The 57671-nt window shown below is 24.4% G+C and carries 50 protein-coding genes and 2 tRNA genes (1 of these 52 cut by a window edge); 26 read left to right on the top strand and 26 right to left on the bottom strand.

The window, feature by feature from the left end:
* Position 1: 1 nt before the first annotated feature.
* Positions 2-1063, top strand: a complete 1062-nt coding sequence (gene leuB, locus H0H51_RS02755) for a 3-isopropylmalate dehydrogenase (protein WP_185876788.1) — start codon at positions 2-4, stop codon at positions 1061-1063.
* Here the strand turns inward: leuB and H0H51_RS02750 are convergent.
* Both H0H51_RS02750 and H0H51_RS02745 read right to left on the bottom strand, forming a co-directional pair.
* On the bottom strand, positions 1057-3720 hold the full coding sequence (locus H0H51_RS02750; RefSeq protein WP_185876787.1) for a PD-(D/E)XK nuclease family protein: 2664 nt from the start codon (positions 3718-3720) through the stop codon (positions 1057-1059). The genes leuB and H0H51_RS02750 overlap by 7 nt on opposite strands.
* The gene (locus H0H51_RS02745; RefSeq protein WP_185876786.1) at positions 3704-4642 is read right to left on the bottom strand and encodes a bifunctional riboflavin kinase/FAD synthetase; all 939 of its coding nucleotides are present in this window, start codon (positions 4640-4642) and stop codon (positions 3704-3706) included. The genes H0H51_RS02750 and H0H51_RS02745 overlap by 17 nt, the downstream gene beginning before the upstream one ends.
* Before the next feature lie 73 nt (positions 4643-4715).
* On the opposite strand from H0H51_RS02745, the gene atpD reads away from it, so the two are divergent.
* The gene (gene atpD, locus H0H51_RS02740) at positions 4716-6218 is read left to right on the top strand and encodes a F0F1 ATP synthase subunit beta (protein ID WP_185877134.1); all 1503 of its coding nucleotides are present in this window, start codon (positions 4716-4718) and stop codon (positions 6216-6218) included.
* Positions 6219-6248: 30 nt separating this feature from the next.
* Positions 6249-6482: a FoF1 ATP synthase subunit delta/epsilon gene (locus H0H51_RS02735; protein WP_185876785.1), complete on the top strand. Its 234-nt coding sequence runs from the start codon at positions 6249-6251 to the stop codon at positions 6480-6482.
* Here H0H51_RS02735 and pdxA read toward each other — a convergent pair.
* Positions 6472-7518, bottom strand: a complete 1047-nt coding sequence (gene pdxA / locus H0H51_RS02730; protein WP_185876784.1) for a 4-hydroxythreonine-4-phosphate dehydrogenase PdxA — start codon at positions 7516-7518, stop codon at positions 6472-6474. The two genes, H0H51_RS02735 and pdxA, sit on opposite strands and share 11 nt — an antisense overlap.
* Positions 7519-7565: 47 nt before the next feature.
* On the opposite strand from pdxA, the gene ribE reads away from it, so the two are divergent.
* Positions 7566-8162, top strand: a complete 597-nt coding sequence (gene ribE, locus H0H51_RS02725; protein ID WP_185876783.1) for a riboflavin synthase — start codon at positions 7566-7568, stop codon at positions 8160-8162.
* Positions 8163-8177: 15 nt separating this feature from the next.
* On the opposite strand, the gene H0H51_RS02720 is transcribed toward ribE, so the two are convergent.
* Entirely contained in the window at positions 8178-9755 is a 1578-nt protein-coding gene (locus H0H51_RS02720; protein WP_185876782.1) for a phosphoenolpyruvate carboxykinase (ATP), read from the bottom strand.
* Between the two features lie 121 nt (positions 9756-9876).
* On the opposite strand from H0H51_RS02720, the gene H0H51_RS02715 reads away from it, so the two are divergent.
* Genes H0H51_RS02715 through yihA form a run of 5 tightly spaced genes read left to right on the top strand, consistent with a single transcriptional unit; the run spans position 9877 to position 13597 of the window.
* Positions 9877-10149, top strand: a complete 273-nt coding sequence (locus H0H51_RS02715; protein WP_185876781.1) for an acyl carrier protein — start codon at positions 9877-9879, stop codon at positions 10147-10149.
* A gap of 25 nt (positions 10150-10174) precedes the next feature.
* The gene (fabF, locus tag H0H51_RS02710; protein ID WP_185876780.1) at positions 10175-11431 is read left to right on the top strand and encodes a beta-ketoacyl-ACP synthase II; all 1257 of its coding nucleotides are present in this window, start codon (positions 10175-10177) and stop codon (positions 11429-11431) included.
* The gene (locus H0H51_RS02705; RefSeq protein WP_185876779.1) at positions 11424-12176 is read left to right on the top strand and encodes a ribonuclease III family protein; all 753 of its coding nucleotides are present in this window, start codon (positions 11424-11426) and stop codon (positions 12174-12176) included. Before fabF ends, H0H51_RS02705 begins: the two co-directional genes overlap by 8 nt.
* 40 nt (positions 12177-12216) lie before the next feature.
* Complete coding sequence (locus tag H0H51_RS02700) at positions 12217-12984, top strand: alpha/beta fold hydrolase (RefSeq protein WP_185876778.1); 768 nt, start codon at positions 12217-12219, stop codon at positions 12982-12984.
* Positions 12959-13597 carry a ribosome biogenesis GTP-binding protein YihA/YsxC gene (yihA, locus tag H0H51_RS02695; protein ID WP_185876777.1) on the top strand — a complete coding sequence of 213 codons (639 nt, stop codon included), beginning with the start codon at positions 12959-12961 and terminating at the stop codon, positions 13595-13597. The genes H0H51_RS02700 and yihA overlap by 26 nt, the downstream gene beginning before the upstream one ends.
* On the opposite strand, the gene H0H51_RS02690 is transcribed toward yihA, so the two are convergent.
* The 3 genes from H0H51_RS02690 to H0H51_RS02680 are packed head-to-tail and all read right to left on the bottom strand — an operon-like array spanning position 13558 to position 15652.
* Positions 13558-13989 (bottom strand): type II 3-dehydroquinate dehydratase, encoded by a 432-nt coding sequence (locus tag H0H51_RS02690; protein ID WP_185876776.1) that lies wholly within the window; start codon positions 13987-13989, stop codon positions 13558-13560. The two genes, yihA and H0H51_RS02690, sit on opposite strands and share 40 nt — an antisense overlap.
* Positions 13982-14704, bottom strand: a complete 723-nt coding sequence (locus tag H0H51_RS02685; RefSeq protein ID WP_185876775.1) for a pseudouridine synthase — start codon at positions 14702-14704, stop codon at positions 13982-13984. The genes H0H51_RS02690 and H0H51_RS02685 overlap by 8 nt, the downstream gene beginning before the upstream one ends.
* A 12-nt stretch (positions 14705-14716) precedes the next feature.
* The gene (locus tag H0H51_RS02680; protein ID WP_185876774.1) at positions 14717-15652 is read right to left on the bottom strand and encodes a mevalonate kinase; all 936 of its coding nucleotides are present in this window, start codon (positions 15650-15652) and stop codon (positions 14717-14719) included.
* Positions 15653-15781: 129 nt separating this feature from the next.
* Between H0H51_RS02680 and H0H51_RS02675 the strand changes: the two genes are divergently transcribed.
* The 4 genes from H0H51_RS02675 to H0H51_RS02660 all read left to right on the top strand — a co-directional run bounded on the left by H0H51_RS02675 (position 15782) and on the right by H0H51_RS02660 (position 20660).
* Positions 15782-16669 (top strand): NAD kinase, encoded by an 888-nt coding sequence (locus H0H51_RS02675; protein WP_185876773.1) that lies wholly within the window; start codon positions 15782-15784, stop codon positions 16667-16669.
* A gap of 96 nt (positions 16670-16765) precedes the next feature.
* Positions 16766-17497, top strand: a complete 732-nt coding sequence (gene uppS / locus H0H51_RS02670) for a polyprenyl diphosphate synthase (RefSeq protein ID WP_185876772.1) — start codon at positions 16766-16768, stop codon at positions 17495-17497.
* 57 nt (positions 17498-17554) lie between these two features.
* Positions 17555-20131 (top strand): BamA/OMP85 family outer membrane protein, encoded by a 2577-nt coding sequence (locus H0H51_RS02665; protein WP_238784224.1) that lies wholly within the window; start codon positions 17555-17557, stop codon positions 20129-20131.
* 19 nt (positions 20132-20150) lie between these two features.
* Positions 20151-20660: an OmpH family outer membrane protein gene (locus H0H51_RS02660; protein ID WP_185876770.1), complete on the top strand. Its 510-nt coding sequence runs from the start codon at positions 20151-20153 to the stop codon at positions 20658-20660.
* Positions 20661-20712: 52 nt separating this feature from the next.
* On the opposite strand, the gene H0H51_RS02655 is transcribed toward H0H51_RS02660, so the two are convergent.
* Positions 20713-20785 (bottom strand) — tRNA-Phe (locus H0H51_RS02655).
* Between the two features lie 297 nt (positions 20786-21082).
* Here H0H51_RS02655 and H0H51_RS02650 point away from each other — a divergent pair.
* Together H0H51_RS02650 and H0H51_RS02645 are read left to right on the top strand one after the other, a co-directional pair.
* On the top strand, positions 21083-22348 hold the full coding sequence (locus tag H0H51_RS02650; protein WP_185876769.1) for a hemolysin family protein: 1266 nt from the start codon (positions 21083-21085) through the stop codon (positions 22346-22348).
* An 8-nt stretch (positions 22349-22356) separates the two neighbouring features.
* Positions 22357-24486, top strand: coding sequence for a SurA N-terminal domain-containing protein (locus H0H51_RS02645; RefSeq protein ID WP_185876768.1), 2130 nt, complete (start codon positions 22357-22359; stop codon positions 24484-24486).
* Here the strand turns inward: H0H51_RS02645 and H0H51_RS02640 are convergent.
* A complete protein-coding gene (locus tag H0H51_RS02640) occupies positions 24483-24731 on the bottom strand; it encodes a Sec-independent protein translocase subunit TatA/TatB (protein WP_185876767.1) in 249 nt (82 codons plus the stop codon). The two genes, H0H51_RS02645 and H0H51_RS02640, sit on opposite strands and share 4 nt — an antisense overlap.
* A 10-nt stretch (positions 24732-24741) precedes the next feature.
* Positions 24742-27489, bottom strand: coding sequence for a protein translocase subunit SecD (secD, locus tag H0H51_RS02635; RefSeq protein ID WP_185876766.1), 2748 nt, complete (start codon positions 27487-27489; stop codon positions 24742-24744).
* 131 nt (positions 27490-27620) lie between these two features.
* Here secD and H0H51_RS02630 point away from each other — a divergent pair, with 131 nt between their 5' ends.
* Together H0H51_RS02630 and H0H51_RS02625 are read left to right on the top strand one after the other, a co-directional pair.
* A complete protein-coding gene (locus H0H51_RS02630) occupies positions 27621-29453 on the top strand; it encodes an ABC transporter ATP-binding protein (RefSeq protein WP_185876765.1) in 1833 nt (610 codons plus the stop codon).
* A 1-nt stretch (position 29454) separates the two neighbouring features.
* A complete protein-coding gene (locus H0H51_RS02625; protein ID WP_185876764.1) occupies positions 29455-30165 on the top strand; it encodes a DUF475 domain-containing protein in 711 nt (236 codons plus the stop codon).
* Here the strand turns inward: H0H51_RS02625 and H0H51_RS02620 are convergent.
* From H0H51_RS02620 to folP, 5 genes are all read right to left on the bottom strand, one after another.
* Complete coding sequence (locus tag H0H51_RS02620; RefSeq protein ID WP_185876763.1) at positions 30157-31329, bottom strand: dihydrolipoamide acetyltransferase family protein; 1173 nt, start codon at positions 31327-31329, stop codon at positions 30157-30159. The two genes, H0H51_RS02625 and H0H51_RS02620, sit on opposite strands and share 9 nt — an antisense overlap.
* A 28-nt stretch (positions 31330-31357) precedes the next feature.
* Positions 31358-32359: a pyruvate dehydrogenase (acetyl-transferring) E1 component subunit alpha gene (gene pdhA, locus H0H51_RS02615; RefSeq protein WP_185876762.1), complete on the bottom strand. Its 1002-nt coding sequence runs from the start codon at positions 32357-32359 to the stop codon at positions 31358-31360.
* Positions 32360-32433: 74 nt separating this feature from the next.
* The gene (locus H0H51_RS02610; protein WP_185876761.1) at positions 32434-33735 is read right to left on the bottom strand and encodes a UDP-N-acetylmuramoyl-tripeptide--D-alanyl-D-alanine ligase; all 1302 of its coding nucleotides are present in this window, start codon (positions 33733-33735) and stop codon (positions 32434-32436) included.
* A gap of 13 nt (positions 33736-33748) precedes the next feature.
* Positions 33749-34522 (bottom strand): diadenylate cyclase, encoded by a 774-nt coding sequence (locus H0H51_RS02605; RefSeq protein WP_185877133.1) that lies wholly within the window; start codon positions 34520-34522, stop codon positions 33749-33751.
* A 53-nt stretch (positions 34523-34575) separates the two neighbouring features.
* Positions 34576-35409 (bottom strand): dihydropteroate synthase, encoded by an 834-nt coding sequence (gene folP / locus H0H51_RS02600; protein WP_185876760.1) that lies wholly within the window; start codon positions 35407-35409, stop codon positions 34576-34578.
* A gap of 53 nt (positions 35410-35462) precedes the next feature.
* On the opposite strand from folP, the gene H0H51_RS02595 reads away from it, so the two are divergent.
* The 3 genes from H0H51_RS02595 to H0H51_RS02585 all read left to right on the top strand — a co-directional run bounded on the left by H0H51_RS02595 (position 35463) and on the right by H0H51_RS02585 (position 36859).
* Positions 35463-35957 (top strand): nucleotide modification associated domain-containing protein, encoded by a 495-nt coding sequence (locus tag H0H51_RS02595; RefSeq protein ID WP_185876759.1) that lies wholly within the window; start codon positions 35463-35465, stop codon positions 35955-35957.
* A 44-nt stretch (positions 35958-36001) separates the two neighbouring features.
* A complete protein-coding gene (gene tpiA / locus H0H51_RS02590) occupies positions 36002-36760 on the top strand; it encodes a triose-phosphate isomerase (protein ID WP_185876758.1) in 759 nt (252 codons plus the stop codon).
* 25 nt (positions 36761-36785) lie between these two features.
* A tRNA-Arg gene (locus H0H51_RS02585) sits at positions 36786-36859 on the top strand.
* 29 nt (positions 36860-36888) lie between these two features.
* Here the strand turns inward: H0H51_RS02585 and H0H51_RS02580 are convergent.
* From H0H51_RS02580 to ubiE, 5 genes are read right to left on the bottom strand one after another with little or no spacing between them, the layout of a single operon-like run.
* Positions 36889-37752 carry a sigma-70 family RNA polymerase sigma factor gene (locus H0H51_RS02580; RefSeq protein ID WP_185876757.1) on the bottom strand — a complete coding sequence of 288 codons (864 nt, stop codon included), beginning with the start codon at positions 37750-37752 and terminating at the stop codon, positions 36889-36891.
* Positions 37753-37770: 18 nt separating this feature from the next.
* A complete protein-coding gene (locus H0H51_RS02575) occupies positions 37771-39921 on the bottom strand; it encodes a polyribonucleotide nucleotidyltransferase (protein WP_185876756.1) in 2151 nt (716 codons plus the stop codon).
* Between the two features lie 49 nt (positions 39922-39970).
* Positions 39971-40234, bottom strand: coding sequence for a 30S ribosomal protein S15 (rpsO, locus tag H0H51_RS02570; protein ID WP_185876755.1), 264 nt, complete (start codon positions 40232-40234; stop codon positions 39971-39973).
* Positions 40235-40286: 52 nt separating this feature from the next.
* Positions 40287-41804, bottom strand: coding sequence for a GH3 auxin-responsive promoter family protein (locus H0H51_RS02565; RefSeq protein ID WP_185876754.1), 1518 nt, complete (start codon positions 41802-41804; stop codon positions 40287-40289).
* Positions 41805-41851: 47 nt separating this feature from the next.
* Positions 41852-42577, bottom strand: coding sequence for a bifunctional demethylmenaquinone methyltransferase/2-methoxy-6-polyprenyl-1,4-benzoquinol methylase UbiE (ubiE, locus tag H0H51_RS02560; RefSeq protein ID WP_185876753.1), 726 nt, complete (start codon positions 42575-42577; stop codon positions 41852-41854).
* 127 nt (positions 42578-42704) lie between these two features.
* Between ubiE and H0H51_RS02555 the strand changes: the two genes are divergently transcribed.
* The 6 genes from H0H51_RS02555 (at position 42705) to H0H51_RS02530 (ending at position 49531) form a co-directional block, all read left to right on the top strand.
* On the top strand, positions 42705-43805 hold the full coding sequence (locus H0H51_RS02555) for a 3-oxoacyl-ACP synthase III family protein (RefSeq protein WP_185876752.1): 1101 nt from the start codon (positions 42705-42707) through the stop codon (positions 43803-43805).
* 15 nt (positions 43806-43820) lie between these two features.
* Positions 43821-44075 (top strand): type B 50S ribosomal protein L31, encoded by a 255-nt coding sequence (locus tag H0H51_RS02550; protein WP_185876751.1) that lies wholly within the window; start codon positions 43821-43823, stop codon positions 44073-44075.
* A gap of 32 nt (positions 44076-44107) precedes the next feature.
* Complete coding sequence (locus H0H51_RS02545) at positions 44108-45295, top strand: putative sugar nucleotidyl transferase (protein ID WP_185876750.1); 1188 nt, start codon at positions 44108-44110, stop codon at positions 45293-45295.
* Positions 45296-45366: 71 nt separating this feature from the next.
* Entirely contained in the window at positions 45367-47670 is a 2304-nt protein-coding gene (gene metE, locus H0H51_RS02540) for a 5-methyltetrahydropteroyltriglutamate--homocysteine S-methyltransferase (RefSeq protein ID WP_185876749.1), read from the top strand.
* A 34-nt stretch (positions 47671-47704) separates the two neighbouring features.
* Entirely contained in the window at positions 47705-48157 is a 453-nt protein-coding gene (locus tag H0H51_RS02535) for a SufE family protein (RefSeq protein ID WP_238784223.1), read from the top strand.
* A gap of 9 nt (positions 48158-48166) precedes the next feature.
* Positions 48167-49531 carry an aldehyde dehydrogenase family protein gene (locus tag H0H51_RS02530; protein WP_185876748.1) on the top strand — a complete coding sequence of 455 codons (1365 nt, stop codon included), beginning with the start codon at positions 48167-48169 and terminating at the stop codon, positions 49529-49531.
* On the opposite strand, the gene rpoN is transcribed toward H0H51_RS02530, so the two are convergent.
* From rpoN to leuS, 6 genes are all read right to left on the bottom strand, one after another.
* Positions 49526-50995, bottom strand: a complete 1470-nt coding sequence (gene rpoN, locus H0H51_RS02525) for an RNA polymerase factor sigma-54 (RefSeq protein WP_185876747.1) — start codon at positions 50993-50995, stop codon at positions 49526-49528. The genes H0H51_RS02530 and rpoN overlap by 6 nt on opposite strands.
* A gap of 18 nt (positions 50996-51013) precedes the next feature.
* Entirely contained in the window at positions 51014-52423 is a 1410-nt protein-coding gene (gene asnS, locus H0H51_RS02520) for an asparagine--tRNA ligase (RefSeq protein ID WP_185876746.1), read from the bottom strand.
* Entirely contained in the window at positions 52423-52977 is a 555-nt protein-coding gene (gene frr / locus H0H51_RS02515) for a ribosome recycling factor (RefSeq protein ID WP_185876745.1), read from the bottom strand. Before frr ends, asnS begins: the two co-directional genes overlap by 1 nt.
* A gap of 4 nt (positions 52978-52981) precedes the next feature.
* Positions 52982-53719 (bottom strand): UMP kinase, encoded by a 738-nt coding sequence (gene pyrH / locus H0H51_RS02510; protein WP_185876744.1) that lies wholly within the window; start codon positions 53717-53719, stop codon positions 52982-52984.
* Between the two features lie 60 nt (positions 53720-53779).
* A complete protein-coding gene (locus H0H51_RS02505; RefSeq protein WP_185876743.1) occupies positions 53780-55210 on the bottom strand; it encodes a Glu/Leu/Phe/Val family dehydrogenase in 1431 nt (476 codons plus the stop codon).
* Between the two features lie 150 nt (positions 55211-55360).
* On the bottom strand, positions 55361-57671 hold the 3' portion of the coding sequence (gene leuS / locus H0H51_RS02500) for a leucine--tRNA ligase (protein WP_185876742.1). It continues 482 nt past the right edge of the window; only the last 2311 of its 2793 coding nucleotides appear in the window; the start codon falls outside the window, past its right edge — the gene reads right to left on this strand; the stop codon is at positions 55361-55363.

Below are 57671 nucleotides of genomic sequence, written 5' to 3'. Positions count from 1 at the left end.
TATGAAAAAAAATATTTCTATAATAGAAGGTGATGGAATAGGACCTGAAATTATGAAACAAACAATAAAAATACTCAGAACTATAACCAATAAATATGATCATGATTTTCATTATAAAAAAGCTATAGCTGGATCTATGGCTATAGAAAAATTTGGAAATCCAATGCCGGAAGAAACTATAAATAGTTGCTTAAATTCAGATGCTATTTTATTTGGTTGTGTAGGAGATCCAAAACATGATAACAATCCAATTGGTATGAGACCTGAAGATGGATTATTAGAATTAAGAAAAAAAATGAATTTATATTGTAATATTCGTCCAATAATAGTTTATTCAAAAATAAATAAATCACCTATCAAGAAAGAAATATTGAATGGGGTTGATTTTATAATATATCGTGAATTAACAGGAGGAATTTATTTTGGAAAAAAAGGTCGTTCTGAAAACGGAGAAAAAGCGTATGATCATTGTATTTATTCCAAAAAAGAAATTGAAAGAATTGGAAAAATGGCATTTGAAGCAGCTCTTTCTAGAAAAAAAAAAGTTACAGTAGTAGATAAAGCAAATGTTCTAGAAACATCAAAATTATGGAGAGAAGTAATTAAAAAAATGGGGGTAGATTATCCAGATATAGACCTTGACTTTTTATATATAGACAATGCAGCTATGCAAATAATTATGAATCCTAAAAAATTTGATATTGTATTGACAGATAATATGTTTGGAGATATTCTTTCCGATGAAGCAAGTGTAATTACAAGTTCTTTAGGGTTATTACCTTCGGCTTCTATAGGAGAAAATAAAAGATCTATGTTTGAACCTGTTCATGGATCTTATCCTCAAGCAAAAGGAAAAAATATAGCAAACCCTTTAGGATGTATTCTTTCTGCATCTATGATGTTGGGATATTTTGAAATGTATAAAGAAAAAAATCTTTTAGAAGAAGCTGTTAAAAAATCTATAGAAAATAAAATTTGTACACCGGATATTATAGATTCTCATTCATCTTCAACAACTGAAGAAGTTGGATCATATATATCTCAGTATATTCAAAATCAATAAATTTTTTCTACAATTGGTATTTCTGGATCTAGAATTTCTTTTATTCTTTTAATAAGATATGGTAAAAAGTATTTTTCATAATCTTCGTAAGTAATCTCTATTTTTTTTTGATGAAAAAAGTTGATAGGCATTTGTAATATATTTCCCTCTTTTTCAGGAGATATAATTCCTATTGTTGTTGTAGTGGATGTTGTTTTTCTTCTTCTAAAGAAAGATGATTTATACCATAAATAAATATAAATAAGTAATTGCATTATATTTGAATAATTTGGATCTTGAAAGATTTTTTTAATCTTTTTTAAAGAAATATTCATTTTTTTAACTTTTAAAAATCCAATTTTATAATCTAGAATTCGATTAATTCCGTCATATTCATCAATTCTATCGATAATACCGTGTAGATTAACTTTTTTTCCTTCAATATTTAATATTGAGGAAATTTGAAGTTCTATTTCTTGAACAAAAATTTTGTGTCCATCTTTTATACATTTTTCATCCCATGAAATAAAATTTTCTATATAAGTTTTTATTATAGAATAATATAGAATATTTTTTCCTTCTATAAATTCTTCTTTTTTTAATAAAATTTTTTTCACAAGTGATTCATAAATTCGTTTCATTTTACGGATATGATGAATAGTTAAAAAACTTTTTTTTATAGGATTATATAATATTTTTAATATTTGATGAATTATTTTTCCTACTTTTTTTCTAATAGAATATGATTCTTCTAAATTTTCTATTCCGAGTATTTTTTTATAATAAAATAAGAGAGGATTGTAATTATATAAGTTAATAGAAGAAGGAGACAATCCTTTAGAAATTAATTTATGTAAACAATGAATGATCGATTCTGTTTTTTCAATTATAATAGGTGATGTTATAATACTTATAGGTTCAGGAATGAGGAAATTATTTATTTTTTCTTTTGATATTTTATAATTCATTTCTATCTGATGGATAAAACGACTTTTTTCTCCGGAATTAATTTCATCCGGTTGATTTTTATATATTAAATATGTTTCTAAAGAAGACTTAAAAATTCTTATAAAATGAGAAAAGTAAATATTATTATTTAAATTTTTCATTTTCATTCTTTGAAAAAAGTCAAAAGAATCAGAAGAAACGAGAGAATGATTTTTTGGAGGAATTATTCCTTCATTAAAAGAAGTAATAATTACAGAATCAAAATCTTTTAAAAAAAAATTAGAGAAACCTGTTATATATAACCCTTTTTTGTTATGATGTGTTGTTGTGTATTGAATAGTTTTTGTACTAACAAATTCTTCATACATGTTAAATATATTATCAATTTCAAATCTCAAATTTTTCTTCTTTCTAATTATTATTTTTAATTTCTGCATATAAATTTCTAGATTAGAAAGAAATTCTAATTCTAGTAAATGTTGTGTTACTTTTTTTAAAAGTAAAATTTTTAATTTTCTAATAAAACTAATAATAGTTGTAAAAATAATTTTTGTATTATTAATTGGAATTTGAAAAATGATTCCTAAATCGTTTTTTATTAAATATTTTTTAATGGTTTTTTCAGAGATTGAATCTGAATTGTTTTCAATAATTAATTTTTTTAGTAAAGAATTTTTTTTTAGAAAAAAGTTTTGAATGTAACCGTTAGATAATACTTTTATAACATCTTTTTTATAAATTTTCCTAAATTTATTTTTCCTTAACAAGAATTGGAATATATAATAAAAAGTATAATAAATTGGAATATTTTTTAATGGATAGTTTATTTTAATGGAATAATTTATTCCTGTTCTCTTTATAGAATGCAATAAAGGAATTAATAAAGAGTCATCTCCTGGTATTATTAATATATTGAAAAGTTTTTTTTTAATTAACTGTTTTATTATAGTTTCTACAGCTTTAATTTGTTCTACTTCTTTAGAAACTTCAATTATTTTTAAATTTTTTGATTTTTTATATTTTTTATAAATTCTAGTAAAATCTTGAATTTTAGATTCGAAGGTATTTTCTTCATACAAATTATAAACAATTCCATGATTATATTGAATAATTTTTTGAATAAATATTTTTTCACATTGATTGGATATAATACTATTTATATATATAATTTTTGTTTTTGGATTTTTCGATAAAAAAATATCCAAATAAGAAAGGGTTATTTTAAAAAACATTCCCTGATAAAGGGTTCCTATTTTTAATAATTGAGATTGCAAAACATAATAATATTCACGAATTTTTTCCCAAAAAAATTTTTTTTCTTTTTTAGGAACATTAAAATCCCATTTATTTATTTTTTCTTTAGAAATAGTAGAAGAAAAAAAATGTTCTACATCAATCATATTGATATCTATATTTTGGAAATCATTTAATATCATTGGTCCCCAATGAAAAAAATTATCAAAATTATTTTGAGAAAAATCATCTTCTTTCAGTAGAAAGAATAAGTATAGAAGAACAGAATGATTATCTAAAATCCGTAATCCAGAAACCTTTTCTAAAAATTTTTCTATTGTAAAAAATTCGGATTTTTTACTAAAATTTGACTTATATATAAGTTGTATATATTTTATAATCGTATGTTCATTTGATATTATAATGTATTTTCTTTCTAAATTTTTTTTTTTCGACAATAAAAAATTTTGAATTATTTGATCAATTTTTTTTTTCACAAGAAAAAAAATTTTTAATATTTACTTCATCTTTTTCGATTTGTTTTTTCAATTCTTTAAGTGTATTAAATTTTTTTTCTTCACGAATCATGTGAATTATTAAGATATCGATTTTTTTTCCATAAATGTTTTTTAAAAAATTAAAAATATGCACTTCTATATGTAACTTTTTACTTACTGAAGTAATAGTTGGATTGATACCTATATTTAACATTCCTTGATAAAAATGATTTAAATAATTAATTTTTGCAGCATAAACTCCATTTTTTGGAACCAATTTTTTTGAATCTACTTGAATATTAGCAGTTGGAAAACTAATAGTTTTTCCTATTCCTCTTCCTTTTATAACATATCCGGATAATGTATAAAAATATCCTAAAGCCTTATTTGCCCATTCTATATTTCCTAATAAAAGAGATTCTCGGATATTAGTGGAACTAACTATTTTTCTTTTTAGTTTATAGGGATTTACTTTATAAAGTTTATAATCATAAATTCTAGAAAATTTTATCAATTCTTTATAGGATTCATTCCTATTATTTCCAATACGAGAATCATATCCGGTAATAATTTTTTTAATTCTAAATTTAGAATGTAAAAATTTTTTTAGAAAAACTTTTGTACTTAACTTAGAAAAGTTTTTAGTAAAAGGATGAATAATCAAATGTTTAATTCCTGTTTTTCTTAAATTATATATTCTTTCAGAAATAGTATTTAAATAATAAAATTTTTCATTGGGATTCAATATTTCTTTTGGATGTGGATAAAAAGTTAATAAAACAGGATTATATTTTTTTTCAGCTTTAAGTATTAGATTTTTAATGATTTCTTTATGTCCCATATGAACTCCATCAAAAATTCCAAGAGTTAATATACATGGAGAAAGAGAAGAAAATTCATCAATTAATGAATAAATTTTCAAAATTTTTATCTTTTTTCCCTTACATTTACAAATATCAAAGATACTAAAATTTATATTTTATATAGATTACATGATGTATAATAATAAGAAAAAATTAAGAGGGATAATTACCAAAATTATAGGACCTGTAATTGATGTTTCTTTTAAGGAAGAAAAAGATCTTCCTAAGATTTATGACGCTATAGAAGTAAATTTACCAAAAAAAAATAAAGTAATTTTAGAAGTGCAACAACATATCGGAGATAAAAATGTTCGTTGTATTTCAATGGAAATCACAGATGGATTACAAAGAGGACAAGAGGTAGAATCTTTAGGTGAACCAATTAGTGTTCCTATAGGAGAATCTATCAATGGCAGGGTTTTTAATATTCTAGGAAACTGTATAGATGGATTAGGAGATGTAGATAGATCTATGACTAAACCTATTCATAGTGAACCTCCGGAATTTAAAGATTTGTCAACAGCAACGGAAATATTATATACAGGAATTAAAGTGATAGATTTAATAGAACCTTATCCAAAAGGAGGTAAAATTGGATTGTTTGGAGGAGCCGGAGTAGGAAAAACTGTATTAATTCAAGAATTAATAAATAATATAGCGAAAGAACATGGAGGGCAATCTGTTTTTGCAGGAGTAGGAGAAAGATCCAGAGAAGGAAATGATTTATTGAGAGAAATGTTAGAATCCGGAATTATAAAATATGGAGATTCTTTTATGAAATCTATGAAAAAAGGAGATTGGGATATTTCAAAAGTAGATAAGGAAATTCTTAAAGAATCTAAGGCTACTTTTGTTTTTGGACAAATGAATGAACCTCCAGGAGCGAGGGCAAGAGTTGCTTTATCCGGATTGACATTAGCTGAATATTATAGAGATCAATGTATAAATGGAAAAGAAGGACAGGATGTTTTATTTTTTATAGATAATATATTTAGATTTACTCAAGCTGGCTCAGAAGTTTCAGCTTTATTGGGAAGAATTCCTTCATCAGTAGGATATCAACCCACTTTATCATCAGAAATGGGTACTATGCAGGAAAGAATTGCTTCCACAAAAAAAGGATCAATAACTTCAGTACAAGCTGTTTATGTACCTGCAGATGATTTGACAGATCCTGCTCCAGCTATCACTTTTTCTCATTTAGATGCAACAACAGTTCTTTCAAGAAAAATAGCTTCTTTGGGAATTTATCCTGCAGTAGATCCTTTAGATTCTACATCTCGTATTTTATCACCAGATTTAATTGATAAAGATCATTATAATTGTGCACAACGTGTTAAGGAGATTTTACAAAAATATAATTCTTTACAAGATATTATAGCTATTCTAGGAATAGAAGAATTGAGTGAAGAAGATAAATTAATAGTCTACAGAGCTAGACGTGTTCAACGTTTTTTATCCCAACCATTTCATGTTGCAAAGCAATTTACAGGAATTGAAGGAAAATTTGTTAAGATTGATGATACTATAAAAGGATTTAATATGATAATAAATGGAGAATTAGATCATATTCCAGAAATATCTTTTAATCTGAAAGGAACTATTGATGAAGTAATTCAAGATTCAAAAAAATAATAATAAATATAGTAAATCATTAATTAAATTATGGAAATAAAAGTTATTAATTATAGTAAAATATTATATCAAGGTGATATAATTTCTATTATAGCTCCTGGAGTATATGGATATTTTCAGGTATTAGAAAATCATGATCATTTTATATCTATATTAGGTTATGGAATTATAAAATTAGTTTTCGGAAATGGAAATAGAAAAAAAATGAAAATAAAAGGAGGAATTTTCCGTATTAAAAATAATTCAATTATTGTTATATTATAAATTTTTTAGATGAATTAATTTTCATGTTTTCTTTTCTATTTCTAAATATTTTTATAGCACTAAAAATAGCTTCTTCAAAAGAATTTTCATTAGCAATACCTTTCTTAGCTATGTCATATGCGACTCCATGATCCGGAGAAGTGCGTATGTGAGAAAGTCCTGCTGTAAAATTTACTCCTCGGTTAAAAGTTAATGTTTTAAAAGGAATCAATCCTTGATCATGATACATAGCTAAAACAGCATCAAAATCACGGTATTTTTGATTTCCAAAAAAACTATCTGGAGAATAGGGGCCAAAAATTAACCAACCCTTTTTTTGAAAAAGATAATTAATCGCAGGTTTAATTTTTACTTTTTCTTCATCTCCTATTAATCCATTGTCACTTGAATGAGGATTGCATCCTAAAACTGCGATTTTAGGTCTTTCTATGGAAAAATCAATAATAAGGGACTTATGGAGAATTTTTAATGATTTTATTATTTTTTTTATGTTCAATTCATAAGTAACTTTTTTTAGGGGTAAATGATTAGTTACTAAAGCTACTTTTAAAATATCATGAATCATAATCATTAAAGAATCTCCATCTAAAATATTTTGTAAATATTCGGTATGTCCAAAAAATGAAAAATCTTTAAAGTTCATATATTTCTTATTTACTGGAGCTGTTACAAGAACATCTATTCTTCCTTCTTTCAAAGATTTAGCAGCATTTTTTAAAGATAAAAAAGGATATTTTCCTAATTCTGGATTATTAATGTTTATAGAATCAAATTTAATATTCTCTTTCCATATATTAAACACGTTAATTTTGTGATCTATAATTTCCTTAAAATTTTTTACTTCTTGTATATAGTTTATTTCTATATTTAAAATTTTTTTGTAATAGTAACATAGCTTAGTAGATCCAAATAAGATTGGTGTAAAAAAATCTAAAAGTCTTTTTTTACGGCATACTTTTAAAAAAATTTCTATTCCTATTCCGTTAATATCACCTGTTGTGATCCCTACTCTAATTTTTTTTTTTTTACAAATCATTTGATGATTAATTAATTAATTTGACAATTTATTAATTAATTATAATTATGTTTACTGGAATTATAGAATGTACAACAAAAGTATATCAATTTAATCGTGATAAAAAAAATTTTTTTATTACCTTCATTAATCCATTTTCGGATGAAATTGAAATAAATCAGAGCATCTGTCACAACGGAATATGCTTGACCGTTATTGACGTTAATCAAAAAACTTATTCAGTTATAGTTTCTGAAGAAACTTTATCCTGCACTAATTTAAATTTTTTAAAGGTTAAAGATGAAATAAATTTAGAAAGAGCATTAATGATGTTCAAACGATTAAATGGACATTTAGTGCAAGGGCATGTAGATACAACTGCAAAAATTATTCAAATAGAAGATAAAAATGGAAGTTGGTTATTTTTTTTTAAGTTTTTTGAAAAAAAATTCGGCACTATGATAGTAGAAAAAGGGTCTATCGCTATTAACGGAGTAAGTCTTACTGTTATTACATATAGAAAACATACGTTATGTGTTTCTATTATTCCTTATACTTATAAAAAAACAAATTTTCATCTCCTAAAGATAGGAGATATTGTAAATGTAGAGTGTGATATTTTAGGAAAATATATAAAAAAATATATTAGAAATTATAATCTTTAAAATGAAAAAAATATTTCATCCTAAAATAGGTCCTCCAGATAATATATTTTCTTTTGTGTATTTCCTATATATATTAAAGTGGTTAATAAATTTTTTTGCGAGTGTTTCTATTCTTTTTTTATAAGTTTTTTTATTTTTCCATAAATTAATTGGATTTAGTATTTTAGAAGATATTCCTGGACAAAATTTTGGTATTTTAAAATTGAAAATTGGATATATTTCATAAGGAACTTTTGATAAAAAACCATCTAAAGCATTTTTCACAATTTTACGGGTATCATTTAATTTTATACGACCACCTTCTGGTGTTAATCCTGTATTAATCATCCAAACGTTTATTTTGGTATTATTTAGTTTATTCATTAGCATATTTGTGTATTGAATAGGATGTAATGGCATGAATGGAGCACCAAAACAAGAAGAAAATGTGGCTATTGGTTTTTCCTTTATATTTATTTCAGTTCCAGCTACTTTAGAAGTATATCCTAATAAAAAATAATAAAAAGACTGGTTTTTAGTTAATTTTGCTACAGGAGGTAAAATTCCAAAAGCATCATATGTTAGAAAAAAAATATTTTTTATATTAGAAGAAAATAATTTTTTTTCAATATTTTTCACAAAATAAATAGGATAGCTAATTCTCATATTTTGAGTGATAGAATCGTCTGAAAAATCTACTTCTCGTGTTTCTTTTTTTATAATAACATTTTCTAACATTGCTCCTTTTTTTATGGAATGATAAATCATAGGTTCTTTTTCACTAGAAATATCAAATATTTTTGCGTAACATCCTCCCTCAAAATTGAAAATTACGTTGTCAAAAGTCCATCCATGTTCATCGTCTCCTATTAAATTTCTATTTATATCATTAGATATAGTTGTTTTTCCAGTTCCAGATAATCCAAAAAAAAGAGCTGTATCTTTTTTGTATTTTCCTACATTCGCAGAGCAATGCATGGGGAATACATTTTTATATGTTGGAAGTATAAAATTTAAAACAGAAAAAATAGATTTTTTTATTTCTCCTGGATATCCTGATCCTCCAATCAAAATTATTTTTTTAGAAAAATTTAGTATAGAAAAATTTTTCTTACGTGTTCCGTCGTTTAAAGGATTAGATTGAAATCCTGGGGCACAAAATAATAACCAATCTGGAAAAATACTTTTAATGTTTTTAGAAAATCTAAAAAAAAGATTATGAATGAATAAATCAGACCATGGATATTCACTAATAGAACGAACATTTAATTGATAACGTTTATCAGAACAAAGGTATCCATCTCTAATATATAAAGTTTTATCGGATAAATATTTAACTATTTTTTGATATAAAAAGTCAAATTTTTTTGGATCAAATGATTTATTAAATTTATCATTCCACCATATTTTTTTTTCTGTAATACTATCTTTTACAATAAATCTATCTTCAGGAGATCTTCCGGTAAAAAGACCAGTTTTAACTGCTATAACTCCTGATTTAGTTTCCACTCCCATTTTTTTATCAAGAATTATGTTTTGTAATTCATAAGGAGTTAATTGATAGTTATTATAAGAATTAAATATTCCGTAATTTTTTAGAGACAAAGACATCATAAGTATTATTATTCAGATCTGTAATTAAATATTTTATTTTTTAATAGAAAGCAAATTTATAGATTTATAGATGATTTATAAAAGTTTACTAATTTTGTGCAATAAAAAAAATTATGATCATATGTCTGACATTACATCTAGAGTTCATACTCTTATTATAGATAAATTAAGTGTAGATGAAAACGAAATTGTTCCTACTGCTAGTTTTACTAATGATTTAGGTGCAGATTCCTTAGATATAGTAGAATTAATTATGGAATTTGAAAAAGAATTTAATATTAGTATTTCTGATGAAAAAGCAGAAAAAATAACAACTGTAGGAGAAGCTATAAAGGCTATAGAAGATCTTTTAATTGAGAAAAATGAAAATGATAATAATCTCAAAAAAAAATAAAATTACTATTTTCATGTAGTATAATATGAAAAAATTAAAAAAAGTAGTAATTACTGGTATTGGATCTATTACTCCAATAGGAAATAACGTAGAAGAATATTGGATTTCTCTTATTAGTGGAAAAAATGGATGTGCTCCTATTACTTATTTCAACACAAAAAAATATAAGACTAAATTTGCTTGTGAATTAAAAAATTACGATCCAAGTCTTTTTTTTAGTAAGAAAGAAAAAAGAAAGTTAGATCCCTGTGCACAATATGGAATTATCGCTTCTGAAGAAGCAATTAAAAATAGTGGAATTAATTTTTTTAAGGAGAAAAGAGAGAGGATTGGAGTAGTTTGGGCTTCAGGAATTGGAGGGCTTCTAAATTTAGAAGAATCTATTTCTGATTATGTAAATGGAGGAAAATGTCCTAGATTTAGTCCGTTTTTTATTCCTAAAATGTTAATAGATATTACTGCTGGATTCATATCCATGAATTATGGAATTCATGGTCCAAATTATGCAACTGTATCTGCTTGTGCATCTTCTTCTAATGCAATTGTGGATGCCTACCATTTAATATGTTTAGGAAAAGCTGATGTGATGATTACAGGTGGATCCGAAGCTGCCATTACACAAAGTGGAGTAGGAGGATTTAATGCTTTACATGCTTTATCTACTAGAAATGAAGATTATAAGACTGCATCACGACCTTTTGATGAAAATAGAGATGGTTTCGTATTAGGAGAAGGATCTGGATGTTTAATACTTGAAGAATATGAACATGCTAAAGAAAGAGACGCTTATATATATGCAGAAATAGGGGGGATAGGAATGTCTGGAGATGCTTATCATATTACATCACCTCATCCAGAAGGAAAAGGAATTATTTTGGCTATGGATAATGCAATTAAAGAATCCGGTATTAAATATGAAGACGTTGACCATATTAATACTCATGGAACTTCCACTAAAAAAGGAGATCTTGCGGAAATAAAAGCCATTCAAAAAGTTTTTAACAAAAGTATATATGATATAAACATTAATTCTACAAAGTCTATGACAGGACATTTATTAGGAGCAGCAGGTGCAATAGAATCTATTGCATCTATACTTCCTTTAACAAAAGGAATAATACCTCCAACTATAAATTTGTTTCAATTAGATAAAAATGTAGATCCAAAAATAAATTTTACTCCAAACAAAGCTATAAAAAAAGAAGTAAAAGTTAGTTTATGTAATGCTTTTGGATTTGGAGGACATAATGTTTCTATTTTATTTAAAAAAATAAATGTATAATAATATTCAATTTAAAAAATTTGAAAAAGATGAAGATTCTATTCTATTTGATATTCTAATCAAAATATTAGGGTTTTGTCCAAAAAATACAAAATTTTTGAAAGAAGTATTTATTTATAATTTTTCCAAAAAAAGAAAAAATTTGAATCAAAATCATTCCACTAATTTTCAAAGACTTGAATTTTTAGGAGATTCCGTTTTAAATACTATTATATCACATTTTTTATGTGAAAAATTTCCTAAAAAAAAGGAAGGTGAATTAACTCAAATACGATCTAAAATAGTATGTAGAAAAAATTTAAATGAGATTTCTAAAAAATTAACTATTGAGAATATTTTTTCTGATAAACCTGTTATATCTGATAATATATTAGGAAATACACTTGAAGCTTTAATAGGGTTTATTTATTTAGAAATAGGATATCAAGCTTGTAAAAATTTTGTTCATGAAAAAATGTTACACAATCATGTTAATGTAATGAAACTTCAAAATGAAATTTTTAGCTATAAAGTATGGATTATGGAATGGGCTCAAAAAAATAAATTTTTAATAAACTTAATAACTGTTAGAGAAAAAGAAGAAAAAGATAAAAATATAATTATTTATTTATCTGAGTTAACTATATCAGAATGTAAAATTCGTGCTAGAGGTAGAGGTACTTCAAAAAAGAAATCAGAAGAGATGTCTGCAAAAGAAGCTTATTTTATTGTTAAAAAAAAATGTGGTAAAAATAATGCATATTAGTTATGTTTTACATTTTTAATAACTTAATAGAAAAAAATCAATGAAATTTCCTCATATAAAAAGAGGAGAAGGATATCCTTTAATTCTACTTCATGGATTAATGGGGGGGTTAAGTAATTTTAAAGCTCTTTTAGATTTTTTTCCGAAAAAAGGTTATAAAGTAATTATTCCTTCATTACCTCTTTATAAAATGCCATTATTTTTGACAAATATTTATAATATATCCAAATATATTATTCAATTTTTAATGGAAATAGAAATTAAGAAAGCTACTTTGATAGGAAATTCACTTGGAGGACATATAGCTTTAATTATAGCAAAAAAAAGAATGGATTTGGTTCATTCTTTAGTTTTAACAGGAAGTTCAGGATTATTTGAGAAATCTTTTGGATATGCTTTTCCTAAAAGAGAAAATTATGAATTTATTAGAAAAAAATCGCAAGAAGTATTTTATGACCCCAAAATAGCTACTAAGAAATTAGTGGATGAAGTATTTAATATTGTAAATGACAAAAAAAAAGGAATCAAAACTTTATATCTCGCGAAAAGTGCTATGAAATATAATATGGCTAAAGATTTATCTGTTATTCAACAACCTATTTGTTTAATTTGGGGGAAACAAGACCATATAACTCCTCCAAAGGTTGCAAAATCTTTTCATAAATTATTACCTGATTCTGAATTATATTGGATTGATAAATGTGGACATGTTCCTATGATGGAACATCCTAAAAAATTTATAGAAATCTTAGACAAATGGCTTTCTAAATTTAATTTTAATCATGAAAATTTTTTCTGTAAAATTTAAAAGAAGTTCGAAAAAAATCAATATACTAATTGATAATTATCCAGAATATGCTTTTGCAGGACGTTCTAATGTAGGAAAATCTAGTTTAATAAACTATCTGACTAATAGGAAAAAAATGGCTAGAGTTTCATCTTATCCTGGAAGTACTCAATCTATTAATCATTTTTTAATAAACAATAAATGGTATTTAATCGATCTTCCTGGATATGGATTTTTTTCGGAAAAAAAAATAAAAGAAAAAACACAAAAATTAATTAGTGATTATATTTTCCATAGAGAAAATCTTATTTGTTTATTTTTATTGATAGATTGCAGATTTTTTATACAAAAAATAGATATAGATTTTATTCAAAAGTTAAATGATAAAAAAAAGAAATTTTGCATTGTTTTTACAAAAATAGATAAATTAAACAATCATTCTATTCTTGATAAGAATATTTCTTTTTGTATCAAAAAAATTGAAAAAATTGGTTTTGATATTCCTGTTTGTTTTTTTAAAGTTTCTACCAAAAAAAAATATGGAAGAAAAAATATTATTCAATACATAAAAAAACTTAATAAAGTGATTGATAGTCAGTCTGGTAAACAAAAGCTAATAATTCCTAGTTCATAAGATTTTAATCCAAATCCAAAAATTGTTCCTTTACATACAGGGGATAAAAACGATTTTCTACGAAAAGTTTCTCTTAAATACAGGTTAGAAATATGTATTTCTATAACAGGTGTTGATATAGATTTTATAGCATCGGAAATTCCTAAAGAAGTATGAGTATAAGCTCCTGCATTCAATATAATTCCATTAGTTTTAAATTCTAAAGAATGTAAAAGATCTATAATTTTTCCTTCACTATTATTTTGATGATAATCAATCTTTATATTAGAAAATATTTCTTTTTTTCTTAATTTATTGAGGTAATCCAAAAAATTTTCATTTCCATATAATTCCGGTTCTCGTTTCCCTAATAAATTTAAATTAGGTCCATTAATAATAGTTATTTTATTCATAATTTTTTTTATATAAAATATTTTCTATTTTTTTATGGTTTAAAAAACACCATTTTCCAATTTTAATACTTTTTTTTGATAATCCTCCGAAATTAACTCTATCTAGCTGAATAACTTTATAATTTAACTTTCCAAAAAGTCGTTTAATAATTCTGTTCCATCCTATATATAATCCTATTATAACTTGACGTTTTAAATACCCTTTTTTTACAAAAATTACTTTTACTTTACCTTCTTTTAAAGATATTTTTCCTTTCCTGATTATATTAAGATCTTGATTATTGATTTCTTTATTTAACAATACATTATATATTTTTTTAATGTGATATTTTGGATGAGTTAGCTTTTCAGCTATAAATCCATTGTTTGTAATAAGTAGAACACCAGTTGTTAAACAATCTAATCTTCCTACAGGAAAAACTCTATATTTAGAAAATTTTGGAATCAAATTCATTACAGTTTTTCTGTTAAATGGATCTTTTGTGGTTGTAATGAACCCTCTCGGTTTATTAAGTAATATATAAATTTTTTTTTGAATTTTTATTGTAGATCCATACATTGTGACAGTATCATCTTTGCGTATGATTGTTCCTAATTTATAAACAGGTTTTGAATTAACTTTTATAACCCCAGATTGAATAAGTTTATCAGCTTTTCTTCTGGAAGAAATTCCAGAGTTAGATAAATATTGATTTAGTCTTATTTTATGATCCATAACATGATGAAATTAAAAACGAAAAAGATCTTTTATTATATATTTTTTCAGTTTTTTTCTGGAAACATCATAATTTTTAGTAATTCCAAGAAAAAATCCCCCTCCTCCAGCTCCACATAATTTTAAGTAATGTATATTGTGGAATAGTCCTTCGTTCCATATTTTCCACATACTTTTTGGAATCATGGGACGAAAATTATGAAAAATACAAATAGAAAGTTTTTTTGAATTTTTTAAAAATGTTCTAAAATCTTTTTTTAAGAAAGATTCAATGCATTTTTCATTATATTTAATAAATTCTTCTTTTATAATTTTTTTGAATTCATCATTTTTCAGTTTTTCATAAAAAATTTTTACCATAGAAGATGTTTTTCTAGAAATTTTAGAATTCAGTAGGAAAATAGCTCCTTTTCCTTCTTTTTTATTAGGAATATTTACTATGAAAATGTTTTTTTTTGTTGGATGAAAAAGAATAGGTAAATTTAGATAAGAACTTAAAGGATCTATTCCGGAACTTTTTTTATGAAAAAAAGACTCCATTTGACTAAACATTTTTTTTAAAAAAATTATATTTTTACTCTCTATGCTTTTTTTTTCAAATTTATCTTTTGAATATTTATCATAAATAGCTGCAACCAACGCTCCAGAACTTCCTATTCCATATTCTTGGGGTATATTGGAATAAAAAAATAATCCATTTTGGATATCTTCATATAATTTTTCAAAATCTATATTTGTTAAAATATGTTTTTTTTCTAAAAATAAGAAATCACAATATTTTCTAATTCTAGAATTAGAATGCAAAAAATTTTTATTGAATTTAAATTCAGAATAAAATTTTAGAATTCCTTTATAAAAATTGTGGGGAACAGAAAGTCCACTTGAATTTTCTAAAATTCCATATTCTCCAAATAATAAAATTTTCGAAGGGAAAAAAGGTCCTCTCATTTTATATTAGATTATATAGATTAATTAAGAAATAAATTTAATTTAATAAAAACTCAATTAATTTTTTTTAAATGTTTATTTGATTAATTTAGTAATTTTCCTTTAGTTTTTAAAAAAAAGAACATTAAAATGAGAATAGCTGTTTATGGGCAGAAATTTGGAAAAAATAATATATCATATTTAACTCAGTTCATCAGCTATGCATATAGTCATTCAATAGAAATTTATATTGAAAAATCATTTTTTGACATATTATCATCTTTCGAAGAATTTAAAAACTTAAATTTTCCTGTTTTTTCTCATTACAAAGAGTTAAAAACTAAGGATTTCAGTTTAATGCTTACTTTCGGGGGAGATGGAACTATTTTATCTGCTATTACATTAATTAGAGATTCTGGTATCCCTATAATTGGAATTAATACAGGAAACCTTGGTTTTTTAGCAACTTTTAATAAAGATGTTTTTATTAAGAAAATAGATGAAATTTTTAGTAGGAAATTTCATTTAATACCTAGGAGTTTATTATGGGTTAAACCATCAGCTAATGATCATCAGAAATTTTTTAATTTCGCGTTGAATGAAATTGTTATCCTTCGTAAGGAAACAGTTTCTATGATTACTATAGATGCATACATCGATAATGAATTTTTAACTTCTTATTGGGCTGATGGTTTGATTATTTCTACTCCTACTGGATCAACTGGTTACTCTCTAAGCTGTGGAGGGCCCATTATTAGTCCTGACAATAATAATTTTGTTCTTACACCAATATCTCCACATAATTTATTTTCACGTCCATTAATTATATCTGATCATCAGAAAGTTCATCTAAAAATACATAGCCGTGTAAAATATTATTCCTTATCTATGGATACTAGATTAACTTCCATGAAAAAAGAAAATGAACTATATATTGAGAAAGCTCCTTTTTATATTTATCTTCTTCAAGAAGAAAAAAATACTTATTATAAAACATTAAGAGAAAAACTCTTATGGGGAATGGATCAAAGAAATTGAATATAAAAAAAATATTTTGTCTTTTGTATTATATCTATATATTTGTTTTTATATTATGAATATATTTTTATATTTTATGAATTTTTATTGTCATTCATGAAGAGTTTGCTGAAAAAAATAGATTATAATAATCTTCCAAATCATGTAGCTGTTATTATGGATGGAAATGGGCGTTGGGCAGAAAAAAGGGGAAAATTAAGAACGTTTGGACATAAAGAATCGATAAAATCCGTAATGGATACTATAAATGGATTTAAAGAATTAGAGATTCCTTATATCACTTTGTATGTTTTTTCTTCCGAAAATTGGAATAGGCCAAAAGAAGAAGTTAAAGAATTAATTCTTTTATTTCATAAGAATTTAAAAAGTTCTTTGAAGGAAGTTCATGAAAAAAATATAAAAATTATTGTAATAGGGAAAATCGAAAACTTTTCACAAGTTATTCAAGAAGAATTGATTTTTTTTATGAAAAAAACAAAAAATAATACATCTGGAACATTGATTCTAGCATTGAGTTATAGTGCTAGAGAAGAAATTTTGAGAGCAACAAAAAATATTTCTAAAAAAGTTTTAGATGGTTCTCTTTCATTAAATAATATCAATTATACTTCTTTTCAAAAACATTTATATACTAAAAATTTACCAGATGTAGATTTAATTATTAGAACTAGTGGAGAACAGCGTATTAGTAATTTTTTACTTTGGCAATCTGCTTATGCAGAGCTGTATTTTACAAAGATTTTATGGCCGGATTTTCGAAAAAAAGATTTTTTCGAGGCTATTATAGATTATCAAAAAAGAAAACGTCGTTTTGGAAACGTTGAATAATTTTCGTTCATGAAAAAAAATAATTTTTTAAAATTTGTTTTTTGCTTATTAATAATAATGCAAATAAAACAGGGATATTCTTTTACTAGAAAAAAAGATTTAAGTTTAAGTATTAATAATAAAAATGAAAGTTCAAATGTAAATATAATTGTAAAATCTATTAATATAATAGGAAAAACAAAATACGATAGTGAGTTCATATCCGATTTATCTGGTATTCACAGTGGAGATCTGATTGATTCTTACAATGTTAAAGTGGATTCTGCTATTAAAAAGTTATGGGATAGTCATTTGTTCCAGAATATATCTATTTATAAGAAAGATGTTTCTAAAAATGAAATAGATTTATTTTTTGAATTAGAAGATTTAGTAGAAATTCATGAAGTAAAAGTTGAGGGAATTAAAAAAGAACAACTGAAAAATATCAAAAAAATAAAACCTGGGGATAAAATTTCTGAGGATATAATTCAGGATATTAAAAATGAAATTCAAGAATATTATACTCAGAAAGGATATGATGAAATTAATATAAAAAGTGAAATAAATAAAGTAGAAAATAAGAATGTATTATATTTATCTGTTGATAAAGGTAAAAAAATTGAAATAAAAAAAATATTATTCGAAGGAAATAATATAATTTCTGATAAAGAGTTACTTGATTTAATGACAAAAACTAAAAAAAATTTTTATGTTCCAATTATAGATGAAAATATTTTCCTATTTGTTAAAGAAAATATTAAACATGATTTAAAGAACATTTCGGATAAATATAAATCTATGGGATTTATTGATGTTCAAGTATTTTTAGATTCTATTTGGAAAGACGAATTTGGTAACTATATAATAAAAATAAAAATTACTGAAGGAGATCAATATTATTTAGGAAACGTATACATTTCAGGAAACAATAGACTGTTAGACAAGGATATAAAAAGAATTTTTTCCCATAAAAAAGGTGATATTTATAATAAAACTGAAATTGATAAATATGTTTCAAGTTCCTCTTTTCCTAAAAGCATTTTATCTACTTATTTAGATTTAGGATATTTATTTATTAATGCAATTCCAATAGAAAAAAAAGTATCGGATAATAAAATAGATTTAGAAATAAAAATAAAAGAAAATAATCCTGTATATATAAGAAAAGTTGATATATCAGGGAATATAATTACTAAAGATCATGTAATTAGGAGAGAATTAAAAACTTATCCAGGCGATTTAATATCATTAAAAAATTTAAAGGATAGTTTGTCAAACTTGGAAAAGTTAAACCTTTTTAGCAAAGTATATTATGAAATTAAGCCAGCTCAAGAAAGTAATTTTGTTGTAGATATAGAATGGCATGTTGTAGAAAGAAATACCACCGAACTTCAAATTAATGGAGGTTTTGAAGGTAAAGACATAAAAAAAATTATTGGAAATTTCCAATTAAGCTTTGGAAACTTTTCTTTAAATAATATTCTAGAATGGAGATTGTGGAATCCTATTCCTCAAGGAGATGGACAAAAATTAGTTATTTCCAGTAAATTTGGAAAAGATTTCTCATCTTATGGATTCTCTTTTATGAATCCTTGGGTAGAAAAAATTCATCCTACATCTTTAACTTTATCTGGAAACTATTTAACAAAAAATAGTGAGATAGAAAAAGACGAGTATTCTTATGTTATTATTAAATCATGTATAGGATATGATGGTAAAGATAGGGATTTGTGTTTACAGGGTAAAGAGTATCGACGTGAGGAAGGATTTGGAGAAAGAACATACTCAGGAAGGAAGGATTTTTCTATTAATGTAAATAAGCTTTTAACATTTTTAGATCCTTATTCAAGTATTTCAACTTCTATAAATTACGAAAATTCCCAACTTGAAAGGGATATTTTTATTATTAATGATCCTAGTGACCATGATACTCAAGAATATCAATTAAATAATCTTAACGCTTTAATTTCATTACAAAGGAAATCTATAGAACCAGATATTATCTTTCCATTTCAGGGGTCAATAATACGATTAGATGGAAAATTCACTCCCGAATATTCCCACATTTTTCCAAATAAAAATTATTATAGAATTCATCAAATTGATTGGGTAGAGTATTTCAAATTAAAAATGTTTTTTTCATGGTATAAAAAAATTTTTGGAAGAACAGTCCTAAAAGTAGGATGTGAAGGTGGATTTATGGGAAAATATAAAAATTCAAAAAAAGATTTATTAAGCTTCTATAAATTTTATATGGGAGGAGTAAAAAATAATTTTTTTGGATCAAACTTAGAAAACAAGGATTTTATCCCATTAAGAGGATATTCTTATGGAGAAGAAAATTTTAAATATCCGTCTCCAGTTGATGGAGGGATTATTTATAATAAATTTGTTCTAGAACTTCGTAATCTAATTAAAAATACTCAAGATTTAAAAATATGGAATACTTTATTTATGGAAGGAGGAAATATTAGTGATTCCTACGAAAAATTTAATTTGCTAAAAATGAATAAATCTCTTGGATTCGGATTTCGTATTTTTTGGAAAAAACTAGGATTTTTTGGAATAGATTTTGGGTATCCTATAGATGATATTGTAAATAATAAAACTGAATCAAAATGGAAAAAACATTTTATTTTTGGAAAGAATTTGTAATTATTAAAAAATATACAATATGAAAAAGAATACAGTTTTTTATTTTTTATTATTTTTGTTTTTGTTGAGTGGATATTCACTATCTTGTTTTGCTGTGGAATGTCAAAAACAAATAGTTTGTCTTAATAGTTCGTTAATTATAGAAAAATTACCAGAATTTTCCAATGCTAAGAAAGAATTGGCTAGAATTAGGAAAGTTCATGAAAATAATTTAGAGAAATTAGCAAAAGAATTTCAGAAAAAAATAGATAAATTTCAAAAAAGTAAAAATCAATCTCTTAAAAAAGAATTAGAAGTTATGGAAGCGAAGATTCAAGCATATCAACAAACAGCAGCAGATGATATAGAAAATAATCGACTTAAATTATTAGGTCCCGTATATAAGAAAATAGAAAATGCTATTTATAAAGTTATCAACAATAATAAGGAAATTACAAGAGTTGATGATTGTAGTCCTGGAAAAGGAATTTTAATTAATAAAGGAAAAGATATAACTGAGGAAGTTAAAAGAGAACTAAAAATAAAGTAATTATATTATAAAAATAGAACGGAAAAATAAGTAAACGACTATGAATAAATAGTGGTATCTCCCGGAATCGAACCGGGGACACAAGGATTTTCAGTCCTTTGCTCTACCAACTGAGCTAAGATACCCTAAAGAAATAATTAAGGTAAAAGTACAATAATAAAATTAAGGAAAAAATTAAAAAAAGTGACATTGTCATATTTTTTATTAATTTCGTCTTTATATAAATATAAATATTATACATTATTTCCAAAATATGGCAATAATATCAATTAAAAAAATAAATTCAAAAATTCTAAATTCAAATAGAATTGTTTTAAATGCAATAATTTGGAATATAATAATTGATGATATAAAGAAAATTTTATAAAAATATTAGTGGAACTTTTATTTGATATGTGTCTATGTGATAGAGACATAGTAATATGATTTTTTATATTAGCATAGTTTTTGTTACTATACTTATATCTGCTTTCTTTTCCGGGATGGAAATGGCTTTTATTTCTTCTAGTTTATTTCAAATAGAATTGGAAAAGAAAAAAGGATCATTTAGATCTAGAATCCTTTCTAAAAGCATAAATGAGCCTAGAAAGTTTATGACTACAATGTTGATTGGAAATACTATCTCTTTAGTCATATATGGAATTTATATGGGAAAATTGTTTTTTAATCTTCTACCAATAGAATTATTGGATAATTCTTTATGGATTATTTTTTTGGAGACAATTTTTTCTGCTACTATAATTTTGGTTATTGGAGAATTCATTCCTAAAATAATATTTAGTATATATTCAAACGAATTATTAAATTTATTTATTGTTCCTGTATATGTTATATGTAAAATATTTTCTCCTATTACCAATTTTGTGATTTGGATTTCCAATGTTTTCTTAAAAATATTAGGGGAAGAAAAAAAGGATAAAAAAAAATTTTTTGATAAAGAAGATTTAATTTATTTTTTGTCAGAAAACATGAGGAATAATATTAAGGAAAAAAAATTCATAGAATATGAGGTTGAAATTTTTCATAAAGCTTTGAATTTTTCTGAGAAAAAAGCAAGGGAATGTATGGTTCCTAGAAAAGAAATAATATCTTCTAATCTTAGATTCTCTTCCATGAATAGTATTCGAAATCTTTTTACAGAAAGTGGATTATCTAAAATAGTGGTTTATAAAAATAATATAGATAATATTATAGGATATATTCATTATTTAGAATTTTTAAAAAAACCAAAGAATATTGAATCTGTAATTAGATCTGTAGAACTGGTTTATATTACTACTCCTGTTAGAGAAATAATGGATCTTTTAATTAAAAAAAAAAAAAGTATAGCTATAGTTTTAGATGAATATGGAGGAACAGCAGGAATGATAACTATAGAAGATATTTTAGAAGAATTTCTTGGAGATATAAAAGATGAACATGATGGAAATATTTTGTTAGATAAAAAATTAGATGATTACAAGTTTTTATTTTCTGCTCGTTTGGAAATTGATTTTATTAATTCTAAATATGATTTAGATATTCCTAAATCTAGGAAATATGAAACTTTAGGTGGATTTATAGTCACACACACAGGAGACATTCCCAAATTTGGAGAAAAAATTGTTATTAACAATAATCTAATTATTGAGATTAAAAAAGTATCTAAGAATAAAATAGAAGAAGTTCTTCTTCAAAAGAAATATTGAATCAATATATGAGTTGTTTAGAAAAAATTAGAAGAAATACATGGTTAATTTTTTTGTTTTTAGGAATATTTTTAGTTTTTTTTATATTAGATCCTAATATTTTGTTGAAATTATTTTCTAAAAATACCAATTTAGTAGGTAAAGTGAATGAAGATGGCATTTCTTACAAAGAATATTTAGAATATTATCAGTTTTTAAAAAAATTCCGTGAAAAAGAACCTGAAAACTATTTAAGAAATGATGCTTGGAAATTTTTAGTTCATGAAAAAATATTGCTTCAACAAGCAGATAAATTGGGGATAAAAAGTACGGAAAAAGATTTTTGGAATGCTATAGAAAAACAATCTATATATAGTAAAATACCTGATTTTCAATATGAAAATGGAAAAATGAATCTATTAAAATTTAAATCGTATTTAAAAAATTTGAAAAAAGTTTCAAAAAATAATACAAATCCCCAGATAGAAGAAGAAAGAAAGATTTGGGATTATGAGAAAAAAAACATACTAAAAAAAATTGTTGCAAAAAAGTATGTGGAAATGTTAATGTATGGATTGAACACTTCTTTAACTGAAGCGGAATTAAATTACAAGGACAAAAATCATTTTTCTATTATTGATTACATTTTTATTCCTTATTCAGAAATAAAGGAAAAATATAAATCAGTGAAAAACAGTGAGTTATATGATTTTATTAAAAAAAATAAATTTCTTTATAAAAAAGAAGATTTAAGAAGTATCAGTTTCGTTATTTTACGTTCTCTCCCTTCGTCGGAAGATGAAAAAAATATGGAATTTAAGATTAATAAATTGTTTAAACAACTAAAATTATCAAAAGATCATTCTATGATTGTTTCTAGCCAATCGGAAAAACCGTTAGATTCAAATTTTTATTTGAAAAAAAATCTTCCTCCTGTATTACAATATTTTTTAGAAAGAGAAAATAAAATTGGATCAATGTTTGGTCCTTTAAAGGAAAATAATATTTATATCATAGCTAAATTAACTGGAAAAAAAATGATATATAATTCTGTTTTATCCAGTCAAATATTAATTTCTCATAAAGAAGCAGAACCTCGTTTAAATCAAAGAACAAAAAAGGAAGCTGAAAACTTAGCTAAAAAAATATATAATATGATTAAGGAAAATCCATATAAATTTAATTCATTAATGGAAAAATCTGATGATTTTATTAATGCAAAAAAAAATAAAGGAAATTTAGGATGGATAAAATATAAAGAACGAAATAATATATTAAAAAAATTGAATATTTTTTCGTCAAAACATAAAAAAGGTGACATTATCTTTTCTGAAACTAAATTTGGGTATCATATTTTAAGGATAGATGGACAAAAAGATCTTGAACCTGTATATCAATTTTCCATTATTGTAAAAACCCTTTTTCCATCAAAGAAAACAGATAACCTACTCTACAAAAATGCTATTCAATTCATAAATAAAAATAAAAATTCAAATTTAAATACATTTATTAATAATGCAAGAAAAAAAAAATATGAAACCATTTTTTTAGAAACAGTTAAAAAAAATCAGTGGGATATTCCTGGATTAAACACTGATTTAGATAGAAAAGTTATAAATTGGTCTTATGATAAAAATAAAAAAGAGGGCGATAAAAAAGTTTTTTATACATCAAAAGGAGATTATATTATAGCACGTTTATCTAGTATTCAAAAAAAAGGTTATCCTATTGAAGAAATAAAAAATGAATTAATTCCCGTTTTAGTGAGAAAAAAAATAGAATCCAATTTATTCAGGATAATTAATAATAATCATAAATATTCCAAAAGTTTGGAAACTTTATCAAAGTACTTTTCTAAAAAAATAAATAAGTATTGTGAAATAAATTTTTATAACTCCATGATTGGAGAATATAAAGAACCTAAAGTTGTAGGATATATTTTTTCTTCAAAATTACATAAAACTTCTAAGCCTTTATTGGGAAATAAAGGAATTTTTTTCGTAAGAACTTTAAAACGTTTTAATACGTTTAAAAATCCTTCTTATTTCTATTCTGAGATAGAAATTTTAAATTCTTTTCTTAGAAAAAATTTTTTAGAAATATTAGGAGATGTGTTAATTAGAAAATCTAAAATTGAAGATTTTAGAAAGGATGTTTAACGTTTTACAGAAGAAGTAGGTGTATTTTTCTTTATTTTTTTTTCTTTTATAATTTTTTTTTCTTGTTCATTATCTTGAATATGATAAATTTCATTTTTTATTTTTTCTTTAGCATTTTTAAAATATCTTATTCCTTCTCCTAATTCTCGTGCAATATTCGGGATTTTTTTTGGTCCAAAAATAATAATAGCTATAAAAATAATTAAAAAACTTTCTTCAATACTAATAAATAAAAAACGATTCATTTTATTATTATTATTTTTTTTTACAAAAATCATATACAATAGATGGAGCTATAAATAAAGAAGAATAGGTTCCAATACTTATTCCAATAAATAAAGATAACATAAAACTTTTAAGAGTCGTTCCTCCAAACAAAAAAATTATAGAAATTACTAATAAAGTAATTAATGAAGTATTAATGGTCCTTGATAAGGAATTTATAATTCCAGTATTAATAGTATTTCTCATTGTTGAAAATAATGCTTTTTTATTATAAATTTTTCTAATTTGATCATAAATTATCACAGTATCATTAATAGAATAACCAATTATAGTTAATAATGCTGCTATAAAAGATTGATCTATTTCCAGAATAGGGAATTTTTTGTAAAAAAAAGAATAAAATCCGAGTACTATTATTGAATCATGAATTAATGATATTACAGCTCCTAATCCAAATTGCCATTTTTTGAATCTTAAAAAGATATATAAAAATATTGTTATTATAGAAATTGTAATTGATAAGAAAGATTTTTCTTTCATATCTTCAGCTATTATAGGTTCTACTTTTTCAGAGGATAAAACACCTAAAAACTTATTTTTTTTTATATTTTTAAAATCTTCAAAACGAAAGTTAGTAGGAAAATAATTCTTCAAAGAAGAAAATATTTTTTTCAAAATTTCTTCATCTATTTTATCATTTTTTTCCCATATTTTATATTTAGTTATTATTTTAAGTTTATTTTGATTACCAAATGCTCTTACATTTGGAATCGATGGAATCCCATTTTCTAAGAAAGTGTTTGATAATATACTAGAAACTTTTTCAGGAACCATTTTTTTTTCGAAAACAATTATATAAGAACGTCCTCCCACAAAATCTAATCCTAAATTTAACCCTTGATAAATAAGAGAAAATATACTAGATATTAAAAGAATAGAAGAAACTATATAAGCCCATTTTCTTTTGGATAAAAAATTCCATTTTATGTTTTGAATTTTATCAAGGAAATTAACAAATATTCTTTTATTAAAGGTGATTTTTTGATATTTTTTTAAATGCCATTCTATAAATAATTTTCCCAAACAAGTAGAAGTAAAAATAGATATTATGATTCCAATGATTAGAGTTATAGAAAATCCTTTAATAGGACCTGTTCCAAAATATAATAAAATAATTCCACATAAAAAAGTGGTAATTTGTCCATCTATAATAGATGAAAAAGCACCATTAAAAGAATAACTATCCTTTACAGATTCAAATATGGAAACTTTATTTTTTATATTCTCTTTAATTTTTTCGTAAATTAAAATATTTGAATCCATAGACATAGCTAATGTTAATATAATACCAGCAATTCCAGGAAAAGTTAATACAGAATTAATAGAAATCAGAATTCCAAAAATAAATATTACATTAAAAATTAAAATAATATCAGAATATAATCCTGGAATTGAGTAATAAAAAATCATCCAAAAGAATACAAAAAATAAGGAAATTAAAAAAGATTTTACTCCTTTTTTAATTGAATCTTTTCCCAAAGATGGTCCTATAATTTCGCTTTGAATAATACTTACTGAAGTAGGTAATTCTCCTGTATTTAATACATTTATTAAGTCATCAGATTCTTTTGAGGAAAAATTTCCAGATATTTGAGATATACCATTTGGTATAATAGATTGAACTAAAGGTGTTGCGTAAACTAAATTATCAAGAACTATCGCTATATTTTTTCCTACATTTTTTTCAGTAAAAATTTTCCATTTTTTAGTTCCTTCCCGATTCATTTTTATATTAACAAATATTTCATTAAATGGTCCAAAAGATTTGTAAACGTGATTCACGATATCACCATTTAAAGATGAATACATATTTTTTTCATCCGATTTTACAGCAAATAATTGAAAAAAATCATCGTTAATGACATTTTTTTTACCCCATAAAAATTTGACATTTAAAAAATTATATTGAAATATTTTTGTTGATTTATATTCCATTGAATTCAAAAATTCAGAAATCATTTTTTTATGTTTTTTATGAATCAGTCCAATCGCATTTGTGTTAATTGACTGAAGTTTAGAAATATTTAAAAGATCTATAAAAGATTTTTCTGAATTTTTTTGGAAAAGAATGTCCATATTTTTTAAATATGGAAAAATTTCTTGAAGATTGTAAGTTTCAAAAAAACGTAATTCAGCTTTTTTCTCCAAAATATTTTTTATTCTATCTATATTTTCTATTTTAGAAAATTCTATTGAAATCCGATTAGAATTTTTTATTCTTTGGATATTAGGTTGTGAGATTCCAAATTGATTCATCCTGGATCTCAATATATTTTTAATAGAAACAATAGATGATTCTCTTTTCTTTCTAAGAAAAGTTTCTAGTTCTTTAGAGGAAAAATTTGAATTAATTTCCTCTATATTATTTTCGTTTTCAAATAAATCAGAATAATATTTAAAACTATTATTTAGCTTACTTCGATTCAAAAAATTAATAAAAAAAGACAAGTAATCTCCATTTTGGTTGTTTTTTTTATTTTTATCCGCATAAGATAATGCTTCTATAAAAAAAGGATTTTTTGAATTTTCAAAAAATTTTTGTAATAAATCTTTTTCAGAAATATCTAATATTAAACTTATTCCTCCTTTTAAATCTAGTCCTAGATTTAAACATTTTTTATTTTTATTTAAACCGAAGAAACTGAAACATATATAATACAGACTAATCATAGTTAGTACTATAGTTATAAAAAAAGTAAGAAATTTTTCTAAACGCATTTTAATTTTAAAACTATTTTCATATAAAAATCAGATGTTAATCTGGTATTTCATTAATATCATTAATAACAAAATAGACTAAAAAAATTTTATAATTACCTTTGTTTATTAATATCCAGGAAGTTCAATGAATGAATGCATTTAAAAAAATTTTATCTTATTCAAAACCTTATAAATATCATTACATTATCAATATATTATGTAATTTTTTTTACTCTTTATTTTCAGTCATATCTATAATATCTATTTCTCCTGTATTAAGCATTTTATTTGAATCTCCCAAAGATAAAAATAAAACAACATTTTTTAATTCTTTTAATAGTTATTTTGATTTTATCATAAAAAATTTTTATGATTATATAAAAATATTGTCAAATAAATATGGAAAAATAAATACTTTAACTATGTTTTGTGTTTTTATTATTTTACTTTTTTTAATTAGAAATATTTTCAAGTATTTGGCAGAATATTTTTTAATTGGAATAAGGACTTCTATAGTCAGAAATATTAGAAACGATTTCCATAAAAAAATACTTTCTTTACCCTCATTTTTTTTTTCTGAAAAAAGAAATGGAGATCTCGTATCTCGATTATCTAATGATGTAAATGAAATAGAAGTATCTATTGTTAATTCTTTAGCTAATATAATTAGTTATCCAATAATGGTTATTTTTTATTTTTTCACTTTATTTTTTATAAGCTATCATTTAACATTATTTGCTTTTTTATTACTTCCTTTAATGGGTGTTTTTATATTTATTATAGGAAATAGTCTAAAAAAAGATGCAATAGGAGCCCAAAGCCAATTAGGAAAATTATTTTCTGTTATAGAAGAAACCTTAAATTCTACAAAAATTATAAATATTTTTAATGCAGAATGTTGGATGCAAAAACGTTTTGAAAAAATTTCTTCTTTTCAAAAGAAACTTGCTACTCGCCTTAGTAGGAAAAAAGAATTAGCATCTCCAATAGGAGAATTATTAGGTTCTATTATAATGATTTTAATTATTTGGTATGGAGGAAAACTTTTTTTGGAAAAAAAAGAAATTAAACCAGAAATTCTTTTTTCTTTTGTAGGATTATTTTTTCAAATTATAAATCCAGCAAAAAGTCTAGTAAATTCTATATCTAACATTCAAAAAGGAAGAGCTGCAGCAGAACGAATTGTAGAAATATTAAATACAAAACCTCTTTTAAATAAAAAAATTCAATTAAAATCTATTTTTTATTTTGGGAGTGAAATTTTATTTCAAAATGTAACATTCATTTATAATAAATCTGTTTTAATTAAAAATTTTAATTTTTCTTTAAAAAAAGGTAAAACACTAGCTTTAATAGGAAAATCGGGAAGTGGAAAATCTACTATTACTAATTTATTAGCAAATTTTTATGATGTTACATCCGGAAAAATAACCATTGATGGAATCAATATTAAATATTTAAAAATTAAAGATTACAGAAGATTATTAGGTATAATCACTCAAGAACCAATTCTTTTTAATGATTCAGTTTACAACAATATAACGTTAGGAATAGAAAAAAAAATATCTTTAAATTCTGTTATAAAAGCAGCGAAAATTGCGAATGCACATTGTTTTATAGAAAAACTTCCAAAAGGATATAATACTATTATTGGATATAATGGGAACAAATTATCTCTAGGACAAAGGCAAAGAATTAGTATAGCTAGAACTGTATTGAGAAATCCTCCAATTATGATCTTAGATGAAGCTACTTCTTCTCTAGATATAGAATCGGAAATAAAGGTCCAGAATGCATTAAATAGGATGATAAAGAATAAAACATCTATCATTATAACTCATCGTTTATCTTCTCCAATCATTCAAAATGCAGATCATATTATTGTATTGGAAAAAGGAAAAATTATAGAACAAGGTCAACATCGAACCCTAATTGAAAAAAAAGGAATTTATAGTAAGTTACTATCTTTACAAAGTTTTTGAAATGGATATTGAAAAATATTTTATAGAAATTATTAAACATCCCATTTTATCTATCACTGTTATAGGTAATCTATTTTTAATAGAAAGTATTTTATCTGTAGATAATGCAATTATGCTGGCTTCTATGATTACAAACTTACAAGAAAACGATAGAAAAAAAGCTATAAAATATGGAATTATTGGTGCTTATTTTTTTAGAGGATTATGTTTAATATTTGTTACTCTATTAATAAAAATATGGTGGTTAAAACCATTAAGTGGTTTATACTTAATTTTTACAGGTTTATATCATTTTTTTTTGAAAGAAAAAAAAATTCTATTCAACAATTCAAAAAAAATAAAAAAAAAAGATTCCTTTTGGAAGGTAATACTTATTGTAGAAATAATGGATTTATCTTTTTCTATTGATAACATATTTGCTTCCGTTGCCTTATCAGAAAATTTTTTATTAATTTTTATAGGTGTATTTATGGGAATATTTTTTATGAGATTAATTACTAAATTTTTTATTCGATTAATGAAAAAATTTCCAGAATTAAAAAATTCTGCATTTTTCATAGTTATTATTCTTGGAGTTAAACTCATTTTTTCTTCTTTCAAGAATCACTTTTTTATATCTGAAGGAATGTTTTCATTATTGACTTTTTCTATATTTATATTTCCTTTGTTTTTTTCACTATTTAATAAAATAATATTAAAAAAATTAAAATAACATAGTAATAGGATCTTCTAAAAATTTTCTAAAAGAATGAATATAATTACTTGCTGTAGATCCATCAATAATTCGATGATCACAAGACAAAGTTATTTTCATTACATTTCCTATTTCTATTTTAGAATTTCTAATAATTGGTTTTTCCATAATGGATCCTATAGATAAAATAGAAGAGTTAGGAGTATTAATTATTGAAGTGAAAAATTCTATTCCATACATTCCTAAATTAGAAACAGTAAAAGTACTATTTTCTATTTCTTCTGCTTGTATTTTTTTTGATCTTGAACGTAAAACTTTATCTTTTATTTCTTTAGATATTTGTAATAACGATTTTTGATCAGCATTTTGAATAACTGGAACTATTAATCCATTTGGAACTGATACAGCTATTCCTATATTAATATTCGAATGAAGTAAAATTTCTTCTTCATTCCAAGATCCATTTATATCTGGATTTTTTTTCAAAGATTGAGCTGCTGCTTTTATAATAATATCATTAAACGATATTTTTTCTTCTAAAGAAAGTTTATTATTTAAATTTTTTCTGAACTTAATTAAATTATCCATATTTATTTCGCTAAATAAATAGTAGTGTGGAGCGGAAAATTTAGAAAAAGTTAGATGTTTTGCTATTTTTTTTCTCATAGAAGAATGAGAAATTTTTTGATCAATTTTTTTTTCTTTTAATTTTTCTTTTTCATAAAATTCAATATCTCTTTTAATAATTCTTCCACATTCTCCACTTCCCTTATTAATTTCTTCTATAGATATCCCTCTTTTTTTAGCCATTATTTTTGCTAAAGGAGAAATAAATATTCTATTATTATTTTTATTATTCTTATCTTCATTTTTATCCTCTTTATCTTTTTTTTTCAACTGTTTTTTTAATTTTAATTTTGAAATAAGATGACTAATATTTTCTCCTTCTTCTCCTATAATTGCTAATATATCATTCACGCGCGTTTTTTCTCCTTCTTGTACACCAATAAAAAGTAAAATTCCACTAATATCTATTTCAAAATCTTGAGTAGCTTTATCTGTTTCTATTTCAGCTATTATATCACCTTCGAAAATTTTATCTCCAATTTTTTTATTCCATTTAACTACAGTCCCCTCTTCCATCGTATCACTTAATTGGGGCATATATATTATTTCTGCCATTATTCGTAAAGTATTTTTTTGGTTATCATTAAGATATAACTTTATCTAAAAAAGGATAATTTTTTTCATTATAAACAACATTATACATATTTTCTAGTGAAGGATTATTTGAATTTTCTGCAAATTTTACACAGGATTCCACTTTTTCTTTCATTTTATTTTCTATATTAGACAGATTATCTATAGTTTCCCAATTATTTTTTAAAATGATATTTTTTAATTTTAAAATTGGATCCTTTTTTTTGTATGATAAAACTTCTTCTTTGCTTCGATATAATTCATTATCTGACATAGAATGTCCTCTATATCTATATGTTTTAATATCCAAAAAAGTAGCTCCTTCTCCTTTTCTAGCTTTTTCTATTGCAGTATAAGCTACTCTAGATATTTTTTCAGGATCCATACCATCTACTGGAAAAGAAGGCATTCCATATGATAATCCTATCTTATAAATTTCTTCTATATTAGCACTTCTTTCTACAGAAGTCCCCATAGCATATTTATTATTTTCACATATAAATACAACAGGAAGTTTCCATATCATAGCCATATTAAATGTTTCATGTAAAGATCCTTGTCTAACTGCACCGTCTCCCATAAGAGTTAGAGTAACTGCTTTTCTATTAAAATATTTATCGGCAAAAGCAATACCAGCTCCTAATGGAATTTGGCCTCCCACAATCCCGTGTCCTCCATAAAAACGATTTTCTTTACTAAAAATATGCATAGATCCTCCCATTCCATGAGATGTTCCTGTTTCTTTTCCTAAAAGTTCTGCCATTACCCTTTTTGGATCAACCCCCATTGATATCGGTAAAATATGACATCTATAAGCAGTTATGATTTTGTCTTTAGATAAGTCCATTGCATGAGTTAACCCTGCAGGAACAGCTTCTTGTCCATTATATAGATGTAAAAATCCTCTAATTTTCTGTTTCAAATACAGGGAACGGCATTTATCTTCAAATTTCCTCCAAAAAAACATATCCTTAAACCATTTAAGATAGGTTTTTGTGGTAATTTCTTTCATAAGAAAAAATTTTTATGTGAGATTATTTACTTAGTCGTTTGCAAATTTAATCTTTAAGATTTAAAAAACAAAGATTATATTAAATCAATAATGGTTTCTAAAGCAATTTTTCTAGATCCTTTAATAAGAACATAATCTATTTCTTTATAATTAAGAGAATTTTTTTTAATCCATTTAATAAATCCATTTTTATTTACGAATTTTTTTATTTTTTTAGAAGTTTTAAAATGAGTATTAGAAAAAATTTCTCCAATCAAAAATGTTTTGTTTATACTACTTTTTTCTATAAAAAAAATTATATTTTCATGTTCACGATTAGAATAAAGTCCTAATTCTAACATATCTCCCAGTATAGCAATTTTATTACCTTTAATACTATCAAAAAAAGTTAATGTTTTTATCATACTGGTAGGATTTGCATTATAACAATCTATAATAATTTTTCTTTTTTGTTTATTTAAAACTTGAGAACGGTGGTTGATTGGAATGTACTCTCTTATAGCATCCCTTATTTCTTCTAGAGGAACTTCAAAATATTTTCCTATAGATATAGCAGATGCCATATTATATAAGTTATAACTTCCTATTAAGGAAGAGCTTATTTTCATATTTTCAATATATAAATAATTCTCTTTCCATAAATATTTAACATTTAAATCTGATTCCATTTTTTCAGAAAAAATATATCTTTTCATTCCTATACTTTTACTTAATTGAATGGGATCATCCCCATTAACAAATACTATTTTTTTTTCTTTTTTTAAAAAATCATATAGTTCTAGTTTTCCTCGTATAATTCCTTCTATACTTTTAAATCCTTCTAAATGAGCTTTTCCGAAATTAGTTATATACCCATAATCTGGATTGATTATAGAACACATTTTTTCTATTTCTTTTTCATGATTAGCTCCAATTTCTATTACAGATATTTTTGTATCTGCAGACATAGAAAGTATAGTTAATGGAATTCCTATGTGATTATTAAAATTATTTTTAGTAAAATGAATTTTTTTATATTTCTTGGAAAGAACTGATTTAGTAAGTTCTTTTGTAGTTGTTTTTCCATTACTTCCTGTAATAGCTATAATAGGAATGTGACGTAATTTATGTCTATGAAATAGAGCTAATTTTTGTAAAAAAAATAAAGTGTTATCTACTTGAACAATCTTTTTGTATTTTTTATTGTAAGAAAAAATTTTTTTATCATCTACTATAACTAGTAGAGCTCCATTTGATATAGCTTCTTCAGTAAATTGATTTCCATTAAAATTTTTTCCTTTTAAAGCTATGAAAATAGACCCTTTTTTTACGTTTTTACTATTTATTTCTACTCCAGAAGAATCTATATATAATTGGTATATTTTTTGAATATCCATTTTTTAAATTAATTCAAAGTAAATCTTTCTCAAGTTTCATTTTTAAATTATTTATATTGGTTATTACAGTCCTTTTTTGATCTTTAATATAAGATATATAACCTGTTTCTTCAGAAACAACGAGACATATAGAATCTGTTTTTTCAGATAGACCAAAAGCAGCTCTATGACGTAATCCTAAACGAGATGGAATTTCTTTATTGTAAGAAACAGGAAGAATTGCTCTTGTTCTCACTATTTTATTTCCTACAATAATTACAGCTCCATCGTGCAATGGACTATTTTTATAAAAAATACTTTCTAGGATAGGAATATTTACTTTTGCATCTATTTTATCTCCATTTTGAATAAATTCTCTTAAGTTTTGATGTAGCTGAATAACTATTAAAACTCCTGTTTTATCTCCTGAAAAAATAGCACAAGATTTTACTATACTATCTATGGTTTCAGTTTTTGTAGAAACATTTGATTTCTTAAAAAAAAGAGAAAATATAAATTTTTTAAAGAAAATTTTACTTCCTACTATAAGGAGAAATTTTCTAATTTCTGGTTGAAATACAATAATTAATGTTAAAAATCCTCCTTTGAAAAAAGCACTAATGACTATGCTTAGGAGTTTCATTTTATAAATTTCTACTATTTTCCAGAAAATAAAAGTTGCAATAATTCCATAAAAAATGTTTAAAGCGACGGTTTTATGAACTAATCTGTAAACTTGGAACAAAATAATAGATACTAAAAATATATCTAAAATATCAATGAAAGAAATTTTCAATGAATGAGTTATAATCAAAGAATTTATACAAAAATATATACAAAAAGAATCTATGGTATAATCAATCAAGAAATTTTTTTATAATATTTTACTAATTTAACGCATTCTATAGCTTCTTTTACATCATGTACTCGTAATATTTTTGATCCATTTAACAATGCCATTGTATGAATAATTGAAGTGGCATTTAATGATTCTTCATAAGAAATCTTCAGAAGATTTTTAATCATAGATTTTCTAGAAATTCCTATTAAAATCAAGTAATCTTGGAATCCAAGTACAGATAAATTTTTTAATATTTGAAAGTTTTGTTTTAATGTTTTTCCAAAACCAAATCCAGGATCTAAGATAATATCTTGAACTCCATTTTTTTTTAGATAGAAAATTTTTTTTGAAAAAAATTTGTTAATTTCTAATATTATATTATTTCTATAATATGTTTTTTCTTGCATGTTTTCTGGAATTCCTTTTATGTGATTTAATATGTATGGGATTTTTAGTTTTCCAACTAAAGAAAACATATTTTTATCCAATTTTCCACCTGATATATCATTTATTATAACAACACCTTCTTCAACGGCTATTCTTGCGACTTCACTACGAAAAGTATCGATAGATATTTTAATATTTGGAAAATTTTTTACAATATTTCGAATAGGATTTATAACTCTTTTTATTTCTTCTTTTTCCGTTATGATTTTTGATTTTGGACGAGTAGAACAACCTCCAATATCTATAAAATCAGAACCTTCATTTAATAAATTTTCTACATGTTTTAATATTTTATATTTAGAATTTAATCTACCTCCATCATAGAAAGAATCAGGGGTTAGATTAACTATTCCCATAATCTTTGGTTCACTGAAAGACAATAAAGATCCCGCACAATTGATCATCATTTAAAAACTATTTATTTGTAATTTATTATTTACATATAATAAAATTAAATGATATGAATCATTTATCTATTGATTTTTTCATTAAAAAATGTGGAAAATTATTTTATGATAAATTGAAAGACTACGATCTTTCATGGAAGTTTTTAAAAAATTCTTCTATAATAGATCAAATCCTGATTAAAGTAGTTCGTATAAAAAATATTCAATTAAAAGGATATCAAGAAATAAAAGAAGAAAAAATAACAGATACGTATATGGATATTATAAATTATATCATAATTATTCTAATTAAAAAAGATATTTTTTTTATTTTAAACTTCGATAAAATATCATATGATGACGTTGTTTTCCTATATAAAAAAAAATTTAAAAGTATAAAAAATTGTATTAATGATAATTATGAAAAAAAAATACTTTCTATTAATAATGTATTGAAAAATGTTTTATACTTGAAAGAAAATGAAAAAAAGTTTTCATTCAAAGAATTAGAAAAGTTTTATTTAAAAATATTAGTTGAAACTCTTTTTTTGCTTAAAAAAAGTTTTTGAATATGTATTTATTGTTTATTAACTTGGTGAAATTAATATAAAAAATGAAAAAAAAGATTGTTATAGCAAATTGGAAAATGAATTATGACCTTCATGAGACGACTTTTTTTATTAGAAATTTTTTAAAAATTATTTTCGAAAGAAAAATAAATCATAATAAAAAGATTATTATTTCACCTTCTTTCCCTTTTCTATATATTTCAAATCAAATTTTACAAGGAACTTCATTAAGAATTTCTGCACAAAATGTTCATCATATGGATAAAGGATCATATACAGGAGAAGTATCTGCTTCTATGTTAAAATCTATAGGAATTTCTAAAGTAATATTAGGACATAGTGAACGTAGAGGGTTTTTTTTCGAAAAAAATGATGTTTTATTAAAAAAAATAAAAATATCATTAAAATATGGACTAAAAATTATTTTTTGTATAGGGGAAACAGAAACTGAAAGGAAAAAAGATCAACAATTTGATATTATCAAAAATCAATTAGAAAAAACTGTTTTCCATTGTTCTCCTGATGAGATTAAATTATTTTGTATTGCGTATGAACCTATTTGGGCTATTGGAACAGGAAAAAATGCTACATATAAACAAGCTCAAACAATGCATGAATTTATTCGTTATTTATTTTTAAAAAAATATGGAGAATACATTTCAAATCAAATTTATATTTTATATGGAGGAAGTATTACTGATCTTAATGCAAAATATTTTTTTTTGCAAAAAGATATAGATGGAGGACTTGTTGGAAATTCTTCTTTGAAAATGGAAAAATTTTTAAAAATTATTAAATCTTGATATATATTTGTTTTATTAATATATAGGCCTCGTAGCTTAATTGGATGGAGCATCTGACTACGGATCAGAAGGTTATGGGTTCGAATCCCTTCGAGGTCGTATTTCTTGATTTTCATTAGATTATTATTTTATCCTAAATAAGGCTTAAGAATTCTACTTCTGGAAGAATGTTTTAATCTTTTTAATGCTATACTTTCTATTTGTCTTACTCTTTCTCTTGTTAAATCGCAATATTGTCCTACCTCTTCTAAGGTCATTGGAGGAGATCCATTTAATCCAAAATGTAAAACAATAACACGACGTTCTCTTTCACTTAAAGTTTCCAAAATTCTTTTTATATCTTTTCGTAAAGATTCTTTTTCTAAATGTTCGTCTGGACGAGGAGATTCATCAGATCTAACTAAATCATATAAATTTGAGTCTTCTCCTTCTATTAAAGGGGCATCCATAGAAACATGTCTTCCTGAATTCTTAATTGATTCTTCTACATCTTTCTCGCTCATATTTAAATTTTCTGCTATTTCTCGAGCAGAAGGAGTTCTTTGTAACTCTTGTTCTAATTGTGCAAGAGTTTTTAATATTTTATTGAGTAAAGCTAATTTATTTGTAGGTTGTCGTATAGAACGTGATTGTTCAGCTATAGCTTGTAAAATAGCTTGTCTAATCCACCATACTACATAAGATATACATTTAAAACCTCTTGTTTCGTCAAAACGTAATATTCCTTTTATCAATCCTAAATTTCCTTCATTAATTAAATCACATAAGCTCAATCCTTGATTTTGATATTGTTTTGCCACAGAAACTACAAATCGTAAGTTTGCATTAACAAGCTTGTCTATAGCAGAAGTATTTCCTTCTCTTGCTTGACGAGCATATTCTACTTCTTCTTCTGGAGTTAACAACGGTATTTTTCCTATTTCATGAAGATATTTATCTAATGACTCAGATTCACGATTTGTTACTTGTTTAGTAATTTTAAGTTGTCTCATTATTATTTTTTTTAATCATTATTTTTTTTCTGGACGAGGAAAAAGTACTTTCCTAGAAAGTTTCATTTTTTTATTTTTTTCATCCATACCCATAAATTTAACATCAATAATATCACCAATATGTAATTCTTCTTCTATATGACTTAATCTTTTCCATCTTATTTCTGAAATATGAAGTAATCCTTCTACACCTTTAGATATTTCAACAAAAGCTCCAAAATTTTTTATAGATTTCACTTTTGCTTTATAAATTTTTCCCAATTCAGGTACAAATGTTATTTGCTTTATCCTATCGATAGCTTTTTCTATTTTTTCATGATTTTTTCCTATAATTTCAATACACCCAAAATTTCCTTTTTCTTCAATTAAAATGTTTGTATTTGTATAAGATTGTATTTCTTGAATAATTTTTCCTCCCGGACCTATAACTGATCCAATAAAATTTTTAGGAATGTTAAAAGTATATATTTTTGGAGCATTAGGCTTCATTTTCTTTTTATATTTAGGTAAAACTTCTAACATTTTTTTTAAAATAAAAGTCCGACCTTCTAAAGCTTGCATTAAAATTTGATGCAAAATATCATATGTAAGACCTTTTATTTTTTTGACGTCCATTTGACAAGCTGTTATTCCATTTTTCGTTCCCGTGATTTTAAAATCTAAATCTCCAAAATGATCTTCTTCTCCCATTATATCCGATATAATAATTTTCTTTCCATTTTCCATTAATAATCCCATAGCGATTCCAGAAACTGGATTTTCAATGGGAATACCAGCATCCATTAATGCTAAACTTGCGGCGCAAACTGTAGCCATGGAAGATGATCCATTAGATTCTAAAATCTCTGAGACAACACGTATTGTATATGGATTATCAGGTATAATATTTTTTAACGCACGTTGAGCTAAATTTCCGTGTCCAATTTCACGTCTAGAAATACCTCTTATTGGACGTATTTCACCAGTTGAAAAAGGTGGAAAATTATAATGTAAATAAAATTTTTCTTGGTTTTCCATAACAACATTATCAATTTTATTGGAATCTAAAGATGACCCTAAAGTAACAGTAGCTATAGATTGGGTTTCTCCTCTAGAGAATAAAGCTGATCCATGAACACCAGGTAAATAATCAACAACACTTCGAATTGGACGTATTTGTTTATTGGTTCTTCCATCTAGTCTAATTTCTTTTTTCAAAATTAGATCTCTAGTTACTTTCCTTTTAATTTCTTCATAGAGTTGGTTAATAAAAATTTCTTTTTTTTCTATATTATCTTCTATTAAAAACTTTTTCTTGAAATCATTTAAAATAATTTTTTCTTGAATATTTCTCTTCTTTTTTCCAAGAAAATTATTGTAAAGTTTTTCTATTTTTATTTTGGAAAAAGAATATAATTTTTCTTTTAAAAAAGTATAATCAGAATTATTTTTTTCTAATTCTATCATCTCCTTTTCAAGAGAGGAAAAAGAATTATTTTTTGATAATTTTTCCGATAAACGGATTTGAGCTTTTATTTGTGGTTTAATTTCTTCATGAGCTATTTTTATTGTATCTAAAAATTCATTTTCTTTTATTTCTTTCATTTCTCCCTCTATCATTATGATAGAATCAATTGAAGCTCCCACTACCAAATCTATATCTGCTTCTTTTAACTGCTCTAAACTTGGATTAATAATAAATTTTTTTCTTGAACGTATTATTCTTATTTCAGATATAGGTCCATTAAAAGGAATTCCTGCTACAGATAAAGCGGTAGATGCTGCTAATCCAGCTAATCCATCTGGTAACACAGTTTTATCGTATGATAATAAAGAAATCATAATTTGTATTTCTTTTTTAAACCATTTTGGAAACGTTGGACGTAACACACGATCTACTAATCTCATTGTTAATATTTCTTCATCAGAAGGTCTCCCTTCTCTTTTTATAAACCCTCCAGGAATTTTTCCACCAGCGTAATATTTTTCTCTGTAATCCACTGTTAAAGGCAAAAAATTCGTTTCATTTTTTGTTTCTTGAGAAACAACTACAGTAGCTAATAGCATTGTATCTCCTAACCGTACTATGGCAGCTCCATCTGATTGTCTAGCTAACTCTCCTGTTTCAATAACAATAGAACGACCATCTTTAAGAGATATGGTTTCTTTTACTATTATATTATCTGGCATATTTTATTTTTTTCTATCTTTAATCATTAATAGATTATTATTATTTAATTTATTTTCTTAATCCTAGATCTTTAATTAGAGCTTTATAATTATTAATATCATGTTTTTCTATATATTTCAATAGTTTTTTTCTTCTTCCTACTAGTTTTACCAAAGCTCTTTCTGTATTAAAGTCCTTTTTATTATTTTTTAAATGGTTGCTTAAATGATTAATTCGATAAGTAAATAAAATAACTTGAACTTTTGAATCTCCCGTATTTTCAATAGATTTTCCATAATTTTTTAATATTTCTTCCTTTTTTATAGTTATCATAATAATACTTAACTTAAAATAAGCTATTAAAGTAAAGTTATAAATATTTCTTTTAAAACTTTTTTTCCATTTCTAAAATAGAATCGATATAAATCCTATCGTTAGATAAACGAGGAATTTTATTTTGTCCTCCTAATTTTTTATTTTTTTTCAACCAATCATAAAATATCCCATTTCTGGCTATATGTATGATAGGAGGACCTAGAACTAGATTTTTATATCGTTTAATTTCATAATCTGAATTAAGAAATTTTAATTCTTCATCTAAAATATCCCTAAACTTTTCTAAGTTTTGTGGAGGTTTTTTAAATTCTATAATCCATTCATGAAATCCAGAATTTTTTTTGTTCATATAAACAGGACCTGCTGTATATTCATGAATAATAGATTTTGTTTTCATACAAGTAATATTCAAAGCTTTTTCAGCATTTTCAATAATTAATTCTTCTCCAAAAGAATTGATATAATGAGTTGTTCTTCCTGAAATAGAAATCCTATATGGTGATAAACTAGTAAACTTCACAGTATCTCCAACTATATATCTCCATAATCCAGCATTTGTAGAAACAACTATTGCATAGTTTTTATTTAGTTCTACCTTATCAATAGGAAAAATTTTAGGGTTTTTTTTTCCAATTTCTTCCATTGGAATAAATTCATAAAAAATTCCATGATTTAATAAAAGCAGAAGATCTTCAACGTTATTTTGATCTTGAATTGCAAAGAATCCTTCTGAAGCGCTATATATATCATAATAGTTAATAGGTTTATCGAATAATTTTTGATACTGGATAATGTAAGGTTTTAAGCTCATTCCCCCATGAAATATAACTTCTATATTAGGCCATATTTTGTCAATTTTTTTTTGATCAAATTTAATAAGTAATTGCTTTAAAAAAATTAATAACCAAGAACAAACTCCCAATAAAATACGAACATCTTTTTTCCCTGTTTCTTCTATTATTTTTTCTAATTTTGTTTCCCATTCTCCCATCAAAGCTGTCTTTTTTCTAGGAATGCAAATTTTTTCTGCCCAAAAAGGTGTATTTTTGATTAATATAGAGGATAAATCTCCATAAAATGTATTGTAATTTTTATACAATTCATGACTTCCTCCTAAACGAACAGCTTTTCCAAAAAAAATTTTGGTTTTTGGATGATTATGAATATAAACAGACAACATATCTTTTCCAGCTTTATAATGACACTCATTCATAGATATATTAGTTACAGGAATATATTTACTTTTTAGATTTGTAGTTCCAGAAGATCTTGCAAACCATTTTACTTTCCCTGGCCATAATATATTTTCTTCTCCTTTCCTAGCTCTTTCTATTGTAGACTTTAAATCTAAATATTTACATATAGGAATTCTGTTGGAAAATTGTTGGTATTTTTTAATATCGCAAAATCCATATTTTTTTCCGAATTCAGTATCTTTCGCAAATAAAATTAATTGATTAAATAGTTTTTTTTGCGTTTCTATTGGATAACGCATGAAGAGTTCTATATTCTTAATTCTTCTTTTAATAAAAGAAGATGTCAAATATCCGGATAAATATTTTATCATTACGAAAAAATTTATTTAAAATTTGAATTGATATTCAATTACTTTTTCTATCTCTTTGTAAATAAATAAATGGAAACAATTTTAAATGTTAATTTTTTTGTGCAAATCATATCGAATTTGTAATTCTTTATAAGATTATTCATTATATTTCCATAATAAGGAAATAGTTGAATAGATTTGACTAAATAATTATAAGCAAAGTAATTTTTTGATAACATTCCTCCTATTTTCATAAGAATGTGCGAATATATTTCATAAATTTTTCTTATGAAAGAATTAGATGGTCTAGAAAACTCTAAAATTCCTAATAAACCAAAAGGTTTAAGTACTCTATATATTTCTCTAATTGATAAATCAATATTTTGAAAATTCCTTATTCCAAAAGAGATAGTTACCATATCAAAAGTTTCATTTTTAAATGGAATATTTTGAGAGTATCCTTGAATTAATTTAATTTTTTTACCTAAAGAATTATTTTTTATTTTTTCTTCGGATTTTTTTAGCATTTTTTCAGATGGATCTAATCCTGTAATTTTTGCTTTATTAAATTTTTTTGCTAACAAAATGGCTAAATCTCCAGTTCCAGTAGCTAAATCAAGTATATTTTTCGTTTTTTTTTTATTGAATTTATCTAGGAGATAAACTATTTTTTTTCTCCAAAAAAAATCAATTCCAAAAGAAATAATGTGGTTAATCAAATCATATTTACACGCAATATGATTAAACATATTTTTTATTTTTTTTTCTTTTAAAGAAAAAGAGTATTTATTCATTATTTATTAATGTATGTAGTATATATGCATAATTTACTTTAAATTATAAATAAAGAGAAATGGAAATCGTTTCTTAATTTTATTTTTTTAATCAATTATTACATATTTTGATTATATAATAACATAAATGATCCGATCAATAATTACAGGAACTGGACATTATTTACCAAATAAGATTATAAAGAATGATCATTTTTTTAAGAATAAATTTTATAATAAAAAAGGATTAAAACTTGATAAATCTAATGAAGAAATTATTAAAAAATTTCAAAAAATCACAGAGATAGAGGAAAGAAGATATTTAAATCAAAAATTATTGAATTCTGACATTGCAGCAATTGCAGCGAAAAGGGCTCTGATTAATTCTAAAATTTATAAAGAAAAAATAGATTATATTATATCGGCTCATAATTATGGAGATATTCATCCTATTTCTTATCAATCTGATTTAATGCCATCTCTAGCTACTAGAATAAAGAATAAACTTCAAATTAAAAATAAAAAATGCAGACCATACGACATGATTTTTGGTTGTCCAGGATGGATAGAAGGAATGATTCTTGCCGATCAACTTTTGAGATCTAAATATGCTAAAAATATATTAATTACTGGATCTGAAACTTTATCAAAAGTTATAGATCCACATGATAGAAATTCCATGATTTTTTCTGATGGTGCTGGAGCTGTTGTTTTGTCAGCTATAGAAGATTCAGAAAAAAATGGTATAATTTATTGTGATACTCAATGTAATAATAACGATGAAATATATTATTTGACTAATGGACCTTCTTTAAATCCGAATTATAAAAAATCTTTAATTCATATTAGAATGAATGGAAGAAGAATTTATGAATATGCATTGACAGAAGTTCCAAATATGTTAAAAAATATACTTGATCATGAGAATTTACATTTGAGAGATATAAAAAAAATTCTTATTCATCAAGCTAATGCAAAAATGGATTATGCAATCTTAAAAAGATTATTGAAATTGTATAATTATAGTTGTGCATCCTTTAATAAAAGGATTTCTAAAATTATGCCTATGACTATAAAAAAATTTGGAAATTCTTCCGTAGCTACTGTTCCTACTTTATTAGATTTAATACTTCAAGGTAAAATGTTGCCTCATAAAATAAGTCCCGGAGATACAATATTAATGGTATCTTTAGGTGCAGGAATGAATATTAATGGAATGATTTACCGTTTTCCAAAAAAAAGTTTATGATAAATTAATATTATTATGAAAAATAAAATACATCCGGAAAATTATAGATCTGTTGTTTTTAAAGATATTAATAATGATAAAATTCTGATTTGTAGATCAACAGTAAAAACTAAAGATTCTATTAAAATAAATGGACTAAGTTATCCATTATATAAAATGGAGATATCTAGTTATTCACATCCATTTTTTACTGGAGAAAAAAGATTTTTAGGGAAAACAGGACCAGCCGAACGATTCAAGAAAAAATATGAAAAATATAAAAAGTTTTAGTTTAAAAAAGAGTATAACATATACTTAATAATATGAATTTCATATTGTATGATGGAATAGAATGGAAAAATTTATTTCCTATAACACTTACCAGACCTGTATCAGAAATTCGTTTAGGATTATTTACTATAAAAGAAAGATGGGAAAAATATATTGGAAAAAAATCTTGTGGAATCATTACACATCCATTTCTTTCAAAGAAGTATTCATTAATAAATGATCAGTTATTTTTAGAAAATGTATTATTGATAAATTCTGCATATCTTCCAAATGAAGAATTAATTCAAATGATTTTTTCATTAGAAAAAAATGAAGCAATTTTTTTTGAAGAAAAAATCATAGCCTTTAAAAAAGACTTTTTTTCCTGTTATGAGAAAACAGAAAATTTAATTTCTTTTAAAAAAAGATATAATATTAAAAATATTATTCATATACAAAATCCATGGGATATTTTCATGAATAATGAAACAATATTAAATAAAGATTTTCTTTTTTTTACAAAAGGAAAAAAATCTTTTTCTTTATTAGGCGGAAATTATGTTCTTTGCAAAGAAAAAATTTTTCTGGAAGAAAATATAGAAACAAATAATGTTGTGTTAAATGCTAATTTAGGGCCAATATATATTGAGAAAGGGGTGGAAATAATGGAAGGAACTTTAATAAGAGGTCCGGTATTTATTGGTAGAAATACCATTTTAAATATGGGAACTAAAATATATGGTGGAACTACTATTGGACATTTTTGTAAAATAGGTGGAGAAATTATTAATTCTGTAATTTTTTCTTATTCTAATAAAGCTCACGATGGATTTTTAGGGAATTCTATTTTAGGAGAATGGTGTAATTTAGGAGCTGGAACCAATGTTTCTAATTTAAGAAATGATTACCGTAAAGTAACAGTTTGGAATTATGAAAAAAGAGATTTTATTCCTGTAGATATGCAGTTTTTAGGGGTAATTATGGGGGATCATTCTAAATCTGGAATAAATACTCAATTTAATACAGCTACAATAATAGGAGTTAGCACTAGCATTTTCGGATATGGATTTCCTCCTAGATATATTCCTTCTTTTTCTTTAGGTGGAATTCAGAATAGAAAAAAAATACCATTTCAAAGAGTTTGTGAAACTGCTGATATTATGATGAAAAGAAGAAATATTTGTTTTTCTATTTTAGACAAAAAAATTTTAGAATATTTGTATCCATTATTGGATATTTAATATTTTGAAAATCAAAATAAAGTAAAAATAATTTATTTAGTAGATAGAGAATTAAGATAAAGATAATTAATATGCTGAAACATAATTTAGGATATCCTCGTATAGGAGTAAAAAGAGAATTAAAGAAAGCTTGTGAACTTTACTGGACCAATAAAATTGATTCACATACTTTATTTGAAGTAGGAAAAAAGATAAGGGAAGAAAATTGGAAAACTCAAGAATTAGCAAATTTAGATTTAATCCCATGTAATGATTTTAGTTTTTATGATCAAGTTTTAGATATGTCTTTTTTATTAGGAGTTATACCTGAATCTTATCTTTCTATACCAATGATTAAAAATCGTATTGATTTGTATTTTTCTATGGCTAGAGGATTTCAAAAAAATAAGTGGGATATCAAAGCATTGGAAATGACAAAATGGTTTAATACTAATTATCATTATATAGTACCAGAATTTAATAAAAATCAAAAATTTTCTATTTTTTCAAATAAAATTTTTGATGAATTAGAGGAATCAGAAAGGATTTTAAAATCAATAAAAAAAATAAAACCTGTATTGATAGGACCTATTTCTTATCTTTTTTTAGGAAAAGAAAAAGATAATTCTTTTCATAGGATGGACTTAATTGAAGATCTTGTAACTGTTTACATAAAAATTATTAATAAGTTAATAGATAAAGGAATTAACTGGATTCAATTAGATGAACCTATTCTAGTTTTAGATATGACTAAAAAAGAAAAAGAAGCTTTTCAATATGCTTATAAAAAAATATCAAAAACTTGTTCAAATATTAATATTTTATTGACTTCTTATTTTGATGGAATTTTAGATAATATATCTTTATTCAAAAGCTTTTTCGTTAAAGCTTTACATATAGATTTAGTGGAAGATTCAAATCAATTGGAAAAAATTATAAACTTTATAAAAGAATCAGAAATGATTTTATCCTTAGGAATCATTGACGGAAGGAATATATGGAAAAATAATTATACAGATTCAATTAATAAGATTAAAAAAACAATAGAATTTATAGGAGAAGATCGTGTTATGATAGCACCCAATTGTTCTCTTTTGCATGTTCCTATAGATATAGAAGAAGAAAAAAACCTTCATAAAGAAGTAAAAAAAATAATGTCTTTTTCTAAACAAAAAATTTATGAATTAAATGATTTAGACCTTATTTTGAAAGGAAATAAAGAAATTTTATTAAAAAATTCTTCTTTATTAGAACAATCTAAAATTTCTTCTATTTTTCATAACAAAAAGATAAAAGAAAGAGCAACAAAAATTAAAGAAGAAGACATACGAAGAAAAAATCCTTTTTATATCAGGCAAGAAAAACAAAAAAAAAAATTTAATCTTCCTATTTTTCCAACTACTACTATAGGGTCTTTTCCTCAAACAAAAGAAATACGTAGTTTACGAAATAAATTTCGTAAAAAAGAATTAACAAAAGAAGAGTACAATAAAAAGATAAAATATTTTATTATTGACGTTATTAAGAAACAAGAAAAAATAGGGTTAGATGTTTTAGTACATGGTGAGTTTGAAAGAAGTGATATGGTAGAATATTTTTCAGAAAAATTAAATGGAATAATGTCTACTAATAATGGATGGGTCCAAAGCTATGGCAGTAGATGTGTAAAGCCTCCTATTATATATGGAGATGTTAGTAGAACTGGAGATATGACTGTTGATTGGATATGTTTTGCTCAATCTCAAACAAAAAAATTAATGAAAGGAATGTTGACTGGTCCAGTTACTATTTTAAAATGGTCATTTGTTAGAAATGATCAACCTATTTCTCATACTGCTTATCAAATCGCTTGGGCTATTAGAGAAGAAGTTTTATCTTTAGAAAAGTCTGGAATTCAGATAATTCAAATTGATGAACCTGCTATTAGAGAAGGATTACCTTTGAAAAAGAAGAATTGGGAATATTATTTTAATTGGGCTATTAAATCTTTTTTGATTTCTTCAAGTGGAGTAAAAGATGAAACACAAATTCACACACATATGTGTTATAGTGAATTTAATGATTTCTTAGAAAAAATAGCAAATCTGGATGCAGATGTAATTACTATGGAAACTTCTAGATCAAAAATGGAATTATTAAAGGCTTTCTCTGTTTTTTCTTATCCTAATGAGATTGGTCCAGGAGTATATGATATCCATTCTCCAAGAATACCTTCCGTAGAAGAAATTCTAGATTTAATAAAAAAAGCTTCAAAAGAATTACCAATAAAAAATATTTGGATTAATCCAGATTGTGGATTAAAAACTAGAAAATGGGAAGAGGTATTGAAAGCTTTAAAAAATATGACATCAGCAGCAAAAATAGCGAGAACAAAACTTTACAATCAATCTCCTTAATTTTATATTTGTATTATACAAATTAAGGTAAGAAATGATTTCATTGCGGAAAAAAGAGGAAACAATAAAAAAAGAATTTAATCAATTAAATAGTTGGGAAGAAAAATATGAGTACTTGATAGATTTAGGAGGAAATTTATCAAAAAAATCGGATGAATTTAGATCAGATAAAAGATTGATTCACGGATGTCAATCAAGAATATGGTTAGATGCTGAGATAAAGGAGTCTCGTATTTTTTTTGATGCGGATGGTGATGCTTTGTTACCTAGAGGAATGGCTGCTCTTATGATTTATGTGTATTCAGGAGTATTCCCTTTTGAAATTATTTACTCAAATGCAAATTTTATTTATGAAATAGGATTTCAAACTTTTTTATCTCCTATTAGAGCTAATGGTATGTTTTTATTTTTAAAGAAAATAAAATTTTACGCTATGGCTTTTAATACAAAAATTTCTATTGAATTAAATAATAAAAAGAGAAAATAAAAAATTGAAATGTTTCAAACTATTAATCCTGAAAATAAAAAAGTTTTAAAAACTTATTACTTTTTATCTGAAAAGGATCTTAGAAAAAAACTATTTATAGCTAATCATGCATACAAAAATTGGAAAAATTATTCTTTTAATTCTAAAATTAAATGCTTGAAAAAATTATATTTTTGTATACAGGAAAACATAAATACTATATCTCGTTTAATTACCCAAGAAATGGGAAAGCCTATTCATCAATCTCGTTTAGAGGTGAATAAAAGTTCAAATTTATGTAAATACTATTCTCAATTAAAGGAGAATTCCATATTTTTTCAAAATATTCCCACAAAAGAATATGAAAAATCTTATGTTATATTCGAACCTATAGGGGGGATTTTAGGAATTGTTCCATGGAATTATCCTGTTTGGCAAACCATAAGATCTACTATTCCTAATTTATTATTAGGAAATGCAGTTCTTATTAAACCAGCTATTAATACAGCAGGTAGTTGTCTAATGTTAGAAAAAATTTTTACAAAATCTGGATTTCCTAAAGGGATTTTTCAAATTTTATTAATAGACATTCCTAAAATAGAATTAGTTATAGCAGATCCAGTAATTCAAGGAGTAACATTTACAGGTAGTTCTTTATCTGGAAGCATAATCGGATCATTGTCTGGAAAGTATACTAAAAAATCTATTTTGGAACTAGGGGGGAATGATGCCTTTGTAGTTATGAAAGATGTTAAAAATATTGAAAAAATAGCAAAAATTGCAACAGAATCTAGATTAAATAATACAGGACAAACATGTATATCCGCAAAAAGATTTATTATTGATCAATCTATAGTTGATGATTTTATAGATTTAGTTATTAAAGAAATGAAAAAATATAAAATGGGAGACTTATATAACGAATCTACTAAAATAGGTTATATTTCGCGTCATGATTTATCCGAAAAATTATATTCTCAATATCAGAATATTATATCAAATGGAGGAAAAATTTGTTTAGAAATTAATAGAAAAAATAACTTTTTTTCTCCTTCTTTATTAAGAGTTGATACAAATAATTGTATAATGAAAAAAGAAGAAATTTTTGGTCCAATAGGAATAGTTTCTCTCTTCTATAAAGAAGAAGAAATTTCTGACATTGTTAATAATACATGTTATGGATTAGGGGCATCTATTTGGACAGAAGATTTAGAAAAAGCGGAGAGATTATCAAAAAAAATAAATACTGGAATGGTGTTTATTAATGAAATGGTTAAATCAGATGTTCGTTTTCCTTTTGGAGGGGTAAAAAAATCTGGATATGGTAGAGAATTATCTATTTTGTCCATAAAAGAATTTTCCAATTGGAAAACAATAATTATGAAAAAATTATAAATTTTTACGCATTCTTGCGACAGGAATATTCATTTGATCTCTATATTTAGATACTGTTCTTCTAGCTATTAAGTAACCTTTTTTTTTGAGTATTTTTGATAATTCTTCATCAGTAAAAGGTTTTTTTTTATTTTCATTATAAATATATTCTTTTAAAAACTTCTTTATTTCAATAGAAGAAATATCTTCTCCTTCTTTATTTTTCATTTTTTCAGAAAAAAAACTTTTAATTAAAAAAGTTCCATATGGTGTATTGACATATTTACTATTAGCTACACGTGAAACTGTAGAAATTCCTACGCCAATTTTTTGAGAAATATTTTTTAAAATCATAGGTTTTATTTTAACTACATCCCCAGTTAAAAAATATTCTTTTTGATAATTCATAATAGCGTTCATTGTTAATAACAAAGTATTTTGACGTTTTTTTATTGCGTCTACAAACCATTTTGCAGAATCAATCTTATGTTTTAAAAATAGAATGGTTTCCTCTTTATTTTTTAAATTTTTCTCTTTGGAGTCTTTGTAAGACTTTAGCATGTCTAAATACGAAGATGAAACTTTTAAGTCTGGAATATTCTTTTGATTTAAAGAAAGTTCTAATTTGTTATTATCTGAAATAAAAATAGTAAAATCTGGTATAATATAATTTAAATTTTTTGTATTTTCTGAACACCCTCTACCAGGTTTCGGATTTAATTTTTTTATTTGAAAAATAGACTTTCTCAAATCTTTTTTCGTTATACCTAATTTTTTTTGTATTTTCTGATAATGTTTTTTTACAAACAATTCAAAATTTGATTGAATAATTTGTTTAGATAAAATAACTTCTTTCGTTATTTTTTTTTTTTCTAATTGAATTAGTAAACATTCTTGTAAGTTTCTAGCACCTATACCTACAGGGTCTAATTTTTGTATGTATTTTACAATTAATTTTTCTAATTTTTTTTCTGTAACAGATATTCCAAGTATCAAAAAAATATCATCAACCATAGATGATACTTTTCTTCTTATATAACCGTCATCGTCTATATTTCCTAATATAAAATCTGCTATTAGAAGGTCTTTTTCATCTAAATGAAAAGTATGTAATTGATTTTTTAAATATTCTTGAAAAGAAATTCCAGAAATAATAGGAATTTGTTTCTCAAAAGGAGAAATTTTGTGATTAATTCGGGAATCTTCAACTTCATCATTATTACTAAGATATTGTTCATATTCAGAGTTGTTTATAGTTTTATTTTGATCTTTTGAAAGATCGAAATCATTTTCTAAAGTTTCGGATTCTGAATATTCTTTTTTTAAATCATAATAATTTTCCTCTTCTAATGCCGGATTTTCTTCTAATTCTTGTTGAACTCTTTGTTCAAAATCAAAAGTAGATAATTGAACTAATTTCATTAGTTTAATTTGTTGTGGAGAAAGTTTATGTTGTTCTTTTTGTGCTAATTGCTGTTTTAACATAAAAAAACGAAATATGTTTTAAAACTCTGCATTATTTGGAGTTCTAGGAAATGGAATAACATCACGAATATTGTTCATTCCTGTGATAAATTGGACTAAACGATCAAATCCTAATCCAAACCCACTATGAGGAGCGGATCCAAAACGACGTGTGTCCAAATACCACCAAAGTTTATTTTTATCTGTATTTGTATCTTTTATTCGTTGCAATAATATTTCATAACGTTCTTCTCTTTGAGATCCTCCAATAATTTCTCCTATATCTGGAAATAAAATATCCATAGCTCTAACTGTTTTTTCATCATTATTAATACGCATATAGAAAGCTTTAATACAAGAAGGATAATCAAATATGACAACAGGAATTTTAAAATATTTATTTACTAAATATTGTTCATGTTCCGATTGTAAATCCATCCCCCAAGAAATTGGGTGAAAAAATTTTGTACTTTGTTTTTTTTCTTCTTTAATAAGAATTTCTATAGCTTCTGTATAGCTGATTCTCTTAAATGGAAATTTCAATACAAGGTATAATCTTTCTAAAAGGTGTTCTTTCTTATTATTTTTATACTTTTCTAAGTATTCGTTTAAAAATGACAAATCTTCTAGATTTTTATCAACAACATATTTAATAATGAATTTTAAAAAATCTTCTGCCAAATTAATATTATCATTCAAATGATAAAAAGCGATTTCTGGTTCTATCATCCAAAATTCTGATAAGTGTCGTGATGTATTAGAATTTTCTGCACGAAATACAGGACCAAATGTATAAACTTTACCTAAACCCAAAGCAGCTGTTTCTGCTTCCAATTGTCCAGATACACTTAAATAAGTTTTGCATTTAAAAAAATCTTTTTCATAGTCTATTGGACTTTTTTTTAAATCCATAGTAGTAATTTGAAACATCTTTCCACTACCTTCGCAATTTGAAGTTGTAATTATTGGAGTATGAAGATAAAAAAAACCACGATCATGAAAATATTTATGTATACAAAAAGCTATATGATGACGTATTCTCATGACACAACCAAAAATATTTGTCTTGAAACGTAAATGAGCTTGTTCTCGAAGTTTTTCGAAACTATGTCTTTTTGGTTGTAAAATTGATTTTTGGATAATAGATGGATCTGTAGATCCATATATGAGAATATCTGAAGACTTCAATTCTATATATTGTTTTTCACCTATACTTTTTATTATAATTCCTACAACTCTAATTGAGGTTCCAATTGTTATTTTTTTAGATATTTTTTTTTCTAATTTTTCGGATAAAATAATTTGTAAGTTTTTAATTGTAGATCCATCATTTATGGTAATAAAGATAGAATAACGGAAAGAACGTACCCATCCTTCAACTAATACTTTTTTATTTATAAAATACTTTTCTTTATTTAATAATTCTTTAATAGAATATTTTTTTATCATTATATTCTCATTATTTCTTCTTCTTTTTGAAGAAAAAAATCTTCTATTTTTTTTATATATTCACTTGTGATTTTCTGTATCTTAATTTCTCCTGATTTAGAAAAATCTTCAGATACTTTTAATTTTCTTATTTGTTGATTATTTTTCTTTCGTATATTTCTTATAAGTATTTTTGCATGTTCGATTTTAACTTTAACTTTTTTCATCAAATTTTTTCTTCCTTCTTCTGTTATAATTGGTAATCGTATATGAATAGATTCTCCTTTATTAGTAGGAACGAATCCTAAATTAGAATCTATAATAGCTTTATCTATATGTGCTATAATGGAACGATCCCAAGGACGAATAATAATATTCATATTATCTACAATAGAAATGCTGGCGATTTCTATAAGATTTTGATACCTTCCATAACATTTTATTTTTATTTTTTCTAAAATAGAAGATATGGATTTACTTCCAAATCGAATACGATGTATTTCTTCTTTTAATTGCTTCAAAATTTTTTCCATGTCCTTTTTACAAGAAAAAAAAATGTTTTTTAATTCGTCCATAATTTTATTTTTCTAATTTAGAAACCAAAGTTCCTATTTCTTCTCCAGAAATCACTTTTTTAAAATTACCTTTTCTGTTGATATCAAAAATAATAATTGGTAAATTATTTTCATTTCCTAAAATGAATGCAGTTTGATCCATTACTTTTATTCCCATTTGATATGCCATGTCAAAAGATATACTTTTAATTTTTTTTGCATATTTATCTTTTTCTGGATCCGTAGTATAGATTCCGTCAACTCTAGTTCCTTTTAGTAAAATATCAGCTTTTATTTCTATAGCTCGTAAAACTGCAGCTGTATCTGTAGTGAAATAAGGATTTCCTAATCCCGCTACAAATATTACTACTCTACCCTTTTCAAGATGATGAATTGCTCTTTCTTTACCAAAAGGTTCTGCTATTTGATCCATTCTAATAGCTGTTTGAATATAAGAGCATATTCCTACATTTCCTAAATATGATTGAAAAGCTATTCCATTAATGACAGTGGCTAACATTCCCATATAATCTCCTTCTATACGATCTATCCGATTTATACCATTTATTGTTTTTTCCTTTATTCTAGAAAATCCTCTAAATATATTACCTCCTCCAATTACTATAGCTACTTGAGCTCCCATATCTACTACTTTTTTGACTTCTTCTGCATATTGTTGAAGACGGGTAGAATGAAGTCCAAATTCGTTGTTCCCCATTAAAGCTTCTCCACTTAATTTCAATAATGATCTTTTGTACTTCATGAAAATATATTTATTGAAAGTATATTTTTTAGAATTTCTTTATTTTAAGAAATAAGGATATTATGGAAAAATTCCTAATTTTTCATAAGAATCTACAATTTTATTTATAGCAAGTACAAATGCAGAGGTACGTAAATTCTCTATTTTCGACGATTTCTTTATATCGAGAATTTTATGAAATCCACTAATCATTGTATCTTCTAATCCACTTCGTACTAAATCTATTTCATTTGGTCCTTTTAATATGATTTTTTTTTCTTCCTTTGGAATTTTGTTTTTGCAAACAGTTTCAATAACCTGTAATAATTCTGCATTCATATTTTCACTAAATCTTTTTTCCATTCTTCCATAACGAACATGGCTTAAATTTTTAAGCCATTCAAAATAAGAAACGGTAACACCTCCTGCATTAAGATAAATATCAGGAACTACAATAATTCCCTTTTTTTCTAATATTTCATCTGCTTCTGGAGTAATAGGTCCATTTGCAGCTTCTCCAATTATTTTAGCCTTAATACGATTTGCATTATTTTTATGAATTACATTTTCCAATGCTGCAGGAATTAAAATATCGCATTCCAATTCTAAAGCAGTTTCTGTATTTTCAATATTTTTTGCTCCTGGAAAATTTAATATGGATCCAGTTTTTTTTAAATGTAAAATAACATCGGAAACATTTAATCCTTTTTGATTATAAATAGCTCCTTCTCTTTCCGCTAAAGCTACAATAATGGCTCCAGCTTCATGAAAAAAAGTAGCAGCATGATAGCCAACATTTCCCAACCCTTGTATTATAATTTTTTTCCCCACTAACCCAACGTCAAGCCCTATAGAAGACATATCTTCTTTCATTCGACATAATTCTCTAATTCCATAAAATACTCCTAATCCTGTTGCTTCTTTTCTACCTCTAACTCCTCCTTGAGAAACCGGTTTTCCGGTGACACAGGCTAATGCATCTACATCTTTAGGACAAACAGATAAAAAAGTATCAAAAATCCAACTCATTTCTCTTTCTCCAGTTCCATAATCAGGAGCAGGAACATCAATTCCTGGACCTATGAAATTTTTTTTAATTAATTCAGAAGTATAACGACGAGTTATTTTTTCTATATCTTCTTCCGATACAGCTTGTGGATCAATTTTGATTCCTCCTTTTGCTCCACCAAAAGGAACATCAACTATAGCACATTTGTAAGTCATTAAAGCTGATAACGTCATGATTTCATCTTGATTGACCTTAATACTATACCTAATTCCTCCCTTACAAGGGAGTTTATGATGAGAATGTTGAACTCGATAAGCCTCAATAACTTTAATTTCCTTTCCTATTTTTACAGGGAAATTCATACGGTATACAGCATTACAAGATTTAATCTGCTCCAAGAGGCCTTTTTCAATAGAAAGAAATCGTTCAGCTTTGTCAAAATTTTTTTCTATACAATTAAAGAAACTGTTTTTAACAGGTTTGTCTTGATTTTTTTTTGACATAAAAAAGTTTTTACACATTTTTTAGTTTTTTTTTAGAAATATAAGATGTGATATCAATTATATATTAGGATACAAATCTACATTTTATGTAGAAATTTTAATACATAAATATATTATGTTTAGATACTTTTCGATATAAATCGAGTATAATCATATTAAAATATTTATTATTTTTTTGGGAACTATAATTAATTTTTTAATTATTTTATCCTTTAATAAGAATTTCGTTTTTGAATGATTTAAGATTTTATTTTTTAATTCTTTGGTTGAAATGTTAGAATCAAATTGTTCTAAAAACTTTAATTTTCCATTAAACATAATTGGATACGTTATTTTATTTATTAAATATTTTGAATTCACAATAGGAATGGGATAGTTTATGATAGATTTTTTTTTCCCCAATTTATTCCATAATTCTTCGGCTATGTGAGGAGAGAATGGTGCCATTAGTTGAACCATAGGCTCTAATATTTTTCTTTTATTGCATCTTAGCGCAATTAGTTTATTTACGAAAACCATCAATGAACTAATGGATGTATTTAAAGAAAAAGAATTTATTTTATTTTTTACTTCTTTTATAGTAGAATGCAAAATTTGTAATTCTTTTAGAGTCGGATTTATTTCACTAATTTGAAAATTATTTTCTTTATGAAACAAAGACCATAATTTTTTTATAAAATTTTTCATTCCTTTTATTTTCTCATCATTCCAAGGTTTTGATTGGGTAATAGGGCCTAAAAACATTTCATATATTCTAAATACATCTGATCCATATTTATCACATATTTTATCAGGGTTTATAACATTCAATTTAGATTTGGACATTTTTTCCAATTTTCTTTTACATATAAATATTCCTTTTTCTAATAAAAAGTTAAAAGTGCAAAATTCTGGTTTATTTTTTTTAAATTTTTTTATATCTAATTCGTTATTTCCTTTAATTAAGGAAAGATCTACATAAATTTCTTGAAAAGAAATATTTTTATTAATACTTTTTTTTAGTAATCCATAAGAAATAAAAGTATTTTCTCCTATGATTTTTATTATAGAAGCAGAATAACTAAGTATCATTCCTTGGTTTAATATTTTTTTGAAAGGTTCTTCAGTTGTAATCCAACCTCTATCTTTTAAAAATTTATGCCAAAATCTAGCGTAAATCAAATGCCCTGTACTATGTTCAGATCCTCCAATATACAAATCAACATTTTTCCAGTAATTTTCTTTTTTTTTATCAAGAAAAAATTGATGATTATGAACATCCATATATCTAAGAAAATACCAACTAGATCCAGCCCAACTTGGCATTGTATTAATTTCCATCGGAAATATATTTTTATGGTCGATCAATGTATTTGAAACTATTTTCATATTTTTTTCATCCCAAGCCCAATTTTTTACTCTTGTTAATGAAGATTTTCCATTTTTTGGATGATAATTATTTACCTTGGGCAAGATGATAGGTAACTTATTTACAGGAATTGTTCTTGGAATTTTTTTTTTAAAATAAATAGGAATTGGTTCTCCCCAATATCTTTGTCTAGAAAAAATGGCATCACGTATTTTGTAATACGTGTTTTCCTCTCCTATATTTTTTTCTATTAATATTTTTGTAATTTTTTTTCTTGCTTCTTTTAGGTTTAATCCATTTAATAGATCAGAATTAGTACAAATTTCATTATTATTTATATTTTTTTTGTATACTTTAATAATTTCTAATCTAAATTTCTTAGCAAAATTATTACTTTTTTTTTCGTGTCCAGGTATTCCTACAATAGATTTTATTATATCATTCTTTACAAAAAAAGAATTACTAATATAAATAGGAATTTTTTTTTTGAGAAAAGGATGGAAAATATAGTTTCCTGTAAAAACTCCAGAAACTTTTTCTTCTTCTTCCTTAAAAAAAGAATTGTTTTTCAAGTATTTTGAAACGTTTTTTTTATGAGAATCAACACTAATTTCATTTACTATTGGATGATCTGGAGATAAAATAACAAAAGTTACTCCAAATATCATTTCTGGACAAAAAAGAAAAAATTTTATTTTTTTTATTTTTTCATTGTTGTATACAACATTTAATGTGACAAAAAATTTTATTGATTTTCCTATCCAATTAATCTGTAATCTTTTGAGAGATTGAGAACATTCAACTAAATTTAGACCTTTTATAAGTCTTTCTGCATATGCACTAATTCTTATGTGCCATTGTAACATGTTTTTTTTATATACTGGATATCCTCCTCTTTGACTTTTTCCATTTTTAATTTCATCATTGGCTAAAACAGTTCCTAAATCTGGACACCAATTGACTATATTTTTACACAAAAAGGCTAAACGATAATCTAAAAGAATAGTTTCCTTTTCAAAAGAATTGAAATCATTCCACTCTTTTGAATTAAATTTCTTTTTATAAGAAGTACTTGCATTTACAAAAAAATTTCCATTTTTATTAAATTCTTCT

This window comes from Blattabacterium cuenoti (assembly GCF_014251995.1).
Taxonomy (GTDB): Bacteria; Bacteroidota; Bacteroidia; order Flavobacteriales; family Blattabacteriaceae; genus Blattabacterium; species Blattabacterium cuenoti_AE.
Note: the sequence above shows the minus strand (reverse complement) of the source record. Positions and strands in the feature narration are given on the sequence as shown.

Coding starts and splice junctions, on each gene's coding strand:
- pyrH (WP_185876744.1), bottom strand. CDS start 53,719: ATGAAGTACAAAAGATCATTATTGAAATTAAGTGGAGAAGCTTTAATG.
- H0H51_RS02575 (WP_185876756.1), bottom strand. CDS start 39,921: ATGCCAGATAATATAATAGTAAAAGAAACCATATCTCTTAAAGATGGT.
- secD (WP_185876766.1), bottom strand. CDS start 27,489: ATGCGTTTAGAAAAATTTCTTACTTTTTTTATAACTATAGTACTAACT.
- H0H51_RS02675 (WP_185876773.1), top strand. CDS start 15,782: ATGAGAATAGCTGTTTATGGGCAGAAATTTGGAAAAAATAATATATCA.
- H0H51_RS02735 (WP_185876785.1), top strand. CDS start 6,249: ATGGAAATAAAAGTTATTAATTATAGTAAAATATTATATCAAGGTGAT.
- H0H51_RS02610 (WP_185876761.1), bottom strand. CDS start 33,735: ATGGATATTCAAAAAATATACCAATTATATATAGATTCTTCTGGAGTA.
- H0H51_RS02530 (WP_185876748.1), top strand. CDS start 48,167: ATGTTTCAAACTATTAATCCTGAAAATAAAAAAGTTTTAAAAACTTAT.
- H0H51_RS02565 (WP_185876754.1), bottom strand. CDS start 41,804: ATGATAAAATATTTATCCGGATATTTGACATCTTCTTTTATTAAAAGA.
- rpoN (WP_185876747.1), bottom strand. CDS start 50,995: ATGTTAAAACAGCAATTAGCACAAAAAGAACAACATAAACTTTCTCCA.
- H0H51_RS02685 (WP_185876775.1), bottom strand. CDS start 14,704: ATGGATCATAAAATAAGACTAAATCAATATTTATCTAACTCTGGAATT.
- H0H51_RS02660 (WP_185876770.1), top strand. CDS start 20,151: ATGAAAAAGAATACAGTTTTTTATTTTTTATTATTTTTGTTTTTGTTG.
- metE (WP_185876749.1), top strand. CDS start 45,367: ATGCTGAAACATAATTTAGGATATCCTCGTATAGGAGTAAAAAGAGAA.
- H0H51_RS02720 (WP_185876782.1), bottom strand. CDS start 9,755: ATGATGTCTTTGTCTCTAAAAAATTACGGAATATTTAATTCTTATAAT.
- H0H51_RS02625 (WP_185876764.1), top strand. CDS start 29,455: ATGGATATTGAAAAATATTTTATAGAAATTATTAAACATCCCATTTTA.
- H0H51_RS02595 (WP_185876759.1), top strand. CDS start 35,463: ATGAATCATTTATCTATTGATTTTTTCATTAAAAAATGTGGAAAATTA.
- fabF (WP_185876780.1), top strand. CDS start 10,175: ATGAAAAAATTAAAAAAAGTAGTAATTACTGGTATTGGATCTATTACT.
- yihA (WP_185876777.1), top strand. CDS start 12,959: ATGAAAATTTTTTCTGTAAAATTTAAAAGAAGTTCGAAAAAAATCAAT.
- ubiE (WP_185876753.1), bottom strand. CDS start 42,577: ATGAATAAATACTCTTTTTCTTTAAAAGAAAAAAAAATAAAAAATATG.
- folP (WP_185876760.1), bottom strand. CDS start 35,409: ATGATGATCAATTGTGCGGGATCTTTATTGTCTTTCAGTGAACCAAAG.
- H0H51_RS02555 (WP_185876752.1), top strand. CDS start 42,705: ATGATCCGATCAATAATTACAGGAACTGGACATTATTTACCAAATAAG.
- pdhA (WP_185876762.1), bottom strand. CDS start 32,359: ATGAAAGAAATTACCACAAAAACCTATCTTAAATGGTTTAAGGATATG.
- H0H51_RS02535 (WP_238784223.1), top strand. CDS start 47,705: ATGATTTCATTGCGGAAAAAAGAGGAAACAATAAAAAAAGAATTTAAT.
- H0H51_RS02680 (WP_185876774.1), bottom strand. CDS start 15,652: ATGAGAGGACCTTTTTTCCCTTCGAAAATTTTATTATTTGGAGAATAT.
- H0H51_RS02505 (WP_185876743.1), bottom strand. CDS start 55,210: ATGTCAAAAAAAAATCAAGACAAACCTGTTAAAAACAGTTTCTTTAAT.
- H0H51_RS02715 (WP_185876781.1), top strand. CDS start 9,877: ATGTCTGACATTACATCTAGAGTTCATACTCTTATTATAGATAAATTA.
- pdxA (WP_185876784.1), bottom strand. CDS start 7,518: ATGATTTGTAAAAAAAAAAAAATTAGAGTAGGGATCACAACAGGTGAT.
- H0H51_RS02545 (WP_185876750.1), top strand. CDS start 44,108: ATGAATTTCATATTGTATGATGGAATAGAATGGAAAAATTTATTTCCT.
- H0H51_RS02700 (WP_185876778.1), top strand. CDS start 12,217: ATGAAATTTCCTCATATAAAAAGAGGAGAAGGATATCCTTTAATTCTA.
- H0H51_RS02650 (WP_185876769.1), top strand. CDS start 21,083: ATGATTTTTTATATTAGCATAGTTTTTGTTACTATACTTATATCTGCT.
- atpD (WP_185877134.1), top strand. CDS start 4,716: ATGTATAATAATAAGAAAAAATTAAGAGGGATAATTACCAAAATTATA.
- frr (WP_185876745.1), bottom strand. CDS start 52,977: ATGGACGAATTAAAAAACATTTTTTTTTCTTGTAAAAAGGACATGGAA.
- H0H51_RS02690 (WP_185876776.1), bottom strand. CDS start 13,989: ATGAATAAAATAACTATTATTAATGGACCTAATTTAAATTTATTAGGG.
- ribE (WP_185876783.1), top strand. CDS start 7,566: ATGTTTACTGGAATTATAGAATGTACAACAAAAGTATATCAATTTAAT.
- H0H51_RS02630 (WP_185876765.1), top strand. CDS start 27,621: ATGAATGCATTTAAAAAAATTTTATCTTATTCAAAACCTTATAAATAT.
- H0H51_RS02580 (WP_185876757.1), bottom strand. CDS start 37,752: ATGAGACAACTTAAAATTACTAAACAAGTAACAAATCGTGAATCTGAG.
- H0H51_RS02645 (WP_185876768.1), top strand. CDS start 22,357: ATGAGTTGTTTAGAAAAAATTAGAAGAAATACATGGTTAATTTTTTTG.
- H0H51_RS02665 (WP_238784224.1), top strand. CDS start 17,555: ATGCAAATAAAACAGGGATATTCTTTTACTAGAAAAAAAGATTTAAGT.
- H0H51_RS02705 (WP_185876779.1), top strand. CDS start 11,424: ATGTATAATAATATTCAATTTAAAAAATTTGAAAAAGATGAAGATTCT.
- H0H51_RS02620 (WP_185876763.1), bottom strand. CDS start 31,329: ATGGCAGAAATAATATATATGCCCCAATTAAGTGATACGATGGAAGAG.
- rpsO (WP_185876755.1), bottom strand. CDS start 40,234: ATGATAACTATAAAAAAGGAAGAAATATTAAAAAATTATGGAAAATCT.
- asnS (WP_185876746.1), bottom strand. CDS start 52,423: ATGATAAAAAAATATTCTATTAAAGAATTATTAAATAAAGAAAAGTAT.
- H0H51_RS02640 (WP_185876767.1), bottom strand. CDS start 24,731: ATGAATCGTTTTTTATTTATTAGTATTGAAGAAAGTTTTTTAATTATT.
- leuB (WP_185876788.1), top strand. CDS start 2: ATGAAAAAAAATATTTCTATAATAGAAGGTGATGGAATAGGACCTGAA.
- uppS (WP_185876772.1), top strand. CDS start 16,766: ATGAAGAGTTTGCTGAAAAAAATAGATTATAATAATCTTCCAAATCAT.
- tpiA (WP_185876758.1), top strand. CDS start 36,002: ATGAAAAAAAAGATTGTTATAGCAAATTGGAAAATGAATTATGACCTT.
- H0H51_RS02550 (WP_185876751.1), top strand. CDS start 43,821: ATGAAAAATAAAATACATCCGGAAAATTATAGATCTGTTGTTTTTAAA.